We start from the raw sequence: 46,584 nt of genomic DNA, 5'->3' as shown, positions 1-46,584 counted from the left end.
GGGGCTTTTTTACGTCCGCAAATCATGGTTCAGCAGGCAGCCGGGCAGAATCTTATGGCCGTTTAAAGCCTCTTGAGCCCGATATCCTACGCTGCTGTTTGCACTGAACCGGCTGGCAAGACTCCTTCCATCGTCGCCTGGTACCGTTTCTTTGTATAAATTCTCCAGGCCCGCCATCCTGGGTCAGAAAGTAAACCGTACCCTCAGACCGGCAGGGGATGGCTTTTCTTCACTTCCCTGAGCGAAATCGAAGAATTAATGCTCAGGATCCCCGGCAGCTTGCGCAGTTCCTTTTCAATAAACAGGCTGTAATGATCTAAATCCCGCGCAACCACCTGCAAAAGGAAGTCGGCCTCGCCAGTGATATTGTGGCATGACAGGACATAAGGATTCGCATTGATCCGCTCTTCAAAGTCTCGTGTTGCCGCCTCACTGTGTTGGCTGCAGACCAGACGCACGAATGCCATCACGCCAAACCCCATCTTTCGACGATTCACTACCGCCTGATAACCTTCAATGAAGGCTTCGTCCTCAAGCCGCTTCAGGCGCCGCCATGTTGACGCCGGGCTCATATCCAAATCCTGAGACAGCTTAAGACTCGATACTCTGCCGTCCTTTTGCAGATAGCGCAGTAACGCCACATCTTTCTTATCAAGAATGCTCACTGAAATATCCACTCAGCCTTACTATCATTAATGAAAGATAATTTCATAAACCATGATCCGCCTGCAATACACGAAAAGTAATTTCACGGCCTGTCAGTATACTTTTAGTAAACCATACATGAGGGTTTACTGATGAAAGCGGTCATATACGAATCATTTCTGTCCCCGCCTGTCCTGAAAACGCTGCCGGATCCCACACCGGAACCCCATGGCGTTGTGATTCGGGTTAAAGCAACTGGGGTTTGCCGAAGCGACTGGCATGGCTGGGTCGGCCACGATCCTGATATCCTGTTACCCCACGTGCCGGGGCATGAATTCGCCGGCACGATTGAAGCGGTCGGCAGTGCGGTGACGAAATGGCGGCCGGGCGATAATGTCACCGTGCCCTTTGTCTCGGGATGCGGTTTATGCCATGAGTGTCATTCAGGTAATCAACAGGTCTGCGATCATCAGTTTCAGCCAGGCTTTACCCATTGGGGCTCCTTCGCAGAATATGTCGCCATACAGCAGGCGGATCTGAACCTCATTGCTCTTCCGGATACGCTGAATTTCACCACTGCGGCCAGTCTGGGATGTCGCTTCATCACCTCTTTCAGGGCCGTTGTTGATCAGGGGAAAACGTCCGCGGGACAGTGGCTTGCTGTGCACGGCTGTGGTGGCGTAGGCCTTTCCGCCATCATGATTGCCAATGCACTTGGCGCCAATGTCATAGCGGTGGATATCTTGGATGAAAAGCTGCAACTGGCGCGTGAGCTGGGCGCTGTTGCCATCGTAAATGCCACACAGGTCGCCGACGTAGCGGAAGCGGTCAGAGAGCTCACCCACGGCGGGGCGCACGTTTCAATCGATGCGCTGGGTCATACGGCAACCTGTGTCAACGCTATCAACTCATTACGAAAAAGAGGCAGGCACGTTCAGGTTGGCCTGATGGCAGGTGAACACAGCGCACCGCCCATTCCTATGGCGCGGGTCATTGCTAATGAACTGGAAATTATTGGCAGCCACGGCATGCAGGCCCATCGCTATGATGTGATGATGAACATGATTCATGCAGGCAAACTTTGTCCGGAAAAACTGATCGGCAGAACCATTAACCTGGAGCAATCCATAGAGGCGTTAATGAATATGGATAAGTTTGAATCGCCCGGTGTTACGGTGATCACTGCATTTTAACGGTCTTCCTGTGCGCATGTCAGTGCTTCCAGGATGTCATCGTGAGGCGCTGACGCGGCGTTATCGGTAAAAGCCGCCTGATATATCACGCAATGATTTCAGTAAATTAGCAACACAGGTCACATTTTATAGGCTCGGGGCAACACCTCTTTCCGTTTTATTGCCGTCCATGCTTTACTCAACGCTTTAACGCTGCTTATCAGCAAGGAGCCGAGGCATAGCATGTCAGACATGAACAGCACTCCCCACACGCAGGCGATCGACAGAAAAAAACGTATCTGGGCCATCGTAGGCGCATCCTCAGGTAATCTAGTTGAATGGTTCGACTTTTATGTGTACTCGTTTTTCTCACTCTACTTTGCCCATATTTTCTTCCCCCAGGGCGACACCACAACCCAACTGCTGCAAACCGCAGGCGTCTTTGCGGCGGGCTTCTTAATGCGGCCGATTGGCGGCTGGTTATTTGGCTACATTGGCGACCGCCACGGCCGCAAAAAATCCATGCTGATCTCGGTCTGCATGATGTGTTTCGGATCGCTGGTGATCGCCTGCCTGCCGGGCTACGAAAGTATTGGCATCGCCGCGCCCGCACTGCTTTTGCTGGCGCGTATGTTTCAGGGACTGTCAGTAGGCGGTGAATACGGCACAAGCGCCACCTATATGAGTGAAGTCGCGCTGGAAGGACGAAAAGGGTTTTATGCCTCATTCCAGTATGTCACCTTAATCGGCGGCCAACTGGCTGCGGTACTGACGGTCGTGGTGCTGCAGTTTCTGTTAACCGATCATGAGCTACGAACCTGGGGCTGGCGTATCCCGTTCTTTTTAGGCGCCGCGCTGGCTGTCATCGCGTTATGGCTGCGCCGCTCGCTGGATGAGACCTCAGATAAACAAACCCGTGAACACCGCGATGCGGGCAGCGTCATCGGCTTATTGCGAAATCATACTAAGCCGTTTCTGATGGTACTGGGCTTTACCGCGGGCGGATCGCTGAGTTTTTATACCTTTACCACCTATATGCAAAAGTACCTGGTCAATACGTCAGGCATGGATGCGAAAACGGCCAGCGGATTAATGACCGGCGCGTTACTGGTTTATATGCTGCTGCAGCCGATTATCGGTGGTTTGTCGGATAAAATCGGCCGCCGCACGTCCATGATGGTCTTTGGGGCTGGGGCCGCAATCTGTACTGTCCCCATTCTGACACTTTTGCAAAACGTTCAGAGTCCGGGCATGGCATTTATTCTGATTATGCTGGCGCTGCTGATCACCAGTTTTTACACCTCGATCAGTGGGATTTTAAAAGCAGAGATGTTTCCACCGCAGGTTAGGACGCTCGGTGTCGGGCTTTCCTATGCGGTGGCGAATGCCATTTTTGGTGGATCGGCAGAGTATGTTGCGTTGCTGATGAAACACCACGACATGGAAACCACGTTCTTCTGGTATGTTTCTGGGATGGGTGCACTGGCCTTCGTGGTATCGCTGTTGCTGCACCGGCAGGGTAAGGGCATGGCGCTTTAATCGGTAAACATGCCGCAGTCAGTCTGCGGCATGCTGAAACACTAGAGGATACGACTGATCAGGCGGTCAATACGGATACGACGCAGGCGTCGAATCAGTTTACGGACTTTAGCCGGGTAGTCAGCAATACTTTCCAGCTCACGGAAATGCTTAACCACAGTGGTATGTTGGCGGATCAGCATCAGTTCGTGCTGGCGCTGATCGGCCAGTTGCTGATGCGGATCGTGGATCAGTACCGCATTTTCCAGATCCAGCCGCCAGGCGCGCGGATTCAGGTTGTTGCCTGTAATAAGCTGCCATTCATCATCGACCCACATCCCTTTCAGGTGATAGCTGTTCTCACCCTCTTTCCATAAGCGCACGATCAGCTGTCCGTTACTGACGTAATACTGCAGGCGACTCAAAAAGCGACGCAGATTAATTTCGTAGAGATAGGGCAGTGCACCGATGATCTTGAACGGCTCATCGGGTGCAATATAGAAGTCATTCGCCGTCTTATCACCCACAATGATCTCGACATCTTTGCCCTGACGTAACAGGGCAATGATATTGCGCACCAGCAAGGCGGGCAGGTTGAAATAGGGGGTGCAGATAGTGAGTTTTTTCTCTGCGCAGGGCATCAGATGGAAAATGGTCTTGTTCAGCAGGCTGTGTTTGCCTAAGCCTACTAAAGGCGTTACGGCCAGTTCATCGTTGCCAGCGTTGCCTTCAAACTGATAGTTAAAACCGCGCAGGTCCTGACGAAACTGCCGGGTTTCGTTTTTAATTTCCGGGCTGGAAGGCCGCTCTGCATAGTCCAGACGATTCACCGCCTCCGCCTCTTTCAAATGGTGATTAATCCATTCGAACATGGTGTCAGCCAGGGCGGGGTTACGGATGAGCTGATAGCGGTCGTAACGGTATTTATCATGCTGGTGCAGGTAGACGTCATTAATGCTGGCACCGCTGTAAAGCAGCATGTCATCAATGATGAAACCTTTCAGGTGCAGTACGCCCAGCGCTTCACGCGTATTCACCGGGATGCCGTACACCGGAATCACGCTGTCGGGATGTTGCTGGGCCATCTCACAATACCAGTCGGCGTTAGTGGCGCCGCGCGCGGCACCAATGCGCCCGCGCTGGGCGCGGTGCCAGTCAACTAAAATACTGATATCCAGCTGTGGACGCGCGATTTTTGCCGCATAAAGTGCGTTCATGACGGCGCGGCCCGCATCGTCATTTTCCAGATAAAGGGCGACGATACAAATGCGCGATTGCGCTGACGCAATCTTTTCCAAAAGCGTCTCACGGAATTCGCCAGGCGAATAAAGCGTCGACACATCCGCAACAGATTGTGACAGTTTAGGCAGCTGTGCGAGGTGTTGTTGGTGTTTATTGCGCTTAAATTTAGACAACATCACAGTGCACTTCTTCTCGGTTCATTGTATGGCCTTTTGCCACCAAATCAGGGTCATAACGCTAAATAATAACATCAACCCGAGCTGACCGGGCGATTTTTACTTTTCTGTACACGGTAAATTGACATTATCCTGTAACAAAAGCTTAAGGCTGACGATACCATCGTCCATCTGCACATCCACGTTAAAATTGAGTTTTTTCGCCAGCGTGACCATGCCACGGTTGCCCGGCATGGTGATGCCGTTCAGTTGTTGCAAGCCATGGGCGCGGGTGTAACGAATCATTTTTTCGAGTAACCGCCGCCCCATTCCCAGACCTTTCAGATCGGAACGTACCAGCACGGAGAACTCTGCATCAATGTTGTCGGCATCCGAAATGGCGCGGGTGACGCCGATGATCTCCGGCTGTCCCTGGTGCTGACGCACCGCGACGATCGCCATTTCCCGGTCATAGTCGATCTGCGTCATATTGGCCAGATCGTCATGTGTGAATTCGTTAATTTCGCTGAAATAGCGGTAGTAAAGATCTTCTTTGGTTACCTGACTGATGAAGTCACGCAGCAGCGGTTCATCTTCGGGTAAGATCGGGCGGAACAGGCAATGCTGACCATCTTTCAGTTCGACCTCCTCTTCCAGATGCTGAGGATAAGGACGAATCGCCAGGCGGGTTTCGCTGTCGCCGTCAAAGGGGGCCAACGCCAGGGTGACGTCCAGCAGCGTGAAATCACTGCCCGCCGCCAACAGCGGATGAATATCCAGGCGCGCTATTTCCGGGCAATCCACCACCAGGTTAGACACCTGTACCAGTAACTGGCTCAGCGCGGCAACATCAAGAGGGATGAGCGCACTGCGGCTGCGGATCTTACCGCCTTTTATCGCCTGTATGACCAGATAGCGCGCCAGCGTCATATTGAGCGGCGGCAACGCTACGGCAGCCTGTTTCTCAGCCTGCCATTCCACGCCACCTTCACCCAGCATGATGATCGGGCCAAACAGCGGATCCTGTTCCACGACGATGCGCAGCTCCTGTGCTCCGGCACGATTTGCCATGCTCTGCACGACCAGCCCTTCGATTCGGGCGCTGGGTAACGTCTGTTTTACGCGGTCGATAATGGCGTCTGCCGCGCGCCGCACTTCAGCAGCATTGCGCAGATACAGCATCACGCCCTGGACGTCGGATTTATGCGCCACGTCCGGGGAGCGCAGTTTTAGCGCAACCGGGTAACCGATTTGTTCGGCAATGGTGACCGCATCATCGCTGTCTTTCGCAATCCAGGTGGGCAGAGTGGCCAGCCCGTAGGCTTTGAGCACCGGCTGCACCTCATGCGTATCCAGCGATAACACACCCTGATTTAATGCCTGAGATAAGATCTGGTGCGCCTGCGCACTGTCCTGGGTCAGACTGGCCGGCAGCGCGGGGGTTTCCCGCAGTAACTTCTGATTACGCCGGTATTCCACCTGGTGCATAAAGGCGGTAACGGTACCTTCCGGCGTGCGCCAGGTAGGAATGCCCGCCTGCGTAAAAGCCCGGCGCGCCGCCTGAGAAGAGTATTCCCCGCACCAGTTCGTCAACAGCGTAAGCTGTTTACCGCGCGGATGTTGTTGCACCAGCTGAATAATTTTCTCTGCGGTTTCGGTGGCGGGGGCAACGGCACTGGGGGCATGAATCAGCATCAACGCATCTAAATCATGGCTGTCGAGCAGCACGCTAATACAGTCAAGATAACGCGCCGGTGTGGCATCGTCTTTTAAATCAAGCGGATTGCCATGTCCGACGCCCTCCGGCAGGACAGCATTGAGCTGCTGCACGGTCTCGTCGCTCAGCACGGCCAGCTTACCGTTGCGGGCATAGAGTTCATCCAGCGCCAGTGCGGCGGGCGCGGCACCATTGCTGACGATCATCAGGCGATGACCACGCGGCGGGCGCATATGGCTTAAGGATTCCACTGCGGTAAACAGCTCGTGGGTATCCTGTACCCGCAGTAACCCGGCGCGCTGAATGGCGGCATCCCAGGCGGCATCCAGACCACTGTGCGTTCCCAGCAACGCCTGTGCCTGACGGCTGCGCCCACTTTTGATGATCAGGATGGGCTTATTACGTGAGGCGCTTCGCGAAGCCGAGACAAAACGGCGTGCATCACTAAGATGTTCAAGATAAAGCAGAATCGCGCTGGTTTTGCCATCGCGGGCAAGAAAATCCAGCAGGTCATCCACGTCGGTATCCAAACTGTCTCCCAGCGCGATAAACCAGGAGAAGCCCAGGTTACGCTGCTGTGCCCAGTCGAGAATGGTATTAGAGACGGCGGATGACTGCGAAATAAACGCAATGCGGCCCTTAGCAATGGGTACGGGCGAAAAGCTGGCATTCAGTCCCTGCCACGGTGCCAGCAGGCCCAGACTGTTAGGGCCGAGCAGGCGGATCTGCCAGCGGCTGGCGCACTGTTTTAATTCGGGAAGCTGGCTGGTGGGCGCAGAAAGAATGATGCAGGCTTTACAGCCTTTCTCGCCAAGCTGCTGCAGCAGTTCCAGATTCCTTTTGTGATGGGTGCAAATCACCGCCAAATCCGGGGCGAAAGGCAGACTGTGAATATCAGGCCAGGCCAGCACGCCGCTGACGGCTTTGTATTTTGGCGTAACCGGCAACACCGGTCCGCTAAAACCACCGGCCAGCAGGTTGCGCATCATGAAATAGCCTGCGCGTCCCGGTTTGATCGAGGCACCGATAACCGCAATGGATTTCGGCCTTAACAGCGCTTCCAGTCCGCGTTGACTCATCACGTACTCCATTCATCAGGATTTAGGTGATTGTAAACGTATTTGCCCCGTTTTACCGCCGGGCAGATCGCAGGCTGAAGAAGGGCGTACATCAGCGCGCCCGGGACACTATTCGTCACGCATGTACGTGACCGCTAACGTTATCGGTTCTGACCGGGATGGTGCGGTTTACCGGCCAGGTAAGCCTGGCGAAACTGCTCGAAATGCCGGGATAAAGCCTGCGCTGCGTCGCTGTCGCCCGCCTGCTGCAGTAATGCCGCTGCAATTTCTGCCGTACAGTGCTGGCCTTCGCCATGTGCTTCACGCAGCGTGTAGCGGGAAGGGGACGTTACATTGAGCGACAGCACCGGGAAACGATCAAGCCAGGGGCTTTTGCGAAACATCTTCCGCGCCTCATTCCAGGTACCGTCCAGCATAATAAACAGCGGCGGTTTGCCCGACAGCGGCGGCGCGTGGAGAACCTCGCGACCGTCATCCGCATAGGAGGCAGGAAAAACCACCATCGGCTGATAAGCCCCATCGGCCACCGCCGCCAGTAACAGCGGATCGGGCTCCGTGCGTGACCAGCCAAAGGCCTGCGTATTTGGCAACACATCCGCAATCAACCGGCCGGTATTGCTTGGCTTCATCGGCTCGGTATCAAACATCACCAGGCAAAAGCGGCTCCGGGCGGACTGTGTAACGATGCTGTCGCACAGGCACTGTTTTTCCGGCAACAGACAGCCCTGACAGCGAAGCACACGATTTCCGCGGGCTAAAAAAGGACGCGTAGCACGCGCCAGACGTTGGCTGCGTAAACGTAAAACGGCGTTATCAGACATGATTCTTCAGGACAGGAAAAAGCGTAGTGTAATCGAAGCGTCGGACAAAAGGAAAAGGCCAGCAGATGCTGGCCTCAGGGACTTACAGGGATTCGTCGAGCCACTCATTAAAGGGGGCTTTCGGCATCGCGCCGTTCAGCACATCCACCATCTCGCCTTTTTTAAACACCATGATGGTCGGGATACTGCGAATGCGGAAACGGCTGCTCAGGGCGGGCTCGGCTTCGGTATTCACCTTCAGAAAGCGAACCTTACCGCTACGCTCCTGCGCGACGTCTTTATAAACGGGTGCAAAGTTGACACAAGGGCCGCACCAGGGTGCCCAAAAATCCACGACGACAGGCAGGTCATCCTGCAGATAGCTGTCCAGCGTGGCGGCAGTGGCGTTGATCACGTCACCCGAAAACAGGCTTTCGCCACAACGACCACATTTGGCACCATCGGCAAGCCGTTCTTCGGGAACGCGATTGGTTGCCTGACAAGACGTGCATACCGTATTCATAAAAAACCTCTGATAATGATGTAGAGCGCTTTGCTCAATATTGTCCATTATGAAAGGGTGATAAGATCCGCTCAATGTGGATTGCTCTATAGGTTCAATAGTTGATAGCTAAGCGCAGTCACATCAGGTAATCTTCGCGCTCTCAATGCAGGAGGAAGAAATGAACGACGAATTTAAAGGCAAAAGTGGTAAGGTCAAAGTCATGTATGTGCGTGGCGAAGATGAGCAAAGCGCGCGTGCGCCCAATCCTCGTACAGGCAAAGGTGGCCGTCCTGCTGCTCGCCGTGAAGACACTCGTCGTTCATCCGGCCCACGCACTGAGCGCAGTGAAGAAGGCGGACGCAGTACAGGTCGTCGCAGCGACAGCGCGCCACGCCGCAATGACAGTGCACCTCGCCGCAACGATCGCAGCAGCGATAACCGCGACGCTTACGGCAGCAGTGATTCGCCCTGGCGCACCGTTTCCCGTGCACCGGTCGATGAGCCCAAATCGGATAACCCGGGCATCAGCGGTAAAGGTGTCGTGGACGTAGAGCAGATCCGCCGCCAGCGCCTGGAAGAAACCCGGGTTTATGGCGAAAACGCCTGTCAGGCGCTGTTCCAGAGCCGTCCCGAAAGCATCGTGCGTGCCTGGTTTGTGCAGAGCGTTACGCCGCGTTTTCGCGACGCGCTGCGCTGGCTGGCAGCGAACCGTAAAGCCTACCACGTGGTAGATGACGCTGAGATCACCAAAGCCTCCGGCACCGAACACCATGGCGGTGTGTGCTTCCTGATTAAAAAGCGCATGGGCATGGATGTGGCCGCGTGGCTGGAGAAGGCCGAAAGCAAAGACTGCGTGCTGGCCCTTGAAGATGTCAGTAACCCACATAACCTTGGCGCTATCATGCGTAGCTGTGCACATTTCGGTGTGAAAGGGCTGCTGGTGAATGATGCCTCGTTGCTGGAATCCGGAGCGGCAGTTCGTACCGCGGAAGGCGGGGCGGAACACGTTCAGGCCATCAGCGGCACAACCTTTACGCAAGGCCTCGACGCGTTCCGTAAAGCGGGTTACACCATCGTAACCACATCCAGCCATCAGGGTACGCCGCTGTCTGAAGCCGAGCTGCCTGCCAAAATGGTCCTGGTGTTAGGGCAGGAACGTGAAGGCTTGTCCGACAGCACGTTCCAGCAGGGCGATATGAGCCTGTCAATTGGCGGCACCGGTAATGTGGAAAGTCTGAATGTGTCGGTCGCGACCGGTGTGCTGTTAGCCGAATGGTGGCGTCAGAACGCATAATCTGTGCGAGCAAAACGATGGCGCGGCCAAGGCGCCATCATGCTCTATGCCGTTCGTTACCGCGCTTTACTCTCCCTCAGGCTTTGATCGCTGATAATGCGCATCCATCTCATCAAGTACCTGTTGATTCTCCAGTCCCCATTGATAAAGCTGTTCCACCGGTTCCGCAAAGGTTCTGCCCAGCGCCGTTAACTGATATTCCACTTTAGGCGGCACCACGTCATAAACATGGCGGGAAATTAGTCCGCGTTGCTCCAGCTCTTTTAGCGTCTGAAACAACATCTTTTTCGATATTCCCTGCAGGCTTCGCTGCAGTTCCCCCGTGCGTGCACGGCCGCCAGGCCAGTGAAACAGCGCGTGCAGCAACATTGTGCTCCACTTCACCGAAAACAGATCCATCAGGCGGCGCGGTGGCGAATCCACATAAAAAACCAGTTTTCCGTCAACCCAGGCTGGCATAGTGTCCTTCCTTTCTATGGTCACCAAAGGGTGACTACTATCAATAATGAACCCATTTCAGTAGAGTTTGCCGCCTTCCGTTAAATAACGCCAGATACGATGAGAGGCACAATGAAAATCAATGCACTGATCGCCCACGATGCGACACAACCCCTGACGCCCGGCCAGATAGCGCTGCGTCCGCTTCAGCCCAGTGATGTAAAAATCGAAATTCTTTACTGTGGCGTTTGCCACTCCGATTTGCACATGGCCCGCAATGAGTGGGCGGTGAGCCACTATCCATTAGTACCCGGTCATGAAATTGTGGGCCGGGTTATTGAAACCGGCGGAAAGGCCAGCCGTTTTGCCCCCGGCGATCTTGTCGGTGTGGGCGTTATGGTGGATGCCTGCCGCACCTGTCGTTTTTGTCAGCAGCAGGAAGAGCAGTATTGCGAAGCTGGCTTCACCGCGACCTATAACGGCACAGATAAATATACCGGGGAGCGCACCCGGGGCGGTTATGCGGAACACGTTGTCGTCGATCAGGATTTTGTCGTATCGGTTCCTTCGCACTTGCCGCTGGCAGGCGTGGCCCCGCTATTGTGTGCGGGCGTCACTGTGTGGTCACCGCTCCGTCACTTTGATGTCAAAGCGGGCGACAAGGTTGGCGTCATTGGCCTGGGTGGGCTGGGGCACATGGCGGTAAAACTGGCGAGCGCACTGGGTGCGGACGTCACGCTGTTCACCACCTCTCCCGACAAAGCGGAAGATGCGCGCCGACTTGGTGCCCGTCATGTTGTGGTATCACGTCATGCAGCAGAGATGCAGGCCTGTCAGCAGTCGCTGGATCTGATCGTGGACTGCGTTGCCGCGCCTCACGATCTGGATCCCTATCTGGCCACGCTTAAAACCAATGGCCGTCTGGTGCTGGTGGGCATTCCCGACAGCCCGCACGCCTCACCGGATATCACGCCTATGGTATTCCGCCGTTTAAGCATCAGCGGCTCTTCTATTGGCAGCATCAAAGAAACGCAGGACATGCTGGACTTCTGCGGTGAGAACAATATTACGGCTGACATTGAATTGATTTGCGGAGAGCAGACAGAAGAGGCATTTGCGCGGATGCTGAAAGGGGAGGTGAAATACCGGTTCGTGATTGATATAAAAGCGACGCGTTGGTAAGGACGTTCTGGCGTACCGGGCAGGTACGCCAGAACCGGCGAAGACAGTGCGGCAGCCGCTAGTGCGCGCCGCCGCCTCCGCCGCCCGCGCCGAACGGTGGACGGGCAAACCAGATCAGGACCAGCAAGACGAGGAACACGCCCGCCGAGGCCCAGAAAATCTCATTGGCAGAGATAATCAGCCCCTGATTGGTGATCTGCTGGGCGATGTAGGCCGATGCCTGCTGATGCGACATGCCCATCCCTTCAAGCTGGCTGTACATCTGCTGCGCATTGATGTTGTACGGCGTCACCGATTCGGTGAGGTTGCTGTGGTGCATTGCCTCACGATCCGTCCACATTGTCGTGGTAATGGAAGTGCCAATCGAGCCCGCCAGCGTACGCACAAAGTTAGACAGGCTGGATGCCGCGGCCATGCGCTCCGGTGGCAGACCGGAAAGCGTAATTGTCGTCAATGGCATAAAGAAGCAGGCCACCGCGAAGCCCTGAATAAACTGAGGCCAGGCGGAGGCCGCAAAGTCCATCTCGGGCTCAAAGGTGTAAGCTCGCCAGTAAAAACATATGGCATACATAATGAAGCTAAACGTTACCAGTTGCCGCATGTCTATCTTATGCGAGAAACGCCCAATAATCGGCGACAGGATAACCGGGATAATCCCCACCGGTGCCGACGCCAGCCCGGCCCAGGTTGCGGTATAGCCGTAGACCTCCTGCAGCAACTGCGGCAACAGGACAATCGAGCCAAAATAGAGCATGTAGGCCAGGCTAATCGACAAACAGCCTATGGTGAAATTACGCGATTTGAACAGCGACAGATCGACTATCGGATGCTCATCCGTCAACTCCCATATCAGCAACATTACGAGCGCCACCACGGCGACAATGGTCAGAACGATGATTTCCGTCGAACTAAACCAGTCCAGCTCTTTACCCCGATCCAGCATGACCTGCAGCGAACCGACTCCGACAATCAGCAGGACCAGGCCGACGGTATCGATCGGTCGAATCTGTGTCTGGGTTTCACGACCACGCAGGGTTTGCAGCGTCAGCATAATGACGACAACCCCGATAGGAACGTTGATAAAGAAGATCCAGCCCCAGTGGTAGTTATCGCTGATCCAGCCGCCGAGGATCGGTCCACATATCGGGGCCACGATCACCGTCATCGCCCAGAGCGACAGGGCGATACTGCGCTTGGCCGGGGGATAGTTGTTCAGCAACAGGCTTTGCGACAGCGGAATCAACGGACCGGCCACGATCCCCTGAATGACGCGGAAGAAAATCAGCATCTCCAGGCTTTCTGACATACCGCAGGCCCAGGAGGCCAGCGCAAACAGGATAGTGGACCAGGTAAAAAGTTTGACTTCACCGATGCGCCTGGCGAGCCAGCCGGTAATCGGAATCGAGATAGCATTGGCCACCCCGAATGAGGTGATGACCCAGGTTCCCTGGGAGTTGGACGCTCCCAGGTTACCGGCAATCGTCGGAATCGCAACGTTCGCAATGGTAGAGTCCAGAACCTGCATGAACGTCGCCAGCGATAACGCAATGGTCATTAAGACCAGCGGCATCCCTTTAAGCGGTGTTTGTGCCATTACAGCCTCCGGCTCATCATCCGGCGTTCGCGTGGACGATATCGGTGATCAGCGTATTAACCGGTGCCAGGTCAATGGCCAGCGCGTTAGTGCTGTAAGCTGCCTGCTGACGTACGCTGGTTGCCAGTACGCTACCGTCTTTATTGTCGGTATCAATTTTGACCAACGTTGACAGGCCAATACGCAGTGGGTGCTTCGCGACTTCGTCCTGGTTCAGCTCAATGCGCACTGGCAGGCGCTGAACGACTTTAATCCAGTTGCCCGTGGCGTTCTGTGCAGGTAACAGGGAAAACGCGCTGCCTGTGCCCATATCCAGCCCCACCACTTTGCCGTGATAGACCACATCGTCGCCGTAGATATCTGCCACAACGGTGGCCGGTTGACCAATACGCACGCCTGCCAGTTGGGTTTCTTTGAAGTTTGCATCCACCCACAAATCCGTCGCCGGGACGACAGCCATCAGCGGGGTACTGGTGCTGATTTGCGATCCAACCTGGACGCTACGACGCGAGACATAACCGTCCATCGGGCTGCGAATGTCGGTACGTTGCAGCGCCAGCCAGGCGTCGCGCAGCTGCGCGGCGCTCTGTTTTACGGCAGGCTGGTTTTCCAGTGAGGTGTTCAGGATCATCGCCTGGTTGGCGTTGTATTGCTGAATCGCCACATCCAGCTCTGCTTTCGCGGAGGCCACGGCATCGCGCGCATGTTGCAGTTCTTCACGGCCAATCAGGTTGGACGCACCCAACGGTTCGCGGCGTTTCAGATCGGCCTGCGCCTGATCCAACGCCGTCTGACGGAGTGCAATGGTGGCCTGATACTGTTTCGCATTAATCATCTGTTGGTGCACCTGACGAACGCTGGTAGCCAGCTCCGTCTGCGCTTTTTCAAAGGCCTGCTGTGCGTCAGTTTTATCCAGCGACACCAGCACATCCCCTTTTTTGACATAGTCCGTATCGTCAAACCAGACTTTGTTCACGCTGCCTGATACCTGGGCCATGATCTGCACCTGATTACCCGCAACATAGGCATCATCCGTTTCCTGAAAATGACGCAACACTAAAAACCAGTATACGCCCCACGCAATGCCGAGCAGTACGACCACCAGCGCCAGTAAAATCAGTGCGCCTTTGCGCTTTTTCTTTTTGTTGTTCACAGGCTGATGCGGGCTTTGCGCCTCTGATGCACTCATGTATTTCTCCACGTTTTCCACTATGTCGGCGAGGTCAAGTCCGTTTTCGCCTTCGCCCGAGCCAAAAAAGCCAGCGACTAAGCGCTGGCCGGATAAAAGAGGGTTAAAATAACGATTTCGTCAGGTGATTGTGTCGCAGATCTTGCTATTACCGTGATAACGAGGCAGACAGTTTGTCTTCTTCCATTTTATCCAGTCGGGTAAGCAACTTACGGGTGATGCTTTCGAGCTGCGACTTTTCGTCAGCGGTCAGAGCGGACCACAGATATTGCAGGCTCTGATGCTGCGGCGGCAGAACCTGCTGCAGGAAGGCATTACCTTTGTCGGTCAGATGCAGATGCAGACAGCGGCGATCCTGCGCACTTTCACGGCGCTCAATCCAGCCGCGTTTTTCCAGCTCATCAGCGATGCGCGTGGCGTTGGTACGTGATGAACCCAGCGCGGTGCTCAGTTCAGAAGGCTGAATGCTCTGATCTTCCTGCGCATCCAGGGTCAGCAATGCCATAAACAGGGTTTCATTGATGCCCTGTTCTTTCAGCATTTTATTACGATTATCCAGCAGCTTACCTTGCATATGCATGCAGAGTCGCGTCAGAAGAATCTCCTGAAAGGGGAAATCCGCATGACGATTGGCGCGGATGTTTAACATTTGCTCAATGGGAGTAAACGAACTTTCCATTAGAAAAACCTCACTAATTTCAACTTTTATAGTAACCACGGCGACAGCATGACTGTTGAGTCACCGGACACAGAAGCGGTGTTCTCGGGCTGTTCCACTGTGGTGATTCAAGATCTGTCCTTGACCCCAGGGTGAAGGTGGTGCGCATCGATATCACAGGCGTTGGTCGTAGAGCGAAACGGTACGACATCAAATGATTTCGAAAGAAAAAATAACCGACGTGAATAACTTTGGGGCCAACCATAGCAAACTCACACTCGGCTGAACAGGCTAAATCACACTATTCTGGCTATTCGGTTGCTCTAAGCGGTGATTCCTCCACCAGACAAGTAAATTCAGTAACGTCAGTGTTGCACCGGCTGCGCAAACCCCATGCCAGCCGCCCAGATGATAGGCATTGGCAGACAGCAGCGAACCCAGCGCACCGCCGATAAAGTAGCTGGTCATATAGCCGGCATTCAGGCGGTTACGGGCATCAGGCTGACGCGCGTAAATCACGCTCTGATTGGTGATATGCACGCCCTGTACCGCCAGATCCAGCAGCAAAATGCCGATAATCAGAGCTGCAAGATGCTGCGTGCCCCAGGCGGTCGCGCTCCATGACAGCAGCATAATCAGCAAGCCCATGCTGGTGGTCAGTTTCGCTTTACCTTTGTCCGTCAGCGCCCCGGCTTTTCTGGCCGCCAGTGCGCCAGCGGCACCCACCAGCCCCAGTAAGCCGATCTCCCCTTCCGAATAACCGTAGGGCGCGGAAGAGAGCAGAAAGGCCATTGAGGTCCACAGGATGCTGAAATTGGCAAACGTCAGGCAACCGGTAAAGGCCCGGGTGCGCAGAACAGCGTCGGCCACATACAGCCTGAAAATGGAAACCAGCAGCTGCGGATAATTTAACGAGACCGAGGGGGTAATACGCGGCAGCGCGCGCCACAGCGCCAGCGCCATCAACAGCATTAAGACGCTGGCGACCCAGTAGACGGTTTGCCAGCCGCCCAACTGAGCCAGGCCGCCCGCCACGGTGCGCGCCAGCAGAATACCCAACAGCAAGCCACTCATGACGGTGCCGGTCACTTTGCCCCGTGTTTCCGGGCGGGCCAGGGTGGCCGCCAGCGGTACCAGAATTTGCGCCGCGACAGAAAAGAGCCCGGTAAGTACCGTTCCCAGTAACAACACAGGAAAGGAGGAGGAAAGGGCAATGATCACCATACCAAGCGCCGCCAGCACCATCATGGCAACAATCAGTCCACGCCGTTCCAGCATATCGCCAAGTGGAACCAGCAACAGCAGACCGCAGGCATAGCCGAGTTGCGCGCTGGTCACGATAAACCCGGCGAATGCGACGGATAAGTGAAAGTGAAGGGCAATAGTATGCAGCAGAGGCTGAATATAATAATTACTGGCGACGCACAGTCCCGTGGCAACGGACATCAGTCCCACCAGCGCGGAAGATAAACCAGGGTGAGACGTTGTCATAGGTCGTCAGTAGCAAAGATGAATAATAATGTGGCGTTAATAATAACCTAAAAAATAATTTGATAGCTATGTTTATGTGATAGTCGGGTAACAGTAAAGATCGACAGCCGTTTACGTCGGGTTTGTTTGTCGCGATCTCTCGGGTTGTGGCAGGGACAGACTTATCCCTCTGTCAGATTGGATCCGGGTACGGCGCCCCGTTTTGGCGTCGGAATAAACGGACTTCTCAACGCCATGCCAAAGGCAGCGCGATGCTGAGAGCGGTCAGTGCGTGAGCAGTGATCTCAGTCAGGTTAACCCTGGCAACGGGCGGCCAAATCGTTACCGTCATTTATTGTGGCGCGATCGGCACCCATTCCGCGGACGGAAAGGGAAGGTTCAGCGCGCTGTGAAAATGCCGCGCGCCTGTCCCTTCGCTAAGGGGAAACGTGCCGTTGACAGCACGGCACACAACGTCTTAAAAATTCCAGTCTTCGTCTTCGGTTTCGACCGCTTTCCCCATCACGTAAGACGATCCTGAGCCCGAGAAGAAATCATGGTTCTCATCCGCATTGGGTGACAGTGCCGCCAGAATGGCCGGATTGACCTGCGTCAGCTCCGCCGGGAACAGAGCCTCGTAGCCCAGATTCATCAACGCTTTATTGGCGTTGTAATGCAGGAAGGTTTTCACCTCGTCTGCCCAGCCTGTTTCGCCGTATAGCGCTTCTGTATAGGCCACTTCATTTTCATACAGCGCCAGCAGCAGATCGATGGCGAACTGCTGTAAGGCTTCGCGGCGGCCCTCATCGACCTGCTCAAGCGCTTTCTGGTATTTATAGCCGATATAGTAGCCGTGTACCGCCTCATCGCGGATGATTAAACGAATCAGATCCGCCGTATTGGTCAGCTTGCCGCGGCTGGACCAGTACATCGGCAGCCAGAAGCCCGAATAAAACAGAAACGACTCCAGAAAGACGCTGGCGATTTTTTTCTTTAACGGATCGTCAGCGCGGTAATGGGTCAGGATAATCCCGGCTTTATTTTGCAGGGCCTGGTTCTCTTCACTCCACTGGTACGCCGCATCCACATCGCTGGTATTGCATAAGGTCGAAAAAATCGAGCTGTAGGAGCGGGCATGCACCGCCTCCATAAAGCTGATATTCGACAGCACCGCCTCCTCATGCGGCGTCAGCGCGTCGGGCATTAATCCCGGTGCGCCCAGCACATTCTGAATGGTGTCCAGCAGCGTCAGGCCGGTAAAGACGCGAATGGTGAGCTGCTGTTGTGACTTGTCCAGCGTCTGCCAGGCCGGCAAATCATTGGACAGCGGGATTTTTTCCGGCAACCAGAAGTTGCTGGTCAGACGGTTCCAGACCTCAAGATCTTTCTCATCCTGAATCCGGTTCCAGTTAATCGCGTGAATATGTCGAAGTTGCATAACAGGTTTCTCACAGTGCACAGGAGACGCAGCCCTGCACTTCGGTGCCTTGCAGGGCCATCTGGCGCAGTCGAATGTAATAGAGCGTTTTGATGCCTTTCTTCCAGGCGTAAATCTGCGCTTTATTGATGTCGCGCGTAGTCACGTCGTCCCGGAAGAACAGGGTCAGTGACAGGCCCTGATCCACATGTCGGGTTGCCTCAGCGTAGGTATCAATAATGGCCTCCGGCCCAATCTGGTAGGCATCTTCATAGAACGCCAGATTGTCATTGGTCATGAAGGGGGCGGGATAGTATACGCGACCGGTTTTACCCTCTTTGCGGATCTCAATACGCGACACAATCGGATGAATACTGGAGGTGGCGTGATTGATGTAGGAGATCGACCCCGTGGGCGGGATAGCCTGCAGATTCTGATTGTATAAACCCGAGGTCATCACCGCTTCACGCAGCGCCAGCCAGTCTTCACGGCCGGGCAGCGTAATGCCCGCTTTGGCAAACAGGGCGTCAATACGGGCGGTGCGCGGCTGCCAGTCAGCGTTCAGATACTTGTCAAAGTAAGCGCCGGTGGCATAGGTCGAGGACTTAAAACCCTCGAAGGTTTGCTGGCGTGCTTTTGCCAGCTGATTCGAGGCGCGCAGCGCATAATAGGTCACACAGTAAAAATAGAGATTAGTGAAATCCAGTGCTTCCGGGGAACCATAGACGATGCCTTCCCGCGCCAGATAGCCATGCAGGTTCATCTGGCCCAGGCCGATCGCATGGGAACGCCGGTTACCTTCTGCAACGGAAGGCACGGACGCAATATCACTCATCTCTGATACCGCCGTCAGGGCGCGGATTGCCGTATCCACCGTCTGTGCAAGATTGCCCGAGTCCATCGCATGCGCGATATTCAGGGAACCCAGATTACAGGAAATGTCTTTTCCCACGCGGCGGTAGCTCAGGTCTTCATTAAACTCGCTGGCGCTGTTCACCTGCAAAATCTCTGAACAGAGGTTGCTCATATTAATGCGACCGGCAACAGGGTTATCGCGGTTGACGCTGTCCTCATACATGATGTAGGGATAACCCGATTCAAACTGAATTTCCGCCAGCGTCTGGAAGAAATCGCGCGGCTGAATATAGGTTTTACGAATGCGGTCATCCGCCAGCATCTCGTGATATTTCTCACTGACGCTGATATCACCAAACGCCTGACCGTAGATCCGCTCCACATCGTAGGGCGAGAACAGCGCCATCGGCTGATTCTCTTTGGCAAGCTGGAAGGTGATGTCCGGGATCACCACGCCCAGCGACAGGGTTTTAATGCGGATTTTCTCGTCGGCGTTTTCGCGCTTGGTATCCAGAAAACGTAAAATGTCAGGATGGTGAGCACTGAGCCAGACTGCGCCCGCTCCCTGACGTGCGCCCAACTGGTTAGCATAGGAGAACGCATCTTCCAGCATTTTCATGACCGGAATGACGCCGGAAGACTGGTTTTCAATGCGCTTAATCGGCGCACCGGCCTCCCGCAGGTTCGACAACAGGAACGCCACGCCGCCGCCGCGTTTGGACAGCTGCAGGGCGGAATTCACCGCCCGGCCAATCGATTCCATATTGTCTTCAATACGCAACAGGAAGCAGGAAACCAGCTCGCCGCGCTGTTGCTTGCCGCAGTTAAGGAACGTCGGCGTGGCAGGCTGAAAACGGCCACTGAGGATTTCCGCCAGTACTGCGCGTGCCAGGCTTTCGTCGCCCCGTGCCAGCGTCAGTGCCACCATGCAGGCACGCTGCGCAAAGGTTTCCAGGTAACGCTTGCCGTCAAATGTCTTCAGCGTGTAGCTGGTGTAGTACTTCCACGCGCCTAAAAAGGTTTTGAACTCAAAACCCCATGTGTCGGCTTCATCGTGCAGGGCACACAGGAAGTCAAAATCGTACTGATTCAGCACGTCCGCTTCATAGTAGCCTTCTGCAACCAGATAGCGCAGGCGCTCGGCTACGCTGGCAAAGTGCAGCGTATTGGGTTGCACGTGCTGAATAAGGAACTGTCGCGCCGCCTGCTGATCCTTTTCAAACTGAATACGGCCATCGGCGTCGTAAAGATTCAGCATGGCGTTCAGCGCATGGTAGTCCTGCGCAACGTTGTTCAGAGTGTCTGTTGTTGCCAAAATTGGGTTACTCCCGCTTTTACATTGGCGATATCGTCCGGCGTTCCCATCAGTTCAAACCGATACAGGTAGGGAACCTGGCATTTCTTAGCAATGATGTCGCCCGCCAGGCAGTAGCCTTCACCGAAGTTACGGTTACCGGCCGCGATCACGCCGCGCAGACCGCGACGATTGGCTTCATCATTAAGAAACTGAATCACCTGTCTGGGCACGGCGCCGCGATGACTGCCACCGCCATAGCTCGGCACCACCAGAATATAAGGCTGGTGAATATGCAGCGGTTGCTTGCTCTCAATCGGTATGCGGTGCGCGGGCAGGCCCAGACGGGTAATAAACCGATGGGTGTTTTCCGACTGGCTGGAAAAATAGACCAGTGGGAACATGTGACTACCCGCCGATGGTCGTGGTTTGGGTTAAACGGGCTATCTTGTCAGGACGAAAGCCACTCCAGTGATCGTCATGGGTCATCACCACGGGCACCTGGCGATAGCCCAGCGCTTTCAGGCTGTCGATTGCGTCCGGCTGGGTATCCAGATTGATCAGTTGGTAATCGATGCCGTGGCGATCCAGTGCATTCTTCGTGGCATTACACTGGACACAGTGGTTTTTAGTGTAAATAATAATGCGCATGATTCGTATTCCTCTTTCATTGCGGTCCTGCTGCGAATAACGACGTGTATATCCCTGAATCAGGCTTCGTTCGTGCAAACATCTTGTGGGCTGACAATGAAATGAATACTAGATGTAGTATTTATGGCGGTCAATAGCACCATATGTAGGGTTAATCGCGATTATCGCGGCAAGTCAGGCCTGGCGCGCTCTGCCACCCGAAAAATAAATTTGTAAAGCTGATTGATTAAAAAATAGGCATAAAAAAGCCCCGCTCAGTGAGCGAGGCGGATGATAACGGGGTGGAACAGCGTTAGCGGCGTGAAACCAGTAGTGCGCCTAACACAATGCCGACGGCCGCGCCGATACCGACACCGTACCAGGGTTTGTCATGGACATACGCGTCAACCTGATAGCCGGCATCGCGGGCCACCTGCGTGACACGGTTACCGCCGCCGTTCAGTTTTGCCCGGGTTTGCTTAAGCAGGGCTTCAGCCTGACTGCGCGCAGAATTGACTTCGTCTTTGGCCTCGCTGCCGTAAGACTTCAGCAGGGCTTCAAGTGAATCTGCCAACTCATTAACATCCTGATTGATATCAATGTCATCGTTTTTTTGCGTTCGATTAAACATTTTTGGCTCCCTTGTCATTAACACGTAATACTCAGTGTAGACCACGTTTTGCTTAACGAGGCGCGGGACGACCCTTTAGGGAAAATTCCGAATGCCCGTACAGCCACGCTGATGTAAGGTTGCGTGGCTTTTGAAGAGGAGAGGATCAAGCATGTATTTACGACCAGATGAGGTAGCGCGCGTCCTGGAAAAAGTGGGCTTTGAAGTCGATGAAATTACCCCCCGTGCGTACGGCTATCGTCGTGGCGACAACTATGTTTACGTCAATCGCGAAGCGCGCATGGGGCGCACGGCGCTGGTCATCCACCCGACGTTAAAAGAAAAAAGTCAGCCTTTCGCCGAACCGGCCTCAGAAATGAAAACCTGTGATCACTACACACAGTTCCCTCTCTACCTGGCCGGTGATACGCAGGAACACTACGGTATTCCGCACGGTTTCAGTTCGCGAATGGCGCTGGAACGCTACCTGCAAAGCGTGTTTGGCTAACGCATTCCGCCCCGTTATCACGGGGCACCGATCCCGGCCTTTCTGGCACCTTACCGCTTCGCCCGTTGCATTTCGGCGCGACGACGCGTATAAATCTGCTGCATATAGATGTTTAGACGTCCATACGGATGAGGTTTATGAGCGAGCAGAATACGTCTTCGCAGGGTCAGTTCAAGCGAACCATGAAAGTACGCCACCTGGTGATGTTATCGCTGGGCGGCGTGATCGGTACGGGCCTGTTTTTTAACACCGGCTACATCATTTCCACGACAGGGGCCGCCGGTACGCTGCTGGCTTATCTGATTGGCGCGCTGGTGGTCTGGCTGGTCATGGCCTGCCTGGGTGAGTTGTCCGTGGCGATGCCCGAAACCGGCGCATTCCACGTCTATGCGGCCCGCTATCTGAGTCCGGCAACCGGCTATACCGTGGCCTGGCTCTACTGGCTGACCTGGACCGTCGCGCTGGGGTCCAGCCTGACGGCGGCAGGGTTCTGTATGCAGTACTGGTTTCCGCATGTGCCGGTCTGGATCTGGTGCCTGGTCTTCTGTATTGCCATCTATCTGCTGAACGTGATTTCTACCCGCTTCTTTGCGGAAGGGGAATTCTGGTTTTCCATCATCAAGGTCATCACCATTGTCGCCTTTATCGTCCTGGGCGGTGCAGCCATGTTCGGGTTTATTCCCATGAAGGACGGTACGCCAGCACCCGGACTGAGCAATCTTACCGCGCACGGCTGGTTGCCCAACGGTGTGTTGCCGATCATCATGACCATGGTGGCGGTGAACTTTGCCTTTTCCGGCACTGAGTTAATCGGTATTGCCGCCGGTGAAACCGAAAACCCGCAAAAAGTCGTGCCGCTGGCTATTCGTACCACCGTTGCTCGTCTTATCCTGTTCTTTGTCGGCACCGTCTTCGTGCTGGCGGCGCTGATCCCGATGGATCAGGCCGGTATCGTCAAAAGCCCGTTTGTGCTGGTGTTTGAGAAAATCGGTATTCCATGGGCGGCGGATATCATCAACTTTGTTATCCTCACGGCTATCCTGTCAGCGGCGAACTCGGGCCTGTATGCCTCGGGCCGGATGCTGTGGTCGCTGGCCAATGAAAACACCTTGCCGCGCGCCTTCGCCCGGGTAAATAAACGTGGCGTACCGCTGCTGGCTATCACCGTCAGCATGATTGGCGGGCTGCTGGCGCTGTTTTCCAGTGTGGTCGCGCCGGACACCGTATTTGTGGCGCTGTCTGCTATCTCTGGCTTTGCCGTCGTGGCGGTGTGGCTCAGCATCTGTGCATCGCACTATGTTTTCCGTCGCCGCCATGTGCAGCAGGGCAAAGCGCCAGCGGACCTGATTTACTGCGCGCCACTCTATCCGTTTACGCCGATTCTGGGCTTTTTACTCTGCCTGCTGGCCTGTGCCGGACTGGCGTTTGATCCCTCACAGCGCATTGCCCTGTGGTGCGGAATTCCGTTTGTGCTGTTTTGCTATGGCGCTTACCATGTGACCCACAAAAAATCACAGGCTAAGGAGGCCAGAGATGTCGCGTAATCCTGTATCACACGCACTGCAGCAGACTGCTCCGTTGATTCTGGATGGGGCGCTGGCGACTGAGCTGGAAGCCCGGGGCTGCGATCTGACGGATGCGTTGTGGTCCGCGAAAGTGCTGATGGAAAATCCTGAGCTGATTTACCAGGTGCACTATGACTATTTTGCTGCTGGCGCGCGCTGCGCGATTACCGCCAGCTATCAGGCGACGCCACAAGGCTTTGCGGCACGCGGTTTGAACGAACAGCAGTCGCTGGCGCTGATCGCACAAAGCGTCGAACTGGCTCAACGTGCCCGCGCAGAGTACCTGGCGACGCAGACAGGCGACAGGATATTGCTGGTAGCAGGCTCGGTGGGCCCTTATGGCGCGTTTCTGGCGGACGGGTCGGAATATCGCGGCGACTATACGTTGCCCGAAGCCGAGATGATGGCGTTTCATCGCCCCCGGATAGCTGCCTTGCTGGCAGCGGGCGTGGATGTGCTGGCCTGTGAAACCCTGCCTTCGTTTGCCGAAGCGCAGACGCTGGTCAACCTGCTGCGCGAATTCCCTGACAGCTGTGCCTGGTTCTCCTTTACGCTGCGTGATGCGGAACACCTCAGCGATGGCACGCCGCTGCGTGACGTTGCGGCCTACCTGAATGCGCAGCCGCAGGTTATTGCCGTGGGGATCAACTGCATCGCGCTGGACAGTGTCACACCCGCTCTGCAGCAGCTTCAGCGCCTGACAGAGAAGCCCCTGGTGGTGTATCCCAATTCGGGTGAGCAGTACGATGCCAACAGCAAAAGCTGGCACTCCGCGCCCTCAGGTTGCACGCTGCATGACAAATTTGCCGAATGGCAGCAGGCCGGCGCCCGACTGATTGGCGGCTGCTGCCGCACCTCACCCCGTGACATCGCGGCGATTGCCCGCCATTGTCAACCGCAATAAAGCAGCAGAATCGGGCGATGATAGCCCGATTGAGAAGGATGAAAAGGTGGGAAGGGCGGTTTACACTGTGCTTCCTGACTTTTATCGGATCCTGCCATGAAACAGCACATTCTGGCTCTCGCTGCCGCGATGCTACTGAGCGGTTGCGCCACCATTGTTGGCAACGAAACCCAATCGGTTCTGATCGATTCGCAGCCGCCCGGCGCGCGTTTTACCGTACAGGATGAAACTGGTCGTCCGGTTGCGGAAGGCTATACGCCAAAAACCGTCATCCTGGAAAAATCCACCCATCGCTATTATGGTAAAAAGCACTATTTGCTGATGCTGGAAAGTCCGGGCTATGTGCCCGTCACGGTGCCGATCGAAGCCCGTGCCAACCTGTGGTACCTGCTGGGGAATATTCCACTGCTGGGCTTCCCCGGCTGGCTGCTGGTCGATCCGTTCTACGGGGGCATGTATAACCTGGAGCCCGAGCATCCAAAGCCTTACATGAACCCGGTCGGCGCACGCGGCTGATTACTGGGCGGTAGGTTTTACCATACCGCCCGGTGCTTTATGGCGTTCCAGATACTGATGCTGGAAAATGCACATACGGATGGTGTTGCGGTATTCGCCATTGATAAAGAATTCGTGTTTAAGCACGCCTTCAATCTCAAAGCCCAGTTTGCTGTAGATGTGGATGGCTTTCTCATTTTCCTGATCGACGATCAGGTAGAGCTTATACAGATTCAGCACGGAAAAACCGTAATCCATCGCCAGCTTCGCCGCCTGGGTGGCCAGACCTTTGCCCTGATGCGCCGGATCAATGATGATCTGAAATTCAGCGCGGCGGTGAACATGGTTAATCTCCACTAACTCCACCAGCCCCGCTTTTTGCCCCTCATGCTCAACCACGAAGCGCCGTTCGGTCTGATCGTGAATGTGCTTATCGTACAGATCGGACAATTCCACGAAGGCTTCATACGGCTCTTCGAACCAGTAGCGCATGACGCTGGCGTTATTATCCAGTTGATGCACAAAGTGAAGATCTTCTCGTTCCAGGGGGCGAAGTCGGATGCTCATGGTTTTTCCTTGCATCAGGCTGAGGCGGCAATCTGCTCAACGATCCGTCCCTGCGCCATCCGGACGGCACGGTCACACATGTGATCAATCACATCGGGATCGTGGCTGACCAGCACCATCGTCAGACCATCCTGACGCTTAAGATCGTTAAGCAGATTGAGAATCTCAGCCTGGATTGACATATCCAGTGCCGATGTTGGCTCATCCAGCAGCAGTATTTTGGGCTGCAGCAACAGGGCGCGCACGATAGCCACACGCTGGCGCTGACCGCCGGACAGCTGATGAGGATAGCGATCGGCCAGCGACGGATCCAGCCCCACATGGCGAAATCCCTCATGAATACGATCGTCGATGTTGTCCCGTTTCAGCAGGTTGAGCGGCTCGGACAGCGTACGGCGCAGGCGATGGCGGGGATGCAGGGAGGCATAGGGATCCTGAAACACCATCTGCACCTCCTGACGCAGCGCGCCGGTAAAGCTTTTGCCCGGCAGGACTTTGTGCCCTGCCAGTTCCATATTCCCCTGCCAGTGCGGGTTCAGTCCGGCCATCACCCACAGCAGCGATGACTTGCCGCAGCCAGACGGGCCGACCAGACCAAAACACTCGCCCGCGTTAACCTGCAGGTTAACGTCGTGTACGACGGTACGCAGATCGTAACCCTGTTTGTGTGACACGCTCAGGTGTTGCAGATTAATCATGGTGAGCCTCCAGCGCTGCGCGGTCCAGCACCGGTAGTGGTTGTCCGTGCGTGGCTTTACTGGGGCGGCAGGACCACAGCGTGCGAGTGTAGGGATGGGTTGCGCGCGGCAAATCCGCCGCAGGCAGCGTATCCAGCACGCGACCTTTGTACATCACCATCACGCGTTCGCAGTGCTCTGAGACCTGTTGCAGATCATGGCTAATCAGCAGCAGGCCCATGTTGCGGGACTCCACCAGCTCACGAATCAGCGACAGCACCTGATCGCGCATGGCGTGATCCAGTGCGGATGTCGGCTCGTCGGCAATCAAAAAGGCCGGATCGGTAATCAGGGCGATGGCCAGCATCACGCGTTGTCCCATCCCGCCGGACAGCTGATGCGGATAAACCTGCATCAACTGGCGCGGATTAGGCAGGCCGACGGCATCCAGCATGTCGCACACCTTTTCTTTGCGCGCTGCGCGGCTCAGGCGACGGTGCAGAATCAGCGGCTCTTCCACCTGCCAGCCGATCGTCCGTGACGGATTCAGCGCATATTTGGGGTCCTGCATGACCATGGCCACGCGCTCGCCCCGCAGCTTACTCCAGCCGCGCTCGTTCAGGGCCAGGGCATTTTCACCCGCGACCTGAAGCTGGCTGGCCTGCAGATGCAGGGCAGGGGACAGTAAGCCCATTAACGTCCGGGCGGTCAGCGATTTACCCGAACCGGATTCACCAACCAGCGCCACGCGCTCCCGCCCGATGGAGAAACTGATATTGTCGACCAGCGTCGCCGCCTCGCTGCGGATGCTGAGTGACTCCACAAGAATGTTATTTTGCATGTCGGGTATCCAGTCGGTCACGCAGGCCATCGCCTGTCAGGTTAAACGCCAGGCTGGCAAACAGAATGGCCGCGCCGGGAGCCGCCGCCACCCACCACTGGTCAAAGATCACCTTACTGCCTTCCGCAACCATTGAGCCCCACTCGGCGGTAGGCGGTTGCACGCCCATGCCCAGAAAGCCCAGTCCGGCAGCGGCCAGGATAATCCCGCCCAGGCTCAGCGCCGCGCGCACCACGGCGGTGGGCAGGCACAGCGGCAGAATATGGCCGAACATCAGGCGAAAGCCGGTAATGCCTTGCATACGGGCGGCGGCCAGATAGTCACTGCGCCGCAGCGCCAGGGTTTCGGCGCGCGCCTGACGGGCAAACGGCGGCCAACTGGTCAGCGCCAGCGCCAGCGCACCGTTCATCAGGCCCGGTCCCATAATGGAAACCAGCGCCAGGGCAATCACCAGGTTTGGCAGTGAAAGAAAAATATCGGTGATGCGCATTAAGACGCGCTCGGTCCAGCCGCCCGTATAGCCGGCGGTAATGCCCACCAGCAGGCCCACCGGGATAGTGAGGATCAGAATCAGTGATACCAGCAGCAGCGTCGGACGTGCACCATAGATTACCCGTGAGAGCAGGTCGCGGCCAAAGCCATCGGTGCCAAACCAGTGTGCAGCCGAAGGCGGCAGCAGGCGGCTGGAGATGGTTTGCAGATTGGGATCGTAAGGCGCGATGAGCGGTGCCAGCACTGCCATCAGAATGACAATCGCCACCAGCGTTAACCCGATGGTTAACGAGGTGATGCGTCGGCGGCTGCGTCGTGGTCGCACCGTTTCAAGTTCAGTAAGTTGTTGCGTCATCGTGTTCTCGGATCGGTTAACCAGGTGAGGGCGTCCGCCAGCGCATTGATCAGAATAAAACAGCTTCCAATCAACAGAGTGGCCCCCAGAATGGCTGGCACATCGCCAGAGAAGAGCGCATTGGTCATATAGCGCCCTACACCAGGCCAGGCAAACACGGTTTCTGTCAGCACCGAGCCTTCCAGCAGCGTGGCGTAGGACAGCGCAATCACGGTAATTAGCGTACCCAGCACGTTCGGGAAGATATGGCGCAGCAGAATCCGCACCCGGCCCGCGCCTTTTGCCCGCGCCAGCACCACGTACTCTTTACTGCTCTCTTCCAGCAGCGCCGCGCGCAGCAAACGGGTAATGCCCGCCATCGCCAGCAGGCCCAAAATCACCACCGGCAACCAGAGATGGGCCACCGCGTTCCAGAAAATTTCCCGGTCGCCCGACAGCCAGCTGTCAATCAGCACAAAGCCGGTTTTCGGCTCCAGCGTATAGGCCCAGATGTCATCCAGCCGTCCCGGTCCGGCAGACCAGTGCAGCACCGCATAAAACAGCAATAAGCCCAGCAGGCCCAGCCAGAAGACCGGCACGGAGTAACCCAACAGGGAGATAAAGCGTGCCACGTTATCGATCACGCTGCCGGGTTTCCAGGCGGCCAGCAACGCCAGTGAAACGCCAAAGATCACGGCAAAAATCATTGCGCAGGTGGCCAGCTCAATGGTGGCCGGAAACGTCTGCAACAGGTCACTGCTGACGGGCTGATTCGTCAGACGCGAAACGCCGAGATCGCCGCGCATCAGATGCGCAATGTAGTGCCAGAACTGCATCAGTACCGGCTGATCCAGCCCGAGATCGTGACGAACCTGCGCATAGGTCGCTTCACTGGCATGATCGCCCGCGATTTGCTGTACCGGATCGATCGGCGAGAGATGCGACAGCATAAAGGTAAACGCCAGCAATCCTGACAGAGTGATTACCAGTGACAGTAAGCCTGATGAAAGGCGGCCAGCGCGCCGCCAAAAATGCCGGGCGGACCCGGCAGAAGAGGCAGAGTGTGCCATTACTTAGTAACCTGCGAATAGTAAACCATGTCCGGGTTAATGCCCTGAACGTAGCCTTTAAGGTTATCGCGCAGGGCGATAAGGTTTTTCGCCTGCAGTCCAATAACATAAGGCGAGCTTTTCAGCACTTCACGTTGCATCGCCTGGTAAAGTTCAACGCGTTTTTTCGGATCGCTTTCCGCGGTTGCAGCCAGCACCTGCTTATTCAGCTCTGGAATATGCCAGTCAGAACGGTAAGCAATCGTCTTGCTGCCATCTTCCGGGTTGTAGGCGAACGACGAGGCGTTGGTATTCGGATCAAAGTAGTCTGCGCCCCAGGCGTTGATCGTGCCTTCGTAGTTATGCGCTTTGACGCGGGTAGAAACTTCAGAGCTCAGTCCCGGCAACACTTCCACTTTTACGCCGCCTTTAGCAAAGCTGCCCTGCAGGGCCTGGGCAATATCCAGATACGGGGGCTGATTGCTGGTGGACAGGGTAAAGCTGACATTCGTCAGGCCGGCTTTTTTCAGGATCGCTTTCGCTTTTTCCGGATCGTAACTGTACGGGTTGTCGTTTAAGGCACCCAGAAAACCTTTCGGCAGAAACGTCTGGTGCACATCGAACTGCCCTTTCAGCAGCTGTCCGGCAATGCCTTTATAGTCGAACAGGTAGCGTGCCGCTTCCCAGAAGGCCGGGTTTTTTAACGCCGGATTGTTTTTGTTGCCAATGTTGAACTGGATGTAATACAGCGAGGCCATCGGAATCGCGTCGGTTTTCACACCGCTTTTGCCCTGCAGCGAGGCAATCTGGTCTGCCCCCAGGTTACGGGCGATGTCAGCGTCGCCTTGCTCAAGCAGCAACCGGCGGGCCGCCGGTTCCGGCACATTTTTGATCAGAATATTTTTAATCTTCGGCGCGCCGGCCGGTGACGTCGGGTTGGCGGTCAGGATGACGGCCTGATGCATCACCACTTTACGAATCTGGTAAGGGCCGCTACCGGCAGAGTTGGTGGCCAGCCAGCCGTTACCGAAATCGCCTTTTTCGGCGTGCGCGCTGACAGTTTTTTCATCGACGATGGAGGAAACCGGTGCGGACAGCAGGCTAAGAACGTAAGCCGGGCTGACGTTCGCCGTCCAGCTAATCTGCACATGGTTGTCATCAACCTTTTTCAGGAAGCCATCCACATTATCTTTGTTCCAGCCGAGCTGGGTCAGAATAAAGGAAGGATCCAGATTCAGTTTCACCACGCGCCCCAGCGAGAAGATCACATCTTCCGGGCGCAGGGGATTGCCGCTGGCGAATTTGGCGTCTTTACGCAATGCAAACGTCAGGCTGCGGTTATCGCTACCTGGCTGCCAGGATGTCGCCAGGGTCGGTTTTAAATCTGTGGGGTTTTGTGGATCCGACTGCACCAGGCGCTGATAAATGTTGGTAAACGCTTGCACGCTGGTCAGTTCAAACCCTTTCGCCGGATCAAAGCTGTCTGCATCGTCTGTTGACTGTACGACGACCAGGGTATCTTTTGGTGTGGCGGCGTTAACGCTGAATGCGGTGGCCAGTGACAAGGCCAGTAATGATGGAATTATTTTTTTCATGGAAAATCCTTGCCTGAGAAAGTAACGCGAGTGTACGAAAGGGCTCATGCAAAGAATAGTCGATTATGGGCTAATGATATGCAAAAAAGTTATAACAAATGCAGCACAGTTATAAGGCTGATCAGGCGGTCATGCTGAAGTCACAACGGTTAATAAACGAAACCGGGATTGAACCGTTATTTTTCTTTACCCGAACGGGGCTGAGATTATACTAAGTGAAAATAGTCGCAGGAGTCATACTTTGGACAGTCACCCTAAATACGTTATTACTCCGGCAAGCTAACTGCATTTCGCTGCTTGCCACCTGGCGGGCAGCAATCTTCTCTGTACGATCCGATTGCTCTCCCTGAAATACACGCTGTAGTCACTGCGAGAGCGCATTATGTTTATGTATATTCAGGCCCTTTTTCCTCCGCCTCGACAGGCGTAGCCGCGGGCTGCGCACCCTTTCTCATACAGTCATTTTTTGTGCGTTTATTTCGCCAGGTCCGGTATTGCGCGGTATTTTTATACAGTCATTTTTTGTGCGTTTATTTCGCCAGGTCCGGTATTGCGCGGTATTTTTATTTTTCTGCGCGGCGGACGTGCGCGCTTATTTATTAAAAACTGACTGAACCTCTTTACCGGAAATAACCGGAAATACAGGCATGCTTTATTTCGCATGCAGGATATCTGTTGCTTTAAATCAGGGAGATGTCGACATGAGCGACATGAAACTCGAACACGCCGCGATGATTCACAACCGCCAGCGTGCACTTAAAAAAACCAAAACGCCCTTTGCCATTGAACGCGAAGCACGCAATCGCACCGATGTCACGCTGAGCAACCTCCACAGCAGCTATGAGGGCCTGACGCACACGGAAGCCCGGGCGCGATTAGGTGATTATGGTCGCAATGAGGTGGTGCATGAAAAAGCGCCTTCCGCGTTTGTCCAGCTGATCCTGGCCTTTAACAATCCGTTCATCTATGTGCTGATGGTGCTGGCACTGGTCAGCTGGGTAACCGATTACTGGCTACCGCTGCGGGCCGGTCAGGACACCGATCTGTCTGGCGTGATCATCATACTTACCATGGTAACGCTCAGTGGACTGCTGCGTTTCTGGCAGGAGTTCCGTACCAACCGCGCCGCGCAGGCTTTAAAGTCGCTGGTTCGCACGCAGGTTACCGTACTGCGTCGTGAAGAAGGCAGCACGACTGGCCGCCGTCACGATATCGATATGCGTGAACTGGTGCCCGGCGATGTGATTTTATTGAGTGCGGGCGATCTGGTGCCGGCCGACGTGCGCTTGCTGGCCTCGCGCGACCTGTTTATCAGCCAGGCGATCCTGACCGGTGAATCGCTGCCCGTTGAGAAAAACGATCTCAGCGCAGGTGAAGAGATCGCAGAGCAGCCCGGTCGCAGCGTACTGGAGCTCAGAAACAGCTGTCTGATGGGGACCAATGTCGCCAGCGGCACGGCTCGCGCACTGGTCGTCGCCACCGGCAGTGAAACCTGGTTTGGTTCGCTGGCGGCCTCGCTCTCAGGTCGTCGTCCGCAGACCGCGTTTGACCGTGGCGTAAACAGCGTGTCCAGACTGCTGATCCGCTTCATGCTGGTGATGGTGCCGGTTGTCTTACTGATCAACGGCTTTACTAAAGGCGCCTGGATGGACGCCACCTTGTTCGCGTTGGCGGTTGCCGTCGGTCTGACCCCCGAAATGCTGCCGATGATCGTCAGTGCCAATCTGGCCAAAGGCGCGATTGCGATGTCACGGCGCAAAGTCATCGTTAAACGGCTGAACGCGATTCAAAACCTCGGTGCAATGGATGTGCTGTGTACCGATAAAACCGGCACGCTGACGCAGGACAACATTTTTTTGTCGGCGCATCTGAACGGGGAAGGCGTAGAGGATGCGCGCGTATTGCTGCTGGCCTGGCTCAACAGCAGCAGCCAGAGCGGGGCAAAAAATTTGATGGACCGCGCGGTACTGAAATTTGGAGAGCAAACCCTGTCTGCGGCCCAGTGCAGCCAGTTTCAGAAGGTGGATGAGCTGCCTTTTGACTTCGTCCGCCGTCGTGTCTCTGTGGTGGTGGAAGATCTGCAAACGCACCGTCCACTGTTAATCTGCAAAGGGGCGGTCGAGGAAATGCTGGCTGCTGCGACCACACTACGTCAGGGCGAGTCGGTCATTCCGCTGTGCGAACAGAAACGCGTCGAACTGTTGAACCTGACGCAGCATTATAACCAGCAAGGCTTTCGCGTCCTCCTGGTGGCAACCCGTGAGCACGGCATAGCGCTGCCACTCAGCAGCAATGATGAGTGCGAGCTGACCATTGAAGGGATGCTGACCTTTCTGGATCCGCCTAAGGAGAGCGCGGGCAAAGCGATTCAGGCGCTGAAAGACAGTGGCGTGAAGGTCAAAGTGCTGACAGGCGACAATCCGCTGGTGACGTTGCGCGTCTGTCAGGAAGTGGGGCTGGCTTCTGAAGCCATGCTGACCGGCAATGAGATTGATGACATGAGCGACGCGGTGCTGCGCACGGAAGTGGAGCGCTGCATGATTTTCACCCGGCTGACGCCGCAGCAAAAGTCACGCGTGCTTAAACTGCTGCAGCAGAATGGTCATACCGTCGGTTTCCTCGGCGATGGCATCAACGATGCGCCTGCACTGCGCGAGGCCGATGTGGGGATCTCTGTCGATACGGCGACGGACATTGCCAAAGAGTCATCGGACATTATCTTGCTGGAAAAAGATTTGGCCGTGCTGGGCGAAGGTGTCCTCAAAGGGCGCGAAACCTTCGGCAATATCATCAAGTATCTGAACATGACGGCCAGCTCGAATTTCGGCAACGTGTTCTCCGTACTGATTGCCAGCGCATTTATTCCTTTTCTGCCCATGCTGTCTATCCAGTTGCTGATTCAGAACCTGATGTATGACATCTCTCAACTGGCTCTGCCCTGGGACAAGATGGATCGCGAGTTTTTACGTAAACCGCGTAAGTGGGATGCCGGTAACATCAAGCGCTTTATGCTGTGGATGGGGCCAACATCGTCTATTTTCGATGTCACGACCTTTGCGCTGATGTGGTACGTCTTCGGGGCAAATCATGAAAGCGCCCAGTCGCTTTTCCAGTCTGGTTGGTTTGTGGAAGGGTTATTGTCTCAAACGCTGGTGGTGCATATGTTGCGGACGCAGAAAATTCCCTTTATTCAAAGCTGCGCCCGGCTGCCGGTGCTGCTGACCACGATGGGTATCTGTGCGGCGGGTATCCTGCTGCCGTTCTCTTCGCTGGGTACGCTGGTGGGATTAGTTCCGCTGCCCTGGCACTATTTCCCCTGGCTGGTGCTCACCCTGTTTAGCTACTGTCTGGTGGCGCAGGGAATGAAGATGGCGTACATCAAACGCTTTGGCCGCTGGTATTAAATGCTTCAGCCGTAAAAACATCGCCGGTCAATGCCACAAGGTGAGGGTGGCATTGACCGGTTTTCCCTCTGTGCGCATCTGCACGGCCCGTCTTCGTGAACTTGTGCTATATCATTGCAAAAAACGTGATGTCGATAACGTAGACGAACCTTTCTGCCATTCCCGCTCTTGCCGTGGCGTTCTCTGATACAATTACAGCGAAATTATTTAACCTGACCTGACAATATCCGGGTTGGAGGGATCTGCCGTCATCATGCGTGTTAGCTCAGCGAACGGACACGTATCTGAACGCCGCCCGTTTCCCCGGCCGGTAATGCACACTGCCCGCCACGTCAGAAGATTTTGCTCAGTGGCCATGCATACCACACCCGACCGGCGCTGATGATGCGCGGACTTTTTTGCCCGATGATTGAGGATCGTTATCCCGCATGCGTTGTTGTTTACTGCCTTGCCTGTGTGTTGCCGGAGCCTGAAATGCAGCAGACAGAATATGTAATTGAAGGTCTGGTTCGGTTTTCACCCGCTCAGGGACGACTGTGCCTGGTCGAGTCCAGTGAAACCAGCGTGCCCTTATCGCCTGCCTGCAATCATTTACTGGAAATGTTTCTGAAAAGCCCCGGCGTGGTGCTGGCCCGGGAACATATTCTTGATAATTTCTGGCAGGAAACGGGCGCAACGCCTTCGTTCAACAGCCTGAATGCCTATGTATCGTCTATTCGACGCGGTTTTGCCTCGCTGGGCATCAGCCAGGACGTTATCACCACCGTTTATAAAGTGGGCTTTGTTTTCAATCCCACGCTGGCGATTCAAACGACGCACCTTGAGCCGGAACTGGCGGCTCCCACTGCGGATCCGGTCTCTCCGACGGCGGCTCTGCCGCGACGCGACCGTCGTTATTACGCTGCAGGTATTGCGGTGCTCCTGCTGGCAGGCATGACTGTGCTGGTGCTGTCTTCTCTCCGGCCTGAAAAATCGATCGCGCCTGTCAGCGTGGCAGACGTCAACGGCTGCGAGGTACTCTATCTGCCGGTGCATCCGGGGGAATCGGCTTTCCCGCCGGAACCCGTGTGGCGCAAAATCATCGCCAGCAGCGGCATGCCCTGTCAGAAGGGCGGCAAATATCTGTTTTATGCGGACAGAAACGTGACGGCTGGCCACTGGGGCAATGTCTACGTCGCTTACTGCCGCCACGTAACGGGCGGCCAGGCCTACTGCTCAAACTATTCTGAACTCGGATGGCGGGCAGAGAATGAATAAGAAGAACGTCGTGTCGCTCAGTCTGGTTTTGCTCTGTGCCATCCTGGTTATTGCGGGAGGCCTGTACTATGTAAAATCGCAACGCGCCATGTTCGAATTTACCTGCGCAGCGAATTTTCAACAGCGCGATCTCACCCGGAATTATCATCTGGATGCCAGCTTTGTGCTGACGCTGCGTCATTCCGGAGAAGGTATGGTGTCCGTTGATGGAACGGTCTATCAAGCGGGAAATACGTATATCTTAAGACGTAATGTCGAATTTCAGTATTCACCCTATATCCAGTCACTTTATAAGCTCGACCACTATAGTGTGAGTCGCGGTCTGCGCGACAACGTACCGGAAAATATATTAAACAGCCACTTTGCCTATCTCTATATTTCGAAAATAAAAGGAATGGAGGATGCGATATTGGTAGGCAGTCGGGTATTACCTCTTATCGTTTGTCATACCCGCTAATGGCGTTGTCCGCAGGCGCGGGTAGCGCCGTTTCGCACGTCCTTGCCCTGTGGAATGTACGCGGGTTTACGCCTCCTTCTGGTGGCTACCCTGCACAGCGAGCGTCTCTTGTGTGGAATTTAATTTTATATAAATTTATAAAAACAGTTTTTCCTTTCTAAGATTAACCACTCTAAGGTGTTTGTAGCTATTTGAGCCCCGTAATTGTTAAATCCTCATATCGGCAGCATGCCCGGGTTCGTTACAGCCTGGCGCTGTAACGAAATAACAGACATAGCCGGAAAATTTAATTTTTGAGGTGTTAACACTTTACGGGGAAACGGCCATGAAAGAGCTTGCTTATAAAATTCAATGTGACGCGAAATGGAATCAGCTTCAGGACACTGAGAAAAAACCACAGATGAAAGACGTCATTATGTGTCTTATTAAAAAACAGTCGGAAGGCATATTAACCCGGGACGTCGCCGATGAGTGCGATATGTCTATTTACGCTGCAAGAAACTGGCTGTTAAAACTGGAAAACAGTGGACTGCTAAAAAGAGAGGCCGGAACCAAATCCTGTAAATGGTTTATTCTTTAGTGTTTCCCGTGCGTGCTCCCGATGACCTGACGCTCACCGGCAACCGTGCGTGACTGCACAGGCGGGATGTGCCGCAGGGAAAGAAGCCCGTCATAACGCGGCAACGGACGCGCCCGCGCGCGTCAGACTGATGGCCGGTAACCGGCCGTCCTGACGGCGCGCCGCGGGGATTCACACATAGAAATGAATATGTTTTTTACCATGTACCGGGGACGTCTCGATCTGTGTTTTGACCCTGAACACGTCCCACAGCAGTGACTCCGTGAGAATCTCATCCGGCGTGCCCTGCGCCACCACGCCCCCGTGCAGCATAATGATAAGACGATCGCAAAACAGCGCGGCATGGTTCAGATCGTGAATTGCCACAATGCTGGTGACCGGTAGCTCGCTGATCAGCTTCATCAGCTGAATCTGGTGGTGAATATCCAGATGGTTGGTGGGCTCATCAAGCAGTATTTCATTCGGTGACTGGGCAAGGGCCCGGGCGATATGCACACGTTGCCGTTCTCCGCCAGACAGGCTCTGCCAGCCCTGATCGCAACGTGAGGCCATATCCACACGTTTCAGTGCGGCATCGACGATGTCGTCGTCCTGATGGGTCCAGCTGGAAAACGGCGAGTGATGCGGAATGCGGCCCAGTTTGACGATATCGCGCACACGCATATTGGCACTGGTTAACGCATGTTGTTCAACGAAGGCGACACGGCGGGCAAGCTGTTTGCGGGCAATGGACGACAGGTCCTTGCCATCCAGCAGCACTTTACCCTTTTGTTGCTTACGCAGGCCAGCCAGAAGACGAAGCAGGGAGGATTTGCCTGAGCCATTTGGCCCCAGTAATCCCACCGTTTCGCCCGGCGATACCGCCAGGGAAACGTCATTAACGATGATTTTTTTCCCCACCTGCCAGGTAAGGTGTTCGGCGCTAATGCTCATTATTGATTCCTGGAGCGATAAATAATAACGGCAAAGAATGGCACACCCACCAGCGCGGTAACCACGCCCACCGGCAGGCTTTGGGGGGCAATCAGCATACGAGAGGCAATGTCCGCCAGCACCATCAAAATCGCACCCGCGATAGCACAGGCCACCAGCAGGCGGCTGTGCAGAGGACCGAAAAAGAAGCGCATCACATGTGGCACCACCAGCCCGACAAAGCCAATCGAGCCGGCCATGCTGACAATCGTGGCGGTCATCAGGGCGGTTGCCGTGAACAGCACCAGACGAACCACGCCAACCGGAATACCTAATGAAGCCGCGGCATCGTCGCCAAAGGTGAAGGCATCCAGCGCGCGCGCATAATAAAGACAGACCGCTAAACCGACCAGCACGACCACGACCACCAACTGAAACTCCGGCCAGCGTACGCCGCTAAAGCTGCCCAGCAGCCAGAACATGACGTCGCGCGCCTGCTGCGCATTCGCCGAGGTACTGATGGTGTAAGCGGTTATCGCATTAAAGAGTTGCGATGCCGCAACGCCCGCCAGAATCGTGCGCTCCGTCCCGCCACGTGCGCCATTGGTCAGCAGGGCAACAAACGCAAAGGCCGCAAAGGCACCGGTAAAGGCACCCAGCGAAAGGGAGATGGCCCCCGCGCCGACGCCCGAGACCACAATCAATACCGCCCCGGTTGATGCGCCAGCCGAAACCCCTAACACGTAGGGTTCGGCCAGTGCATTCTTCAGCAGGCTCTGTAACACCGCCCCGCAGATCGCCAGACCTGCCCCACTGAATGCGGCAACCAGCGCCCGGCTTAAACGGAAATCCCAGATCACGCTTTCATGGATACGGTTAACGGGCACCGCCGTCATTCCCAGTTTATTGGTGACGGTATAAAAGACGGATTTTAGCGGTATTGATAACTCGCCTACGCTGACGCCCAGTGCAATCACCACAACCAGCACGACAAGGGCGAGGATCGCAATGGCGATAAACCCCACTCGTCGTGCCTGAACAACCCCTTCACTCATTAATTCAGGCCCATCTTACGTAACTGCTCTGCAACCTGTTCTGCACCATAAATCGTACGAATCGTCGGGTTCATTGCCTGACCGTCCATCACGACAATATGGCCTTTCTTCACGGCATCGAGCTGGCTCACGGCCGGATCGCTTTTCAGGAACTTAATCTTTTCTTCGGCGCTATCCAGCTTCCAGCGATTACGATCAAGGCTGGTGACCACGATGACATCCGGATTGGCGGCAATGATACTTTCCCAACTGACAGTGGGCCACTCGGTTTCGGTGGTAATGGCATTATGGCCGCCCAGCAGATCGGCGATAAAGCCGGAGGCACCATTTTTACCGCCCACGTAGGCATCCGCGGTGGGGGAGGAGCTGGAGAACCAAAACACGAAAGACAGGTCTTTCTTGCCTTTAGGAAAGGCTTTTCTCAGGGCGCTTTCACGCTTTTTAAAGTCGTTGATCACCTGCTGTCCGCGATCTTCAACGTTAAAGATTTTGGCAAAATCGGCGATTTCTTCGTAAACATAGGCCATATTCCACAGCGTCGAACGGCTGCCATAAATATCGCCGGTATTCTGCTTCGTGGCACACATGCCTGGTGACAGGTAGGTGTTTATGCCAACGGACTCAAAGTCTTCGCGTTTGGCAACTTTACTGCTCGGCCCCATCAGTAGCTGAATCTGGGCAGCCACAAAATCGGGGTTTTTCGCCAGGATGGATTCCAGCGTAGGGATTTCCACCGTCAGTACCGGCACTTTCGCATTCTTTTCAGCAAGCTCAGGTAACACTTTGGTCGGCCAGAATGCGCTCGCCACCACTTTATCCTGCAGCCCCAGCAGCAGCATGATTTCCGCCGTATTTTGCCCAAGCGCTACGACGCGCGCTGGCGCTTTAGTAAAGGTTTCCTTCTGACCACAGTTTTCGATGGTCAGCGGATAGGTGGTGGCCCAGGCGGAACTCGTCGTGAGGAAAATAAAACTTAACAGGCTAAGCATTTTTTTCATTGGTGTTTTCCATCATTAAATGAGACGGCATGCCGTAACGATTCTGGCGCGGCGAATTTTATCAGACAAAAAATGTAAATAGAAATCATTATTATATGAGTTGATATTTAACAAAAACGCATAAAATTTACTTCAGTAATTAGCCGGGAAAGAAATATCAGCGCAGCAATAAAGATAAATCACGCCGAGTCAAAACAGCGTGATAAGCCCTTGCTGAGGCGGCACTGACGCCGCTCTTGCATAAGAACGGGTTAATCGTTTTCCACGTGATAAAAAGATCACGAACCATTGAGCGGCATCGATATCAGAGAATAAACCCAAAAACCGCTTTGCACTTTGACCGAACGCACGATTAAAACGGGCCTGGGTGAGAGAGCAGAGTGAAACAGATAGCCTCCATTTGCGCTCCACAGTTCAGACAAACTCAGGCAACCTGGGGTGCTTATCATCCTGCCACCGTTGTGGAGGATGTCATGAATACCCTTACGTTTATTGCTAAATACTGTGAATACGGCCTCAAGGTTGCAAGGTGTTTTATTATTAATGATGCACGTTTTCATACGCAGCGATTGCGTATTTTACTGGGCAGAGAGCCTGACCTGATTCATCCGGTCACCCTGAATGAAAAAATGTGTCATCGGTTGATATATGACAGGAATCCGCATTATACGCAGTTGGCGGATAAATTAGCGGTGCGCGATTACGTGGCCAGCCGGACCGATGATGTGATGATTGTGCCACTCATTAACACGTATAAAAGCACCAAAGAGATTGCGTTAAATCGTTTACCCGCGACTTTCGTTTTGAAATGCAATCACGACAGCGGCAGTACGATAATCTGTAAAGACAAAGCGACGTTCAATATCAAAGCCGCTTTACTGAAGCTGGATTTAGCGATGAAAAAGAATATGTATTACACCACTCGGGAATGGCAATATAAAAACATCTCGCCGATGATTCTCTGTGAAGAATATATTGAATTGTTTGCAGGCCGTGAAAGAAGTACAACGCCTGAGATGTTGCGTATCCATTGTTTCAACGGTAATGCCAGCATTATTGAGGCGGATTTTACGGATGAGCAGGGCAGGGAATATGTCAATGTCTACAACAGAAAGTGGGAACTGCAGCCTTTCCAGATTGCCTATCCTCATCATCCCGCGCCGATAGCCGAGCCCGCGTTGTTTTATCGCGCCCTCTGTGCCGCGCAGGCGCTGGCAAAAGATATCGACTACTGTCGGGTCGATTTAATGCTGAAAGATGACAGCCTGTATTTTAGTGAAATCACCTTAACGCCTCAGCGCGGCAAGCTCAAAATAATGCCTCTGGAATGGGACGCTAAACTCGGCGCGATGTGGCAACAGAAGCCGTATCAACCCACCTTATCCTGCCGATCTGCCCTGGCGCGCAACGGGCCAGCGCAATAAAAACAGCGACCCGCCCTGAGAAGACGTTTTATAGCCGATATCGCCACCGTGAGCCTGCATAATTGCTTTGGCGACCGACAGGCCCAGCCCGCAGCCTGTCGGATTGGCCGCACGGCCTGCGATACCACGTTGAAACGGCTCGAACATATGACGCTGGAACTCTTCGGCTACGCCCGGCCCCGCATCTTCCACCTCAATAAAGTAGGCGCTGTCCCGGACACCGCTTCGTACAGCAATCGGGCCTGGCGTGGCGTAATTGCGTGCATTATCAAATAAAATCGTCAGGCACTGAATAATTCTGAGGGGATCACATTGCGTTATCGCCTGCGTTTTCTCCATGACCAGAGTGAATCCACGTTCACGGAACGGATGGCAAAACGCAGTACTGACGTTCTCCAGGATATCGCTAAACGGGACAGACTGGATATCCAGCGTAAACGAACCCCCTTCCGCCGCGCCGACAACGCGAAGGTCGTCGATCAGACGAGATAATCCCTCAGTCTGCCGCAAGAGGCTGATAAATAAGTGGGGTTCAGGCTCAAAAACGCCGTCGACCAGCCCCTGCAACCTGCCGCGCAGAATAGTCACCGGTGTGCGAAGTTCGTGGGCAATGGCCGCGTTCCAGGACTTCCTTTCGTTGTCCAGGGTCTGCAGTTTTTCCGCCATGTCGTTAAAGTCCCGGACTAACAGATTGACCTCGCCCAGGCGGCTCTGGCTGCTGGCGGCGCGCGCGCTTAAATCACCCTGAGAAATACGTCGCAGGCTGGCGGCCACGGAGCTTAAAGGGTGCAGGATTTTCGCGGTGAGTTTAAACGCAAACAGCAAGGCAATCAGGATGCAGAGAGAGGAACTGATGGCGATCCAGACCCAGTCGAAGACCGTCATATTTTCGCTGTTGCTGGCGGATAAGCCACCAGGGATATGATCAATGACAAAGCTGTAGAACAGATAGGAGCCCACCACCGCAACAAAAATAATGGCTAAGGCCAGAGTCAGCATAAACAAAAGAATTTGCCGACTGAGCGCTTTGTCTTTATTCACTTCTGTTCACCCAGCCGATAGCCCATGCCGCGAATACTTTCCGGTACGCCTGATATGCCACAGTTTTCGAATTTTTTGCGTAATTTACTCATGTGGCTGTCGACCGTTCTGTCCAGCGTATCGCTTTCAGGTAAGCAGGCGTTCAGCAACTCTTCCCGACTAAAAACTCTACGTGGGTATTTTGCCATGTGCGTCAGCAGTTTAAATTCTGTCGTGGTCAGGACAGGCGTCAGTGTCTGACCGTTGCTGTGGATCTCCACATAAAACTCATCGGGATAAAGCGTCATGAAACGGGTTTTAATCAGGTTATGCGGTGCCGCCTGAGGGTTGGCGCGGCGCAACACCGCCTCGATACGGGCCACGACCTCAGAAGGATTAAACGGTTTAACGATATAATCGTCCGCACCCAGCCGAAGCCCCATGAGTTTATCGATATCCTGGTCCAGGGCTGTGACCATGATGACCGGCGTATTGCTCTCTTTGCGCAATGTTGAAAGGACATTCCAGCCATCAACGCGGGGCAACTGGATATCAAGCAGCACTAAATCAGGCTGCAGGCGGGTGATCAATGTGAGGGCTTGCTCACCGTCGGCCGCATGGACGGTTCTCATCCCGGCTCGCTTGATGTAACTCATCAGGATATCGGAGATTTCAACATCATCCTCCGCCACCAGGATTAATTTGTCGTTATTCATGACGCCCTCAACATCAAAGTCAGAAACGGTTGCCGGTCAATGTCACATCCACACCAGAATGCGTCGCCTCGCAATCGGCACAGTATGTCAGTCGCGGCAGACCAGCAAAGCACAGTGCGACATAACAGACATCAGGCCCTGAACGCATACAGCATGATGAGACCGCAGGAGGCTCGCAACAGTTCACTCACCACTCTTTTTGCAGCAGGGCAAAAACCAACGTGTCCTCATACACAGGCACACCGTCTTCCTGCGTAAAACAGACGTACTCTTTGAAGCAGCCTTCCAGGCGCATCCCCAGACGGCGGCATAGCGCTTGTGAGCCTGCATTATCGCTTGCAACATACGCATAGAGGCGGCGGACGTCCCTGACGTTAAAGAGATAAGTAAACAGACAGGTCGTGGCTTCCAGTGCAAAACCCTGTCCCTGATAGTGTGGATTGACATACCAGCCAACGCTTAACGTATTGTCATCGGGCTCGGCCTCACCAGAAGCAAACAGATGGCCGATCACGGCACCCGTTTCTTTTAAACAGATGGCATATTGCGTGTCATCATCGCGCCTTTTTGTGGCTTCCTCTCTGGCGGCGGCCATGTCTTCCAGTTTTTCATCGTAAAAGCATGCGGGCTGGGGATCAGACAAATAAGCAAACAGCGCTTCGGCGTCGTCCGGCATAAAACGCCGCAGGATTAATCGTTCTGACTCTGCTATTTGCATAACGCACCTTTACGTGAGGAAATAGAAGCGATAATAAGGACAGATGAAGCATTTTTAAAAGGCTGCACTGTGTGAAAACTGGCGCTATATTACTGTTGATGGTTTGATGTTGTCCATCGTATATAAGCCATTCCCCCCGTTTTTATTTAATGATTTTCTTCTCCATATTCCCTCCATAAAAATGACATCATGGCTCATTGTTCGCGCGTTAAGCTGTAACTATGCGCATTATTATGAGACCGTTCGTGATGAGGCCAGGTATTTTAATCAGGTTAAGTTATTGCTGTTTATTTTGGTCATTACTCGCGACAGGAATAAGTCCCGCATCAGGCCTGTCTCAAAAAATTTATCGTGTTCCCCACGCAAAGCCGACGGTTATTGCGCTTTATTATCCAAAAAAAACGCTCACCGTTCACGCGTGGAACCGGCATTTTTGGCAGGCCGTCGCGACAAACGCCACAGCCTGGCGCGGCGGTCGGGTTACCCGGCTGTTATATAAGTCCGTTGTCCATCGGCTGACTGAAAACTGACGGTGGAGCGCGTCGGGTGAAATGCATCCCACAGATGCGCACAAAAGGGCGTCATGCGCTGAATAACACCTGATCAGATGCAGCAGGAACACACCTTACTTATTTTCTCAGGGTAGAACATGCCTCAGTTTTTTATTAACCGCCCCGTTTTTGCCTGGGTAATTGCCATCTTTATTATCGTGTCTGGCCTGCTCGCGATTCCAAAATTACCGGTGGCCCTGTATCCGTCTGTCGCGCCGCCTACCATTACCATTAATGCCTCTTATCCGGGCTCAACGCCGGAAACGATGAACAACAGCGTAATTGCCCTGATTGAGCGTGAGCTTTCTTCGGCGAAGCACGTGCTGTATTACGAATCATCCAGCGATACCAGCGGCATGGCTTCCATTATCGTGACCTTCGCGCCGGGAACCGATCCCGAGCTGGCGCAGGTTGACGTGCAAAACCGTATAAAAGTGGTGGAGCCTCGCCTGCCGCAGGTTGTGAGACAGAATGGCCTGAGCGTTGAAGCCTCAGGCGCAAATTTTTTGATGATTGTCGGGCTGACATCGAAAGACGGTAAGCTGACTGACGCCGATCTGAGCGATTACTTTTCCCGTAACCTCTCCGAAGAACTGCGCCGGGTGGAAGGCGTGGGCCGCGTTCAGCTGTTTGGTGCCGAGAAAGCGATGCGGATTTGGATCGATCCCGTCAGGCTGAGTCAGTATCGTCTGTCCGTCAGCGATATTAACCGGGCGGTCAGCATCGAAAACGCACAGATTGCGCCCGGCCGGACCGGTGATTCACCCGCTATCCCCGGTCAGCAGGTCAGCTATCCGCTGCTGGTCACCGGGCAGCTCGGCTCACCTGAGACGTTTGGTCATATTACCTTACGTGCCAATCCCGATGGTTCGCGCGTCATTCTGTCGGATGTGGCCCGCGTCGAACTGGGTTCCCAATCCTATGGTTTTGCTACGCGTGAAAACGGTCACGTGTCGACGGCGGCGGCCATTCAGCTGACGCCGGGAGCAAACGCCGTTAAAACCGCAGACAGGATCAGACATCGCCTGAATGAACTGAGTAACGCCATGCCCGAAGGCATGACCTACAGCATTCCGTTTGATACCACGCCGTTTGTAAAAATCTCCATCGAGAAAGTGGTTCATACCTTTATTGAAGCCATGGTGCTGGTCTTTCTCGTCATGTACCTGTTTTTGCAAAACATTCGTTATACCTTTATCCCGGCTATTGTGGCTCCGATTGCTCTGCTGGGCACATTTACCGTTATGCTGCTGTCTGGCTTCTCGGTCAACGTACTTACGATGTTCGGTATGGTACTGGCCATAGGGATCATTGTTGATGATGCCATCGTCGTGGTGGAAAACGTCGAACGTATCATGGCGGAAGAGGGGCTGGGCCCGAAAGAAGCGACCCGGAAAGCGATGAAAGAGATTACCGGCGCGGTCATCGGCATTACGTTAGTGCTGAGTGCCGTGTTTATCCCGATGGCGATGGCAAGCGGGTCGGTCGGCGCGATTTATCGCCAGTTTACGCTGACAATGGCTGTCTCTGTCTTGATCTCGGCATTTCTGGCGCTGAGCCTGACCCCCGCCCTTTGTGCGACATTGCTCAGGCCTGTCAACCAACACGCGCAGCAGAAAACAGGATTTTTTGGCGGATTTAACCGCCAGTTTGCCGCCATTACGGCGCTGTATGGTCGCGGCGTCAGTCGCTTACTGAAACGCGTCGGCAGTGCGCTGGGGGTTTACGCGGCGCTGTGTCTGCTGCTTTTCCTGGCGATGAAAAATCTGCCTTCGTCCTTTTTGCCTGAAGAGGATCAGGGCTACTTTATGACGTCCATTCAGCTACCCTCGGAAGCCACGGCAGCGCGCACGTTAAACGTGGTTAAGGCTTTTGAACAGGCGGTGCTTTCACGCCCCGCGACGCAATCGACCATCGCCATTCTCGGTTTCAGCTTTGCCGGATCCGGGCCCAACTCGGCGATGGCGTTTACGACTTTAAAAGGCTGGGACGAACGAAACGGCGCGACCGCCTTTTCTGAAGCGGCGCATGCGCAGGAACAGATGGCGATGAATCCTGAAGCGGAAACCTTCAGTTTGATCCCGCCCGCCATTGATGAGCTGGGAAACTCCTCGGGCTTTACCCTGCGTCTGCAGGATCGCGGTGGTAAAGGCCTTGCTGAACTGAAGAAGGCTGAAGCGCAGTTGCTCGCGCTGGCGGCAAAAAGCCCGGTGGTCCGCAACGTTTATGTCGATGGCCTGCCTGACGGACAGATGATCCGACTGAATATTGATCGCCAGAAAGCCTTCGCGTTGGGCGTCTCTTTTGAGGAGATCAGCCAGACGCTCTCGGGAGCGATCGGTTCGCTGTACGTCAATGACTTCCCGAACCGCGATCGTATGCAGCAGGTCATTATTCAGGCGGATGCGAGATATCGCATGCAACCGGACGACGTCCTGGCGTTATATGTGCGCAACGCGACAGGCGGCATGGTGCAGCTCGCTGAGTTTGTGCAGGCTCAGTGGGAAACTGCCCCCTTGCAACTGGTGCGTTATCAGGGCTACCCGTCAATAAAAATCACCGGTAACCCTGCACCAGGCTATTCAAGTGGCGATGCGCTTAACGAGATGGAACGTCTGGTAAAGCAGTTGCCTGAAGGGTTTGCCCTTGAGTGGAGCGGCGGATCGTTACAGGAGCAGCAATCTGCATCAGAAGCGCCCGCGCTCATGGTGCTGTCGATGCTGGTGGTCTTTCTGGTGCTCGCGGCGCTGTATGAAAGCTGGTCAGTTCCGATATCGGTCATGCTGGTCGTCCCGCTGGGACTGCTGGGAGCGGTACTGATGGTCAGCATGCTGGATATGCAAAACGACGTCTTTTTTAAAGTCGGGATGATCACTCTCATCGGGCTGTCGGCAAAAAATGCCATTTTGATCGTCGAGTTTGCGAAACAGATTCACGAAGGTGGTAAGGGGCTGGTCGACGCCACCTTAGCGGCTTCACGTATGCGTTTGCGGCCTGTTCT

General features: G+C 54.6%; 41 protein-coding genes (1 of these 41 only partly in view). 14 read left to right on the top strand and 27 right to left on the bottom strand.

Translation table 11 applies throughout. From position 1 onward, the window contains the following. Window positions 1–203 precede the first annotated feature (203 nt). On the bottom strand, window positions 204–665 hold the full coding sequence (locus RAC60_RS10860; protein WP_233255815.1) for an Lrp/AsnC family transcriptional regulator: 462 nt from the start codon (window positions 663–665) through the stop codon (window positions 204–206). Between the two features lie 132 nt (window positions 666–797). Between RAC60_RS10860 and RAC60_RS10855 the strand changes: the two genes are divergently transcribed. Both RAC60_RS10855 and RAC60_RS10850 read left to right on the top strand, forming a co-directional pair. Then, window positions 798–1,838 carry a zinc-dependent alcohol dehydrogenase family protein gene (locus RAC60_RS10855; protein ID WP_375093645.1) on the top strand — a complete coding sequence of 347 codons (1,041 nt, stop codon included), beginning with the start codon at window positions 798–800 and terminating at the stop codon, window positions 1,836–1,838. A 222-nt stretch (window positions 1,839–2,060) separates the two neighbouring features. After that, window positions 2,061–3,356, top strand: coding sequence for an MFS family transporter (locus RAC60_RS10850; RefSeq protein ID WP_375093644.1), 1,296 nt, complete (start codon window positions 2,061–2,063; stop codon window positions 3,354–3,356). 41 nt (window positions 3,357–3,397) lie between these two features. Here RAC60_RS10850 and pssA read toward each other — a convergent pair whose 3' ends face one another. The 4 genes from pssA to trxC form a co-directional block, all read right to left on the bottom strand. Next, a complete protein-coding gene (pssA, locus tag RAC60_RS10845) occupies window positions 3,398–4,753 on the bottom strand; it encodes a CDP-diacylglycerol--serine O-phosphatidyltransferase (protein ID WP_375093642.1) in 1,356 nt (451 codons plus the stop codon). 99 nt (window positions 4,754–4,852) lie between these two features. Further along, on the bottom strand, window positions 4,853–7,528 hold the full coding sequence (locus RAC60_RS10840; RefSeq protein WP_263757601.1) for a bifunctional acetate--CoA ligase family protein/GNAT family N-acetyltransferase: 2,676 nt from the start codon (window positions 7,526–7,528) through the stop codon (window positions 4,853–4,855). 140 nt (window positions 7,529–7,668) lie between these two features. Next, window positions 7,669–8,349: a tRNA-uridine aminocarboxypropyltransferase gene (locus tag RAC60_RS10835; RefSeq protein WP_033739452.1), complete on the bottom strand. Its 681-nt coding sequence runs from the start codon at window positions 8,347–8,349 to the stop codon at window positions 7,669–7,671. 82 nt (window positions 8,350–8,431) lie between these two features. Next, window positions 8,432–8,851, bottom strand: a complete 420-nt coding sequence (gene trxC / locus RAC60_RS10830) for a thioredoxin TrxC (protein WP_039340125.1) — start codon at window positions 8,849–8,851, stop codon at window positions 8,432–8,434. A 160-nt stretch (window positions 8,852–9,011) separates the two neighbouring features. On the opposite strand from trxC, the gene RAC60_RS10825 reads away from it, so the two are divergent. Continuing rightward, complete coding sequence (locus RAC60_RS10825; RefSeq protein WP_006120689.1) at window positions 9,012–10,127, top strand: tRNA/rRNA methyltransferase; 1,116 nt, start codon at window positions 9,012–9,014, stop codon at window positions 10,125–10,127. A 66-nt stretch (window positions 10,128–10,193) separates the two neighbouring features. On the opposite strand, the gene RAC60_RS10820 is transcribed toward RAC60_RS10825, so the two are convergent. Then, window positions 10,194–10,586, bottom strand: a complete 393-nt coding sequence (locus RAC60_RS10820) for a winged helix-turn-helix transcriptional regulator (RefSeq protein WP_375093639.1) — start codon at window positions 10,584–10,586, stop codon at window positions 10,194–10,196. A 111-nt stretch (window positions 10,587–10,697) separates the two neighbouring features. Between RAC60_RS10820 and RAC60_RS10815 the strand changes: the two genes are divergently transcribed. After that, complete coding sequence (locus tag RAC60_RS10815) at window positions 10,698–11,747, top strand: NAD(P)-dependent alcohol dehydrogenase (protein WP_375093638.1); 1,050 nt, start codon at window positions 10,698–10,700, stop codon at window positions 11,745–11,747. A 58-nt stretch (window positions 11,748–11,805) separates the two neighbouring features. On the opposite strand, the gene emrB is transcribed toward RAC60_RS10815, so the two are convergent. The 9 genes from emrB to RAC60_RS10770 all read right to left on the bottom strand — a co-directional run bounded on the left by emrB (window position 11,806) and on the right by RAC60_RS10770 (window position 21,485). After that, entirely contained in the window at window positions 11,806–13,341 is a 1,536-nt protein-coding gene (emrB, locus tag RAC60_RS10810) for a multidrug efflux MFS transporter permease subunit EmrB (protein WP_039340119.1), read from the bottom strand. A 16-nt stretch (window positions 13,342–13,357) separates the two neighbouring features. Further along, on the bottom strand, window positions 13,358–14,530 hold the full coding sequence (emrA, locus tag RAC60_RS10805) for a multidrug efflux MFS transporter periplasmic adaptor subunit EmrA (RefSeq protein ID WP_033739448.1): 1,173 nt from the start codon (window positions 14,528–14,530) through the stop codon (window positions 13,358–13,360). 148 nt (window positions 14,531–14,678) lie between these two features. After that, window positions 14,679–15,209, bottom strand: coding sequence for a transcriptional repressor MprA (gene mprA, locus RAC60_RS10800; protein ID WP_033739447.1), 531 nt, complete (start codon window positions 15,207–15,209; stop codon window positions 14,679–14,681). 270 nt (window positions 15,210–15,479) lie between these two features. Then, a complete protein-coding gene (locus RAC60_RS10795; RefSeq protein WP_375093635.1) occupies window positions 15,480–16,679 on the bottom strand; it encodes an MFS transporter in 1,200 nt (399 codons plus the stop codon). Between the two features lie 457 nt (window positions 16,680–17,136). Further along, entirely contained in the window at window positions 17,137–18,096 is a 960-nt protein-coding gene (nrdF, locus tag RAC60_RS10790) for a class 1b ribonucleoside-diphosphate reductase subunit beta (protein WP_006120682.1), read from the bottom strand. A 10-nt stretch (window positions 18,097–18,106) separates the two neighbouring features. Then, a complete protein-coding gene (gene nrdE, locus RAC60_RS10785) occupies window positions 18,107–20,245 on the bottom strand; it encodes a class 1b ribonucleoside-diphosphate reductase subunit alpha (RefSeq protein ID WP_375093634.1) in 2,139 nt (712 codons plus the stop codon). Next, entirely contained in the window at window positions 20,224–20,628 is a 405-nt protein-coding gene (nrdI, locus tag RAC60_RS10780) for a class Ib ribonucleoside-diphosphate reductase assembly flavoprotein NrdI (protein ID WP_006120681.1), read from the bottom strand. The genes nrdE and nrdI overlap by 22 nt, the downstream gene beginning before the upstream one ends. Before the next feature lie 4 nt (window positions 20,629–20,632). Further along, the gene (locus RAC60_RS10775) at window positions 20,633–20,875 is read right to left on the bottom strand and encodes a redoxin NrdH (protein ID WP_006120680.1); all 243 of its coding nucleotides are present in this window, start codon (window positions 20,873–20,875) and stop codon (window positions 20,633–20,635) included. A 292-nt stretch (window positions 20,876–21,167) separates the two neighbouring features. Then, window positions 21,168–21,485, bottom strand: coding sequence for a DUF883 family protein (locus RAC60_RS10770; protein WP_033739441.1), 318 nt, complete (start codon window positions 21,483–21,485; stop codon window positions 21,168–21,170). A 151-nt stretch (window positions 21,486–21,636) separates the two neighbouring features. Here RAC60_RS10770 and RAC60_RS10765 point away from each other — a divergent pair, with 151 nt between their 5' ends. From RAC60_RS10765 to RAC60_RS10750, 4 genes are all read left to right on the top strand, one after another. Continuing rightward, on the top strand, window positions 21,637–21,972 hold the full coding sequence (locus RAC60_RS10765) for a DUF2002 family protein (protein WP_006120678.1): 336 nt from the start codon (window positions 21,637–21,639) through the stop codon (window positions 21,970–21,972). A gap of 137 nt (window positions 21,973–22,109) precedes the next feature. Next, window positions 22,110–23,516, top strand: coding sequence for an S-methylmethionine permease (mmuP, locus tag RAC60_RS10760; RefSeq protein ID WP_375093632.1), 1,407 nt, complete (start codon window positions 22,110–22,112; stop codon window positions 23,514–23,516). Further along, on the top strand, window positions 23,506–24,441 hold the full coding sequence (gene mmuM, locus RAC60_RS10755) for a homocysteine S-methyltransferase (RefSeq protein WP_375093630.1): 936 nt from the start codon (window positions 23,506–23,508) through the stop codon (window positions 24,439–24,441). The genes mmuP and mmuM overlap by 11 nt, the downstream gene beginning before the upstream one ends. 96 nt (window positions 24,442–24,537) lie before the next feature. After that, the gene (locus RAC60_RS10750; protein WP_375093628.1) at window positions 24,538–24,957 is read left to right on the top strand and encodes a hypothetical protein; all 420 of its coding nucleotides are present in this window, start codon (window positions 24,538–24,540) and stop codon (window positions 24,955–24,957) included. Here the strand turns inward: RAC60_RS10750 and speG are convergent, their stop codons facing one another. The 6 genes from speG to RAC60_RS10720 are packed head-to-tail and all read right to left on the bottom strand — an operon-like array spanning window position 24,958 to window position 30,491. Beyond that, entirely contained in the window at window positions 24,958–25,503 is a 546-nt protein-coding gene (gene speG / locus RAC60_RS10745; RefSeq protein ID WP_006120674.1) for a spermidine N1-acetyltransferase, read from the bottom strand. A 14-nt stretch (window positions 25,504–25,517) separates the two neighbouring features. Further along, window positions 25,518–26,201 (bottom strand): ABC transporter ATP-binding protein, encoded by a 684-nt coding sequence (locus RAC60_RS10740; RefSeq protein WP_058702298.1) that lies wholly within the window; start codon window positions 26,199–26,201, stop codon window positions 25,518–25,520. Then, window positions 26,194–27,021: an ABC transporter ATP-binding protein gene (locus RAC60_RS10735; protein WP_033739435.1), complete on the bottom strand. Its 828-nt coding sequence runs from the start codon at window positions 27,019–27,021 to the stop codon at window positions 26,194–26,196. Before RAC60_RS10735 ends, RAC60_RS10740 begins: the two co-directional genes overlap by 8 nt. Continuing rightward, window positions 27,011–27,868 carry an ABC transporter permease gene (locus tag RAC60_RS10730; protein WP_054633264.1) on the bottom strand — a complete coding sequence of 286 codons (858 nt, stop codon included), beginning with the start codon at window positions 27,866–27,868 and terminating at the stop codon, window positions 27,011–27,013. The genes RAC60_RS10735 and RAC60_RS10730 overlap by 11 nt, the downstream gene beginning before the upstream one ends. Further along, window positions 27,865–28,917 carry an ABC transporter permease gene (locus RAC60_RS10725; protein WP_039340107.1) on the bottom strand — a complete coding sequence of 351 codons (1,053 nt, stop codon included), beginning with the start codon at window positions 28,915–28,917 and terminating at the stop codon, window positions 27,865–27,867. Before RAC60_RS10725 ends, RAC60_RS10730 begins: the two co-directional genes overlap by 4 nt. After that, a complete protein-coding gene (locus RAC60_RS10720) occupies window positions 28,917–30,491 on the bottom strand; it encodes an ABC transporter substrate-binding protein (RefSeq protein WP_033739429.1) in 1,575 nt (524 codons plus the stop codon). Before RAC60_RS10720 ends, RAC60_RS10725 begins: the two co-directional genes overlap by 1 nt. Before the next feature lie 701 nt (window positions 30,492–31,192). On the opposite strand from RAC60_RS10720, the gene mgtA reads away from it, so the two are divergent. From mgtA to RAC60_RS10700, 4 genes are all read left to right on the top strand, one after another. Beyond that, window positions 31,193–33,895, top strand: a complete 2,703-nt coding sequence (gene mgtA, locus RAC60_RS10715) for a magnesium-translocating P-type ATPase (RefSeq protein ID WP_375093625.1) — start codon at window positions 31,193–31,195, stop codon at window positions 33,893–33,895. Window positions 33,896–34,369: 474 nt separating this feature from the next. Next, complete coding sequence (locus tag RAC60_RS10710; RefSeq protein WP_039340102.1) at window positions 34,370–35,152, top strand: winged helix-turn-helix domain-containing protein; 783 nt, start codon at window positions 34,370–34,372, stop codon at window positions 35,150–35,152. After that, window positions 35,145–35,609 (top strand): hypothetical protein, encoded by a 465-nt coding sequence (locus tag RAC60_RS10705; protein ID WP_375093624.1) that lies wholly within the window; start codon window positions 35,145–35,147, stop codon window positions 35,607–35,609. Before RAC60_RS10710 ends, RAC60_RS10705 begins: the two co-directional genes overlap by 8 nt. 325 nt (window positions 35,610–35,934) lie before the next feature. Beyond that, window positions 35,935–36,189, top strand: coding sequence for a FaeA/PapI family transcriptional regulator (locus RAC60_RS10700; RefSeq protein ID WP_006120482.1), 255 nt, complete (start codon window positions 35,935–35,937; stop codon window positions 36,187–36,189). A 171-nt stretch (window positions 36,190–36,360) separates the two neighbouring features. On the opposite strand, the gene RAC60_RS10695 is transcribed toward RAC60_RS10700, so the two are convergent. Genes RAC60_RS10695 through RAC60_RS10685 form a run of 3 tightly spaced genes read right to left on the bottom strand, consistent with a single transcriptional unit; the run spans window position 36,361 to window position 39,154 of the window. Continuing rightward, window positions 36,361–37,122 carry an ABC transporter ATP-binding protein gene (locus RAC60_RS10695; RefSeq protein WP_006120484.1) on the bottom strand — a complete coding sequence of 254 codons (762 nt, stop codon included), beginning with the start codon at window positions 37,120–37,122 and terminating at the stop codon, window positions 36,361–36,363. Further along, the gene (locus tag RAC60_RS10690; protein ID WP_033739425.1) at window positions 37,122–38,156 is read right to left on the bottom strand and encodes an iron ABC transporter permease; all 1,035 of its coding nucleotides are present in this window, start codon (window positions 38,154–38,156) and stop codon (window positions 37,122–37,124) included. The genes RAC60_RS10695 and RAC60_RS10690 overlap by 1 nt, the downstream gene beginning before the upstream one ends. Then, complete coding sequence (locus RAC60_RS10685) at window positions 38,156–39,154, bottom strand: ABC transporter substrate-binding protein (RefSeq protein WP_375093622.1); 999 nt, start codon at window positions 39,152–39,154, stop codon at window positions 38,156–38,158. Before RAC60_RS10685 ends, RAC60_RS10690 begins: the two co-directional genes overlap by 1 nt. A gap of 473 nt (window positions 39,155–39,627) precedes the next feature. On the opposite strand from RAC60_RS10685, the gene RAC60_RS10680 reads away from it, so the two are divergent. Further along, entirely contained in the window at window positions 39,628–40,578 is a 951-nt protein-coding gene (locus RAC60_RS10680; RefSeq protein WP_375093620.1) for an ATP-grasp fold amidoligase family protein, read from the top strand. Here RAC60_RS10680 and RAC60_RS10675 read toward each other — a convergent pair. The 3 genes from RAC60_RS10675 to RAC60_RS10665 form a co-directional block, all read right to left on the bottom strand. After that, window positions 40,534–41,619 carry an ATP-binding protein gene (locus RAC60_RS10675; RefSeq protein ID WP_039340098.1) on the bottom strand — a complete coding sequence of 362 codons (1,086 nt, stop codon included), beginning with the start codon at window positions 41,617–41,619 and terminating at the stop codon, window positions 40,534–40,536. The two genes, RAC60_RS10680 and RAC60_RS10675, sit on opposite strands and share 45 nt — an antisense overlap. Then, on the bottom strand, window positions 41,616–42,314 hold the full coding sequence (locus RAC60_RS10670) for a response regulator (RefSeq protein ID WP_033739419.1): 699 nt from the start codon (window positions 42,312–42,314) through the stop codon (window positions 41,616–41,618). Before RAC60_RS10670 ends, RAC60_RS10675 begins: the two co-directional genes overlap by 4 nt. Window positions 42,315–42,501: 187 nt before the next feature. Next, the gene (locus RAC60_RS10665; protein WP_054633269.1) at window positions 42,502–43,032 is read right to left on the bottom strand and encodes a GNAT family N-acetyltransferase; all 531 of its coding nucleotides are present in this window, start codon (window positions 43,030–43,032) and stop codon (window positions 42,502–42,504) included. A gap of 649 nt (window positions 43,033–43,681) precedes the next feature. Here RAC60_RS10665 and RAC60_RS10660 point away from each other — a divergent pair. Continuing rightward, on the top strand, window positions 43,682–46,584 hold the 5' portion of the coding sequence (locus tag RAC60_RS10660; RefSeq protein WP_058702306.1) for a multidrug efflux RND transporter permease subunit. The gene runs 199 nt beyond the window's last position; 2,903 of the gene's 3,102 nt are visible here — the first part of the coding sequence; its start codon is at window positions 43,682–43,684; its stop codon lies beyond the right edge, outside the window.

This window comes from Pantoea sp. BR_17, from assembly GCF_041955125.1.
Classification (GTDB): domain Bacteria; phylum Pseudomonadota; class Gammaproteobacteria; order Enterobacterales; family Enterobacteriaceae; genus Pantoea; species Pantoea stewartii.
The sequence above is the reverse complement of the archived record's forward strand: the minus strand, read 5'-3'. Positions and strand labels throughout refer to the sequence as shown.

Bases quoted from the DNA above. Each gene is read 5' to 3' on its own strand.
- RAC60_RS10720 (WP_033739429.1), bottom strand. From the start codon at position 30,491: ATGAAAAAAATAATTCCATCATTACTGGCCTTGTCACTGGCCACCGCA.
- RAC60_RS10770 (WP_033739441.1), bottom strand. From the start codon at position 21,485: ATGTTTAATCGAACGCAAAAAAACGATGACATTGATATCAATCAGGAT.
- mprA (WP_033739447.1), bottom strand. From the start codon at position 15,209: ATGGAAAGTTCGTTTACTCCCATTGAGCAAATGTTAAACATCCGCGCC.
- RAC60_RS10700 (WP_006120482.1), top strand. From the start codon at position 35,935: ATGAAAGAGCTTGCTTATAAAATTCAATGTGACGCGAAATGGAATCAG.
- RAC60_RS10695 (WP_006120484.1), bottom strand. From the start codon at position 37,122: ATGAGCATTAGCGCCGAACACCTTACCTGGCAGGTGGGGAAAAAAATC.
- RAC60_RS10765 (WP_006120678.1), top strand. From the start codon at position 21,637: ATGTATTTACGACCAGATGAGGTAGCGCGCGTCCTGGAAAAAGTGGGC.
- RAC60_RS10740 (WP_058702298.1), bottom strand. From the start codon at position 26,201: ATGATTAATCTGCAACACCTGAGCGTGTCACACAAACAGGGTTACGAT.
- RAC60_RS10795 (WP_375093635.1), bottom strand. From the start codon at position 16,679: ATGACAACGTCTCACCCTGGTTTATCTTCCGCGCTGGTGGGACTGATG.
- emrA (WP_033739448.1), bottom strand. From the start codon at position 14,530: ATGAGTGCATCAGAGGCGCAAAGCCCGCATCAGCCTGTGAACAACAAA.
- RAC60_RS10815 (WP_375093638.1), top strand. From the start codon at position 10,698: ATGAAAATCAATGCACTGATCGCCCACGATGCGACACAACCCCTGACG.
- RAC60_RS10855 (WP_375093645.1), top strand. From the start codon at position 798: ATGAAAGCGGTCATATACGAATCATTTCTGTCCCCGCCTGTCCTGAAA.
- RAC60_RS10685 (WP_375093622.1), bottom strand. From the start codon at position 39,154: ATGAAAAAAATGCTTAGCCTGTTAAGTTTTATTTTCCTCACGACGAGT.
- RAC60_RS10750 (WP_375093628.1), top strand. From the start codon at position 24,538: ATGAAACAGCACATTCTGGCTCTCGCTGCCGCGATGCTACTGAGCGGT.
- RAC60_RS10775 (WP_006120680.1), bottom strand. From the start codon at position 20,875: ATGCGCATTATTATTTACACTAAAAACCACTGTGTCCAGTGTAATGCC.
- emrB (WP_039340119.1), bottom strand. From the start codon at position 13,341: ATGGCACAAACACCGCTTAAAGGGATGCCGCTGGTCTTAATGACCATT.
- RAC60_RS10820 (WP_375093639.1), bottom strand. From the start codon at position 10,586: ATGCCAGCCTGGGTTGACGGAAAACTGGTTTTTTATGTGGATTCGCCA.
- mgtA (WP_375093625.1), top strand. From the start codon at position 31,193: ATGAGCGACATGAAACTCGAACACGCCGCGATGATTCACAACCGCCAG.
- RAC60_RS10730 (WP_054633264.1), bottom strand. From the start codon at position 27,868: ATGACGCAACAACTTACTGAACTTGAAACGGTGCGACCACGACGCAGC.
- nrdF (WP_006120682.1), bottom strand. From the start codon at position 18,096: ATGCAACTTCGACATATTCACGCGATTAACTGGAACCGGATTCAGGAT.
- RAC60_RS10825 (WP_006120689.1), top strand. From the start codon at position 9,012: ATGAACGACGAATTTAAAGGCAAAAGTGGTAAGGTCAAAGTCATGTAT.
- RAC60_RS10850 (WP_375093644.1), top strand. From the start codon at position 2,061: ATGTCAGACATGAACAGCACTCCCCACACGCAGGCGATCGACAGAAAA.
- speG (WP_006120674.1), bottom strand. From the start codon at position 25,503: ATGAGCATCCGACTTCGCCCCCTGGAACGAGAAGATCTTCACTTTGTG.
- RAC60_RS10690 (WP_033739425.1), bottom strand. From the start codon at position 38,156: ATGAGTGAAGGGGTTGTTCAGGCACGACGAGTGGGGTTTATCGCCATT.
- RAC60_RS10670 (WP_033739419.1), bottom strand. From the start codon at position 42,314: ATGAATAACGACAAATTAATCCTGGTGGCGGAGGATGATGTTGAAATC.
- RAC60_RS10835 (WP_033739452.1), bottom strand. From the start codon at position 8,349: ATGTCTGATAACGCCGTTTTACGTTTACGCAGCCAACGTCTGGCGCGT.
- pssA (WP_375093642.1), bottom strand. From the start codon at position 4,753: ATGTTGTCTAAATTTAAGCGCAATAAACACCAACAACACCTCGCACAG.
- nrdI (WP_006120681.1), bottom strand. From the start codon at position 20,628: ATGTTCCCACTGGTCTATTTTTCCAGCCAGTCGGAAAACACCCATCGG.
- RAC60_RS10680 (WP_375093620.1), top strand. From the start codon at position 39,628: ATGAATACCCTTACGTTTATTGCTAAATACTGTGAATACGGCCTCAAG.
- mmuP (WP_375093632.1), top strand. From the start codon at position 22,110: ATGAGCGAGCAGAATACGTCTTCGCAGGGTCAGTTCAAGCGAACCATG.
- mmuM (WP_375093630.1), top strand. From the start codon at position 23,506: ATGTCGCGTAATCCTGTATCACACGCACTGCAGCAGACTGCTCCGTTG.
- RAC60_RS10735 (WP_033739435.1), bottom strand. From the start codon at position 27,021: ATGCAAAATAACATTCTTGTGGAGTCACTCAGCATCCGCAGCGAGGCG.
- RAC60_RS10725 (WP_039340107.1), bottom strand. From the start codon at position 28,917: ATGGCACACTCTGCCTCTTCTGCCGGGTCCGCCCGGCATTTTTGGCGG.
- RAC60_RS10840 (WP_263757601.1), bottom strand. From the start codon at position 7,528: ATGAGTCAACGCGGACTGGAAGCGCTGTTAAGGCCGAAATCCATTGCG.
- RAC60_RS10705 (WP_375093624.1), top strand. From the start codon at position 35,145: ATGAATAAGAAGAACGTCGTGTCGCTCAGTCTGGTTTTGCTCTGTGCC.
- trxC (WP_039340125.1), bottom strand. From the start codon at position 8,851: ATGAATACGGTATGCACGTCTTGTCAGGCAACCAATCGCGTTCCCGAA.
- RAC60_RS10710 (WP_039340102.1), top strand. From the start codon at position 34,370: ATGCAGCAGACAGAATATGTAATTGAAGGTCTGGTTCGGTTTTCACCC.
- RAC60_RS10665 (WP_054633269.1), bottom strand. From the start codon at position 43,032: ATGCAAATAGCAGAGTCAGAACGATTAATCCTGCGGCGTTTTATGCCG.